At 58.7% G+C, this 55,319-nt stretch carries 61 protein-coding genes, 1 tRNA gene and 1 pseudogene (1 of these 63 running past the window's edge); 32 read left to right on the forward strand and 31 right to left on the reverse strand.

Annotation, left to right across the window (positions count from 1 at the left end):
* From PMI28_RS11935 to PMI28_RS0128645, 3 genes are all read left to right on the forward strand, one after another.
* A partial coding sequence (locus tag PMI28_RS11935) for an RHS repeat-associated core domain-containing protein (RefSeq protein ID WP_007988054.1) occupies positions 1-656 on the forward strand: 656 nt, incomplete at its 5' end.
* A complete protein-coding gene (locus PMI28_RS11930; RefSeq protein ID WP_007988056.1) occupies positions 653-1,048 on the forward strand; it encodes a hypothetical protein in 396 nt (131 codons plus the stop codon). The genes PMI28_RS11935 and PMI28_RS11930, both read left to right, overlap by 4 nt.
* Before the next feature lie 87 nt (positions 1,049-1,135).
* Positions 1,136-1,528: a hypothetical protein gene (locus PMI28_RS0128645; RefSeq protein ID WP_033063417.1), complete on the forward strand. Its 393-nt coding sequence runs from the start codon at positions 1,136-1,138 to the stop codon at positions 1,526-1,528.
* Positions 1,529-1,673: 145 nt separating this feature from the next.
* On the opposite strand, the gene PMI28_RS11925 is transcribed toward PMI28_RS0128645, so the two are convergent.
* The 7 genes and pseudogenes from PMI28_RS11925 to PMI28_RS31145 all read right to left on the reverse strand — a co-directional run.
* Positions 1,674-1,856 carry a hypothetical protein gene (locus tag PMI28_RS11925; protein ID WP_007988058.1) on the reverse strand — a complete coding sequence of 61 codons (183 nt, stop codon included), beginning with the start codon at positions 1,854-1,856 and terminating at the stop codon, positions 1,674-1,676.
* A 16-nt stretch (positions 1,857-1,872) separates the two neighbouring features.
* Positions 1,873-2,340 (reverse strand): YMGG-like glycine zipper-containing protein, encoded by a 468-nt coding sequence (locus PMI28_RS31140; RefSeq protein WP_050548699.1) that lies wholly within the window; start codon positions 2,338-2,340, stop codon positions 1,873-1,875.
* Positions 2,341-2,453: 113 nt separating this feature from the next.
* Positions 2,454-2,822, reverse strand: coding sequence for a hypothetical protein (locus PMI28_RS11920; protein WP_007988063.1), 369 nt, complete (start codon positions 2,820-2,822; stop codon positions 2,454-2,456).
* A gap of 312 nt (positions 2,823-3,134) precedes the next feature.
* Positions 3,135-3,323 carry a hypothetical protein gene (locus PMI28_RS0128655; RefSeq protein WP_033063424.1) on the reverse strand — a complete coding sequence of 63 codons (189 nt, stop codon included), beginning with the start codon at positions 3,321-3,323 and terminating at the stop codon, positions 3,135-3,137.
* A gap of 145 nt (positions 3,324-3,468) precedes the next feature.
* The gene (locus PMI28_RS11915) at positions 3,469-3,789 is read right to left on the reverse strand and encodes a YbjQ family protein (protein WP_007988067.1); all 321 of its coding nucleotides are present in this window, start codon (positions 3,787-3,789) and stop codon (positions 3,469-3,471) included.
* 5 nt (positions 3,790-3,794) lie between these two features.
* Complete coding sequence (locus tag PMI28_RS11910; RefSeq protein WP_007988068.1) at positions 3,795-5,129, reverse strand: serine hydrolase domain-containing protein; 1,335 nt, start codon at positions 5,127-5,129, stop codon at positions 3,795-3,797.
* A gap of 194 nt (positions 5,130-5,323) precedes the next feature.
* Positions 5,324-5,413 (reverse strand): annotated as a pseudogene (locus tag PMI28_RS31145) (type II toxin-antitoxin system HicA family toxin); the annotation flags it as partial.
* A gap of 421 nt (positions 5,414-5,834) precedes the next feature.
* Between PMI28_RS31145 and PMI28_RS11905 the strand changes: the two are divergent.
* A complete protein-coding gene (locus PMI28_RS11905; RefSeq protein ID WP_007988069.1) occupies positions 5,835-6,419 on the forward strand; it encodes a hypothetical protein in 585 nt (194 codons plus the stop codon).
* 282 nt (positions 6,420-6,701) lie between these two features.
* Here the strand turns inward: PMI28_RS11905 and PMI28_RS11900 are convergent.
* Positions 6,702-6,791 (reverse strand) — tRNA-Ser (locus tag PMI28_RS11900).
* Between the two features lie 308 nt (positions 6,792-7,099).
* Here PMI28_RS11900 and PMI28_RS11895 point away from each other — a divergent pair.
* The 3 genes from PMI28_RS11895 to PMI28_RS11885 all read left to right on the forward strand — a co-directional run bounded on the left by PMI28_RS11895 (position 7,100) and on the right by PMI28_RS11885 (position 9,845).
* Positions 7,100-7,789, forward strand: a complete 690-nt coding sequence (locus PMI28_RS11895) for a crotonase/enoyl-CoA hydratase family protein (RefSeq protein WP_007988070.1) — start codon at positions 7,100-7,102, stop codon at positions 7,787-7,789.
* 214 nt (positions 7,790-8,003) lie between these two features.
* Complete coding sequence (locus tag PMI28_RS11890; RefSeq protein ID WP_007988071.1) at positions 8,004-8,726, forward strand: lysophospholipid acyltransferase family protein; 723 nt, start codon at positions 8,004-8,006, stop codon at positions 8,724-8,726.
* A 147-nt stretch (positions 8,727-8,873) separates the two neighbouring features.
* A complete protein-coding gene (locus PMI28_RS11885; protein WP_007988073.1) occupies positions 8,874-9,845 on the forward strand; it encodes a magnesium and cobalt transport protein CorA in 972 nt (323 codons plus the stop codon).
* A gap of 100 nt (positions 9,846-9,945) precedes the next feature.
* Here PMI28_RS11885 and PMI28_RS11880 read toward each other — a convergent pair whose 3' ends face one another.
* From PMI28_RS11880 to PMI28_RS11870, 3 genes are all read right to left on the reverse strand, one after another.
* A complete protein-coding gene (locus PMI28_RS11880) occupies positions 9,946-10,668 on the reverse strand; it encodes an amidotransferase (protein ID WP_007988076.1) in 723 nt (240 codons plus the stop codon).
* 95 nt (positions 10,669-10,763) lie between these two features.
* Positions 10,764-12,908, reverse strand: coding sequence for a 3-hydroxyacyl-CoA dehydrogenase NAD-binding domain-containing protein (locus PMI28_RS11875; RefSeq protein ID WP_007988078.1), 2,145 nt, complete (start codon positions 12,906-12,908; stop codon positions 10,764-10,766).
* Positions 12,909-12,932: 24 nt separating this feature from the next.
* Positions 12,933-14,138, reverse strand: coding sequence for an acetyl-CoA C-acetyltransferase (locus tag PMI28_RS11870; RefSeq protein ID WP_007988079.1), 1,206 nt, complete (start codon positions 14,136-14,138; stop codon positions 12,933-12,935).
* A 602-nt stretch (positions 14,139-14,740) separates the two neighbouring features.
* On the opposite strand from PMI28_RS11870, the gene PMI28_RS11865 reads away from it, so the two are divergent.
* The gene (locus PMI28_RS11865; protein WP_007988082.1) at positions 14,741-15,562 is read left to right on the forward strand and encodes a c-type cytochrome; all 822 of its coding nucleotides are present in this window, start codon (positions 14,741-14,743) and stop codon (positions 15,560-15,562) included.
* Between the two features lie 105 nt (positions 15,563-15,667).
* On the opposite strand, the gene PMI28_RS11860 is transcribed toward PMI28_RS11865, so the two are convergent.
* The 10 genes from PMI28_RS11860 to PMI28_RS11815 form a co-directional block, all read right to left on the reverse strand.
* Positions 15,668-16,477: a transglutaminase family protein gene (locus PMI28_RS11860; RefSeq protein ID WP_007988084.1), complete on the reverse strand. Its 810-nt coding sequence runs from the start codon at positions 16,475-16,477 to the stop codon at positions 15,668-15,670.
* Positions 16,474-17,424, reverse strand: a complete 951-nt coding sequence (locus tag PMI28_RS11855; protein ID WP_007988086.1) for an alpha-E domain-containing protein — start codon at positions 17,422-17,424, stop codon at positions 16,474-16,476. Before PMI28_RS11855 ends, PMI28_RS11860 begins: the two co-directional genes overlap by 4 nt.
* Before the next feature lie 12 nt (positions 17,425-17,436).
* The gene (locus PMI28_RS11850) at positions 17,437-18,846 is read right to left on the reverse strand and encodes a circularly permuted type 2 ATP-grasp protein (RefSeq protein ID WP_007988088.1); all 1,410 of its coding nucleotides are present in this window, start codon (positions 18,844-18,846) and stop codon (positions 17,437-17,439) included.
* A gap of 368 nt (positions 18,847-19,214) precedes the next feature.
* Positions 19,215-19,559, reverse strand: a complete 345-nt coding sequence (locus PMI28_RS11845) for a ribonuclease E inhibitor RraB (RefSeq protein WP_007988090.1) — start codon at positions 19,557-19,559, stop codon at positions 19,215-19,217.
* 210 nt (positions 19,560-19,769) lie between these two features.
* Positions 19,770-20,003 (reverse strand): hypothetical protein, encoded by a 234-nt coding sequence (locus PMI28_RS11840; protein ID WP_007988093.1) that lies wholly within the window; start codon positions 20,001-20,003, stop codon positions 19,770-19,772.
* Between the two features lie 195 nt (positions 20,004-20,198).
* Positions 20,199-21,074, reverse strand: a complete 876-nt coding sequence (gene speE / locus PMI28_RS11835; RefSeq protein WP_007988095.1) for a polyamine aminopropyltransferase — start codon at positions 21,072-21,074, stop codon at positions 20,199-20,201.
* Between the two features lie 261 nt (positions 21,075-21,335).
* Positions 21,336-21,527 carry a PLDc N-terminal domain-containing protein gene (locus PMI28_RS11830; RefSeq protein ID WP_007988097.1) on the reverse strand — a complete coding sequence of 64 codons (192 nt, stop codon included), beginning with the start codon at positions 21,525-21,527 and terminating at the stop codon, positions 21,336-21,338.
* Positions 21,528-21,609: 82 nt separating this feature from the next.
* On the reverse strand, positions 21,610-22,140 hold the full coding sequence (locus tag PMI28_RS11825) for a hypothetical protein (protein WP_007988099.1): 531 nt from the start codon (positions 22,138-22,140) through the stop codon (positions 21,610-21,612).
* 264 nt (positions 22,141-22,404) lie between these two features.
* Complete coding sequence (locus tag PMI28_RS11820; protein WP_007988100.1) at positions 22,405-22,923, reverse strand: ankyrin repeat domain-containing protein; 519 nt, start codon at positions 22,921-22,923, stop codon at positions 22,405-22,407.
* A 97-nt stretch (positions 22,924-23,020) separates the two neighbouring features.
* The gene (locus PMI28_RS11815) at positions 23,021-24,859 is read right to left on the reverse strand and encodes a long-chain-acyl-CoA synthetase (RefSeq protein ID WP_007988101.1); all 1,839 of its coding nucleotides are present in this window, start codon (positions 24,857-24,859) and stop codon (positions 23,021-23,023) included.
* 356 nt (positions 24,860-25,215) lie between these two features.
* Here PMI28_RS11815 and PMI28_RS11810 point away from each other — a divergent pair, with 356 nt between their 5' ends.
* Complete coding sequence (locus PMI28_RS11810) at positions 25,216-25,494, forward strand: DUF3509 domain-containing protein (protein ID WP_007988104.1); 279 nt, start codon at positions 25,216-25,218, stop codon at positions 25,492-25,494.
* 108 nt (positions 25,495-25,602) lie between these two features.
* Here PMI28_RS11810 and mtnC read toward each other — a convergent pair whose 3' ends face one another.
* Genes mtnC through aroC form a run of 5 tightly spaced genes read right to left on the reverse strand, consistent with a single transcriptional unit; the run spans position 25,603 to position 29,751 of the window.
* Positions 25,603-26,286 carry an acireductone synthase gene (gene mtnC / locus PMI28_RS11805; protein ID WP_007988107.1) on the reverse strand — a complete coding sequence of 228 codons (684 nt, stop codon included), beginning with the start codon at positions 26,284-26,286 and terminating at the stop codon, positions 25,603-25,605.
* Positions 26,287-26,290: 4 nt separating this feature from the next.
* Entirely contained in the window at positions 26,291-26,836 is a 546-nt protein-coding gene (locus PMI28_RS11800) for a 1,2-dihydroxy-3-keto-5-methylthiopentene dioxygenase (protein ID WP_007988110.1), read from the reverse strand.
* A gap of 20 nt (positions 26,837-26,856) precedes the next feature.
* Positions 26,857-27,483: a methylthioribulose 1-phosphate dehydratase gene (locus tag PMI28_RS11795; RefSeq protein WP_007988111.1), complete on the reverse strand. Its 627-nt coding sequence runs from the start codon at positions 27,481-27,483 to the stop codon at positions 26,857-26,859.
* The gene (locus tag PMI28_RS11790; protein ID WP_007988113.1) at positions 27,480-28,625 is read right to left on the reverse strand and encodes an MFS transporter; all 1,146 of its coding nucleotides are present in this window, start codon (positions 28,623-28,625) and stop codon (positions 27,480-27,482) included. Before PMI28_RS11790 ends, PMI28_RS11795 begins: the two co-directional genes overlap by 4 nt.
* 34 nt (positions 28,626-28,659) lie before the next feature.
* Complete coding sequence (gene aroC / locus PMI28_RS11785) at positions 28,660-29,751, reverse strand: chorismate synthase (RefSeq protein WP_007988116.1); 1,092 nt, start codon at positions 29,749-29,751, stop codon at positions 28,660-28,662.
* Between the two features lie 83 nt (positions 29,752-29,834).
* Between aroC and PMI28_RS11780 the strand changes: the two genes are divergently transcribed.
* Together PMI28_RS11780 and PMI28_RS11775 are read left to right on the forward strand one after the other, a co-directional pair.
* A complete protein-coding gene (locus tag PMI28_RS11780) occupies positions 29,835-30,833 on the forward strand; it encodes an alpha/beta hydrolase (RefSeq protein WP_007988118.1) in 999 nt (332 codons plus the stop codon).
* A gap of 93 nt (positions 30,834-30,926) precedes the next feature.
* Entirely contained in the window at positions 30,927-31,718 is a 792-nt protein-coding gene (locus PMI28_RS11775) for a hypothetical protein (protein WP_007988120.1), read from the forward strand.
* 182 nt (positions 31,719-31,900) lie between these two features.
* On the opposite strand, the gene prmB is transcribed toward PMI28_RS11775, so the two are convergent.
* On the reverse strand, positions 31,901-32,809 hold the full coding sequence (prmB, locus tag PMI28_RS11770; RefSeq protein WP_007988122.1) for a 50S ribosomal protein L3 N(5)-glutamine methyltransferase: 909 nt from the start codon (positions 32,807-32,809) through the stop codon (positions 31,901-31,903).
* 239 nt (positions 32,810-33,048) lie between these two features.
* Here prmB and PMI28_RS11765 point away from each other — a divergent pair, with 239 nt between their 5' ends.
* The 5 genes from PMI28_RS11765 to PMI28_RS11745 all read left to right on the forward strand — a co-directional run bounded on the left by PMI28_RS11765 (position 33,049) and on the right by PMI28_RS11745 (position 35,836).
* Positions 33,049-33,639: a cysteine hydrolase family protein gene (locus tag PMI28_RS11765; RefSeq protein ID WP_007988124.1), complete on the forward strand. Its 591-nt coding sequence runs from the start codon at positions 33,049-33,051 to the stop codon at positions 33,637-33,639.
* Between the two features lie 131 nt (positions 33,640-33,770).
* Positions 33,771-34,091 (forward strand): hypothetical protein, encoded by a 321-nt coding sequence (locus PMI28_RS11760; RefSeq protein ID WP_007988126.1) that lies wholly within the window; start codon positions 33,771-33,773, stop codon positions 34,089-34,091.
* 88 nt (positions 34,092-34,179) lie between these two features.
* Positions 34,180-34,737: a Smr/MutS family protein gene (locus PMI28_RS11755; protein WP_007988128.1), complete on the forward strand. Its 558-nt coding sequence runs from the start codon at positions 34,180-34,182 to the stop codon at positions 34,735-34,737.
* A 77-nt stretch (positions 34,738-34,814) separates the two neighbouring features.
* Positions 34,815-35,360, forward strand: a complete 546-nt coding sequence (gene folE / locus PMI28_RS11750; RefSeq protein ID WP_007988130.1) for a GTP cyclohydrolase I FolE — start codon at positions 34,815-34,817, stop codon at positions 35,358-35,360.
* Positions 35,361-35,464: 104 nt separating this feature from the next.
* The gene (locus PMI28_RS11745) at positions 35,465-35,836 is read left to right on the forward strand and encodes a glutathione S-transferase N-terminal domain-containing protein (RefSeq protein WP_007988133.1); all 372 of its coding nucleotides are present in this window, start codon (positions 35,465-35,467) and stop codon (positions 35,834-35,836) included.
* Between the two features lie 158 nt (positions 35,837-35,994).
* Here the strand turns inward: PMI28_RS11745 and PMI28_RS11740 are convergent, their stop codons facing one another.
* Positions 35,995-37,161 (reverse strand): aminotransferase-like domain-containing protein, encoded by a 1,167-nt coding sequence (locus PMI28_RS11740; RefSeq protein WP_007988135.1) that lies wholly within the window; start codon positions 37,159-37,161, stop codon positions 35,995-35,997.
* An 82-nt stretch (positions 37,162-37,243) separates the two neighbouring features.
* Here PMI28_RS11740 and PMI28_RS11735 point away from each other — a divergent pair, with 82 nt between their 5' ends.
* The 3 genes from PMI28_RS11735 to PMI28_RS11725 all read left to right on the forward strand — a co-directional run bounded on the left by PMI28_RS11735 (position 37,244) and on the right by PMI28_RS11725 (position 40,084).
* Positions 37,244-37,690, forward strand: coding sequence for a MarR family winged helix-turn-helix transcriptional regulator (locus PMI28_RS11735; RefSeq protein WP_007988137.1), 447 nt, complete (start codon positions 37,244-37,246; stop codon positions 37,688-37,690).
* A 345-nt stretch (positions 37,691-38,035) separates the two neighbouring features.
* Complete coding sequence (locus tag PMI28_RS11730; RefSeq protein ID WP_007988140.1) at positions 38,036-39,385, forward strand: NCS2 family permease; 1,350 nt, start codon at positions 38,036-38,038, stop codon at positions 39,383-39,385.
* 72 nt (positions 39,386-39,457) lie between these two features.
* Positions 39,458-40,084 (forward strand): LysE family translocator, encoded by a 627-nt coding sequence (locus PMI28_RS11725; RefSeq protein ID WP_007988142.1) that lies wholly within the window; start codon positions 39,458-39,460, stop codon positions 40,082-40,084.
* Positions 40,085-40,277: 193 nt separating this feature from the next.
* Here the strand turns inward: PMI28_RS11725 and uraH are convergent, their stop codons facing one another.
* Entirely contained in the window at positions 40,278-40,631 is a 354-nt protein-coding gene (gene uraH / locus PMI28_RS11720; protein WP_007988144.1) for a hydroxyisourate hydrolase, read from the reverse strand.
* 434 nt (positions 40,632-41,065) lie between these two features.
* Between uraH and puuE the strand changes: the two genes are divergently transcribed.
* The 8 genes from puuE to PMI28_RS11680 all read left to right on the forward strand — a co-directional run bounded on the left by puuE (position 41,066) and on the right by PMI28_RS11680 (position 49,290).
* Positions 41,066-41,992, forward strand: a complete 927-nt coding sequence (gene puuE / locus PMI28_RS11715) for an allantoinase PuuE (protein ID WP_007988146.1) — start codon at positions 41,066-41,068, stop codon at positions 41,990-41,992.
* Positions 41,989-42,504: a 2-oxo-4-hydroxy-4-carboxy-5-ureidoimidazoline decarboxylase gene (gene uraD, locus PMI28_RS11710; protein ID WP_007988147.1), complete on the forward strand. Its 516-nt coding sequence runs from the start codon at positions 41,989-41,991 to the stop codon at positions 42,502-42,504. The genes puuE and uraD overlap by 4 nt, the downstream gene beginning before the upstream one ends.
* 89 nt (positions 42,505-42,593) lie before the next feature.
* Positions 42,594-43,589: an allantoicase gene (gene alc, locus PMI28_RS11705; protein ID WP_007988149.1), complete on the forward strand. Its 996-nt coding sequence runs from the start codon at positions 42,594-42,596 to the stop codon at positions 43,587-43,589.
* A gap of 147 nt (positions 43,590-43,736) precedes the next feature.
* On the forward strand, positions 43,737-44,240 hold the full coding sequence (locus PMI28_RS11700) for an ureidoglycolate lyase (protein WP_007988150.1): 504 nt from the start codon (positions 43,737-43,739) through the stop codon (positions 44,238-44,240).
* A gap of 51 nt (positions 44,241-44,291) precedes the next feature.
* Entirely contained in the window at positions 44,292-45,593 is a 1,302-nt protein-coding gene (locus PMI28_RS11695) for a urate hydroxylase PuuD (RefSeq protein ID WP_007988151.1), read from the forward strand.
* A gap of 234 nt (positions 45,594-45,827) precedes the next feature.
* Positions 45,828-47,186 carry a nucleobase:cation symporter-2 family protein gene (locus PMI28_RS11690; RefSeq protein ID WP_007988152.1) on the forward strand — a complete coding sequence of 453 codons (1,359 nt, stop codon included), beginning with the start codon at positions 45,828-45,830 and terminating at the stop codon, positions 47,184-47,186.
* Positions 47,187-47,341: 155 nt separating this feature from the next.
* Positions 47,342-48,127, forward strand: coding sequence for an outer membrane protein OmpK (locus PMI28_RS11685; protein ID WP_033063425.1), 786 nt, complete (start codon positions 47,342-47,344; stop codon positions 48,125-48,127).
* A gap of 377 nt (positions 48,128-48,504) precedes the next feature.
* Positions 48,505-49,290: an outer membrane protein OmpK gene (locus PMI28_RS11680; protein WP_007988154.1), complete on the forward strand. Its 786-nt coding sequence runs from the start codon at positions 48,505-48,507 to the stop codon at positions 49,288-49,290.
* Between the two features lie 139 nt (positions 49,291-49,429).
* On the opposite strand, the gene PMI28_RS11675 is transcribed toward PMI28_RS11680, so the two are convergent.
* Together PMI28_RS11675 and PMI28_RS11670 are read right to left on the reverse strand one after the other, a co-directional pair.
* Positions 49,430-50,602, reverse strand: coding sequence for a patatin-like phospholipase family protein (locus PMI28_RS11675; RefSeq protein ID WP_007988155.1), 1,173 nt, complete (start codon positions 50,600-50,602; stop codon positions 49,430-49,432).
* A gap of 163 nt (positions 50,603-50,765) precedes the next feature.
* Positions 50,766-51,698 (reverse strand): lipid A biosynthesis lauroyl acyltransferase, encoded by a 933-nt coding sequence (locus tag PMI28_RS11670; RefSeq protein WP_007988156.1) that lies wholly within the window; start codon positions 51,696-51,698, stop codon positions 50,766-50,768.
* 118 nt (positions 51,699-51,816) lie between these two features.
* On the opposite strand from PMI28_RS11670, the gene minC reads away from it, so the two are divergent.
* The 5 genes from minC to PMI28_RS11645 all read left to right on the forward strand — a co-directional run.
* Positions 51,817-52,554, forward strand: coding sequence for a septum site-determining protein MinC (minC, locus tag PMI28_RS11665; RefSeq protein ID WP_033063426.1), 738 nt, complete (start codon positions 51,817-51,819; stop codon positions 52,552-52,554).
* Between the two features lie 202 nt (positions 52,555-52,756).
* A complete protein-coding gene (gene minD, locus PMI28_RS11660; protein WP_007974946.1) occupies positions 52,757-53,569 on the forward strand; it encodes a septum site-determining protein MinD in 813 nt (270 codons plus the stop codon).
* 3 nt (positions 53,570-53,572) lie between these two features.
* Complete coding sequence (gene minE, locus PMI28_RS11655) at positions 53,573-53,827, forward strand: cell division topological specificity factor MinE (protein ID WP_007974947.1); 255 nt, start codon at positions 53,573-53,575, stop codon at positions 53,825-53,827.
* A 141-nt stretch (positions 53,828-53,968) separates the two neighbouring features.
* Positions 53,969-54,604 (forward strand): RluA family pseudouridine synthase, encoded by a 636-nt coding sequence (locus tag PMI28_RS11650; protein WP_007988158.1) that lies wholly within the window; start codon positions 53,969-53,971, stop codon positions 54,602-54,604.
* Between the two features lie 198 nt (positions 54,605-54,802).
* Positions 54,803-55,319 carry the 5' end (the start) of a M18 family aminopeptidase gene (locus PMI28_RS11645; RefSeq protein ID WP_007988159.1) on the forward strand. Its footprint extends 773 nt past the window's final position, so only the first 517 of its 1,290 coding nucleotides appear in the window; its start codon is at positions 54,803-54,805; its stop codon lies off the right edge, out of view.

The following is a 55,319-nucleotide window of genomic DNA, read 5'->3' on the forward strand; positions in this document are numbered from 1 at the left end:
CCGAAAGCGGCCTGCACTACAACCGCCATCGCTACTACCACCCGGACCTCGGGCGCTACCTGACGCCGGACCCGGTCAAGCTGGCCGGCGGGTTGAACCCGTACCGGTACACACGGAATCCGACCGGGTGGGTGGATCCGTTGGGGTTGGCGGATTGTCCGGGTGGGGATGGGTGCAAGAAACCGTCGTTGGGGGAGCGGGATCCGACGAGGAAGGTAAAGGTTGATGAAGGGGCGCCTGGTTCTCCTAGTCCAAAACAAGAGCATAATTATTTATACCGCGGTGATGATCGAGAACCTTGGGAAATTTTTGAGGCGGGATTCGAACCTTGGGGTGACAGCACGGATCTTTACTTACATGCCTTAGATAACCGAAACCCTCCAAGTTTTTTTGTAAGCACGTCAATCAAAGAAAGTGAGGCAAAAAAATTTGCTACAGGCTATGGAATTGTCGATGGATACGTTTATGTGCTGAAAAACATTAAAGGAATAGATGTAAACAAAGAACTCGGGCTCATGTCACCACATAGGCGAGAGGTTGAGATAGCGTTTCCCGGTGGAATAAAAAACCACGACATCGTAGGCGCCACCCCCGTCCACGAGGATGGCAGCTATAAAGGTTATTCAATACCAAACCCCCACAGGAAAAAACCGTGAAGCCAATTAAGATAACAATCAACATTCAAGGCTCAATAGAAACAGCCACAATTGAGTGCGACAGAAGGAAGCCGTCCCTCACATTTACAATGCAAGACGGCACCCAAAAAACTTACTCAGCCTACGACCTCTATGTATGCTTTGGCATGTTAAGAGCGGATTACCCTGATATAAAATTTTTATGCAAGGGAGCAAAATTAAATGTCCACCCCTCGCGAATGTCCTCCCAAATGTCCAAGGGTTTAGTCGCATACGAGGTAGAACTCGGAAAGCCCAGTGAAGAAGAAAATATAGTCCGAATTTTTGACTACGAAGACAAAGACATAACTAGCAGTATTGAAGAACAAAAAACCTTCTATAAAAAATGGATCGAATCCTTAAGACCTGACTAAAAGACAAATCCGAAATCAATAAATACCGAGACACACATCAAAAAACCCTCACTCGACTCTAGCAGGGTACAAGGCCAGCAACCACAAATGGCAAAAATCAAAATAAAACTACAAATAGGCGACACCATCGAAAACGCAACTCTAATAGACACCTATAGCTCACTAACATTCATTAGAAAAAATGGATTCAGAAAAGTCTATACTGGTTATGATCTATTTGAATGTTTGGCTCAAATTCGACGAGACTTCCCTGAGATAAAGTTTCTTTGCAAAGGAGCAAAAATCAACGTTTATCCATCGAGCATGTGCTCTCAGATGAGTAATGGGGCTATTGCCTATGAGGTGAAGCTGGGAGAAAAAGCCACCTTTGATCAAATCGTTGGCATTTTTGATTTTGAAGATCAGGACATCACTCATGACATATCAGAACAGAGAGCTTTCAGGCGCCAATGGATAAGCTCTTTTGGGGACATCGAATAGCTTGCAACTACTGAGTTTGCCCCACACCTGCATCATCCGGCGGACGGGTCAACGGGCCTGAAACACAGGCCCTGATGTTTCGAGGACAGGTTGATAAACGCGTTCGATCAGGGTGACAGTCCGTCAATGCGGCAACGAAGCTCAATCAATCTTCGTCCTCTTCCTCATCTCCAAACTCAATATTCCCCACATCGCCCGCATCATCAGCATCGTTCAGCGGCACCGTCGCATCATCCATCAGCGATCCCGGATCTTCATTGCCGGGATCGTTGATAAGCGGCAGTTCGCTTGAGCCTTTTTCTTCCTTGCCTTTGGTTTTCGGAGTCATGACAGGCCTCGCTCAACTAGTGATGCTTCTTGTGGTGCTTGTTCGAGTGTTTATGACCGCCACCGGAATGGGAATGGCCGCTGTCACTCCCCAGATCATTACCAACCGCACCGCCGGCTGCACCACCCAGGCCAGCACCGATGGCCGATCCGGTCGAACCTCCGAGACTGTTGCCAACCACCGATCCACCCGCCGCACCCAAACCACCGCCTATCGCCGCTTCGGTACGACTGTGCCTGGGCGCGGCAATGGCACTACCGGCCGCTCCGCCGACACCTGCACCAACCGCTGCCCCCGTGCTGCCACCCACCTGCCCACCAACAACATTGCCCAGCACCCCACCCAGGCCACCGCCCACCGCGGCATCTCCATTACCTCCTGCCAGCGCCACCTGAGAAACCAGCAATCCAAAAACAATCGCTGGCAACATCAATCGCCGAGCACTCAGGCTTCCGTTTTTTTTGTTGTTGGTTTTCGGGATCATGATACGCCTCACATTCTTCAGGGGTTTGGAGGATTTGAGCGGCTGCGGCGTAAAACGTTCATATATGAAAAAGCCCGGCATCAAGCCGGGCTCTTTTAAACGCTCATTCAGGATCAGTGACGCTTGTGACCGTTGGCCAGGTTGCTACCCACGCCGCCGCCCAATGCACCGCCAAGACCTGCACCGATAGTGGCACCGGACTTGCCGCCGAGGCTATTGCCGATCACCGAACCACCGGCCGCGCCGACACCGCCACCGATAGCAGCGCTGGTACGATGACCTTTTTTGGCGGCGACTGCGCTGCCCGCCGCGCCAGCGACGCCTGCACCAATCGCTGCGCCAGTGCTGCCGCCCATTTTCTGGCCGACTACGTTACCCAATGCGCCGCCCAAACCACCGCCCAACGCGGCAGTGCCGTCGCCAGCCATTGCACCTTGAGCAACCAGAAGCCCCAGAACCAGAGCGGGCAGAGTTAAACGCATGACAAAAACCTCAAAAAATAGGGGTAAACAAAAAAGGGGGCGAGATTGAATGCTTTTGCGCGGATAAAGTCCAGCACGCCGGTCCAACTTCGCGATTGGCGACGGTTTGACAGCATTTTTGGAAAAGGTTTTATGACGGACAAAAAAAAGCCCGCTGGGGAAACGGGCCAGGTGTTGCTTTCTAACGGATGAGTGGAGACTACGGAGGATGCTGTGAAAACTTTGTGAAAGAAATCCCGTTTAAAAAACTTGTCATAAAAACCCTCAGGCATGAAAAACCCCGCTCGAAGGCGGGGTTCGCTAGCAGGTCAATTACTTCCTGACCGGTGCCGTAACCTTGGGTAAAAACTTGCCCTTCAGTACCCGGCACGCTCTGGTTTTGATCTTGTCGACCTCCGTCTGATCTTCACCGAAGCTGGCCACATACTGGGTCTGGCCGCACTGCACATAGTTGTTGATGGGAAATTCAGCCCCGTCGTCTTCGATATACGGATCAGCCATCTCTTCACCCCTCGTAAAAACGCGATCGACACCGGCAAGCCCTTTGCCTGAAAAAATATCGATCGCCAAGGTTTTCCAGACTAGCCGGTCACTACCGGACTTGCCGTTCAGATCCCCCCATCCCCGACGAATGGCCTCCATCCACTCACCTGAGCTTGACCGCAGTCCCGGTCACAAACACCACGACCATCCCGCCCTTGCCGGCCGGCATGCTGATTTCATAATCAAGCCCGACCACCGCGTCCGCCTGAAGCGCCTGCGCCCGCTCCTTGATCTCATCGGTGGCCTGAATGCGTGCTTCCTTCAACGCTCGCTCCAGTGTCTGGGAGCGCCCGCCGAAAAAGTCGCGCATCCCGGCAAACACGTCACGGACGACGTTGATCCCTTGCACCGACTCGGCACTGACGATGTCCAGGTAGGCAGTTATTTGTCGACCTTCAATGGAATGGGTTGTAGTGGTGATCATGGGTTTTACTTCCTGTTCAGATATTCAGCCAACGCATCAAACGCCGGCAAGGTGACGGGATCGTTGGCCGAGTTGCTGGCCACCGGATGGGATGCGTAGCGGACGATAACCATCTCGGCCTTCGGGTCGACATAGATGCGCTGCCCATGAACCCCACGCGCCATGAACGCCCCGCCCGCCTTGTCCGTCACCCACCACATCGACCGATAACTCCAGTCTTTGAGCAATGCGTACCCCGCCCTGGCGAAAGCCTGTTTATCACCGCCACCACGGATATCGTCGATCACTGCCTCTGGCACGATCTGCTGACCGTTGAAGCGGCCACCGTTACGCAGCATCTCGCCAAACCGCGCCAGATCCCGCAATCCGGTATTCAATCCACCACCGGCGAATGGCGTGCCAATGGAGTCCACGGTGAAGTAAGCATCCTGTTCGGCCCCCAATCGACTCCAGATTCTCTCCGACAAAAGCTGCGCGACATTGCGACCGGTGGCGCGAGCAATGACCCAGCCCAGCACATCCGTGTTGACGGTTTTGTAGGCGAACGCTTTGCCGTGCTCACCTTGCGGTTGCACCGTCTGCAAAAACTCGTAGTAACTGCGAGGGCCGTCATAACCCTTGGGCTTGGGCAACGGGTTGCCCGCCTTGGCATGGGCCCAGACCTCGGCGTTCGGGTCCGCATAGTCCTCGCTATATTTGAGGCCCGTGGTCATGTCGAGCACTTGCCGCACCGTGGCGCTGCCAAACGCAGAATCCGTCAGTTCCGGTACATATTCGGCAACCCGCTTGCTGGCATCGAGACGTCCCTCAACCACCAACATGGCTCCCAATGTGCCGACCACAGACTTGGTCACCGACATCGCAGCGTGTTGGCCGTCCGGTTTCAACACGCCGAAGTAACGCTCGTAGACAACTTTCCCGCGGTGCATCACCACAATGCCATCGGTGTAAGTGGCCGCGAGGGATTGTTCCCAGGTCATCGGCACCCTGGCGCCAAGCGGGACAAAACTGATCCCGTCGATATCTTTGCGTAGCGCTATCTCTAGTGGGACCGGTGCGACAAGGCCGTGCGAAACATTAATCGTCGGCATCAATTGCCGAAAGTTCGAAACACTCCAGCGCATTGCCGGAAACTGGAAATAGCTGCCGTCTTCAAAACGCACGGTGCGATCAGCGGGGGGTGGAGAACCGACCATCCAGCCCAGCCTGGCGGGGTCGCTGGCTTGAGCGTCGGGAAAAGTTGCAGGGGTGGATGCGAGGGCCAGTGATGACAGGGAAACAATCGAAACAGCCGCGATGACCTTGGCTGCACCGCGAAAGCTGGCGCGAGAATTGAGCATTATGTCGATTCCGTTCGAAAAGATTGGGCAGTCTAACAGCCGGATCGGCTTGGTCACTGCTTGCGCGGAGAAGCCTCATGCTTGCCCTGCCTCAAATTCAAACGCCAAAAACTACCTCTACCTGCATGCCGACCGCGACCGTCATGACGGCGTGCGCCCCCCTCTGGCTGAGTAGCCGTTGTAGTTCATAACGTTCACGGGGTAACTCCTGCTTGTTCAAGGAAAGCCCGGGCGTCACGCACCTGGTAGGGCTTGGCTTCTTTGTCGGGGTGGGGCCGACGGAAGAATGACATCGCTGATGCGCTGGAGAAGCCTCTAACACTCACTGAGAAAAACGCCGCTTATCCAGAACGGGAAAGCGGCGTTTTCGTGTAGAAGGGTCTGTTTTGCACAGTAAGCAGAATATCGGGGGGACTCTCGCCGGGGTTGTAGGCAATCTCCGAGAGTTGCGTAAGGCGTTACGTTTGCTACGTTTTTAGCTGTTCACTGCCTTGTTGGCCTTACTTTTGGCTGGGCACGTCTCCAGACGTCGCTGCACATTCAGCGAGCGGGGTTGGTAACCCGAAGAGTTGCGCAACATCTGTGCGAGGGGTGCCCTCCTACCTGTAATAATCCCTCCCCCATCCGCGTCAATGCCAATGCCTGAGTGCCACTTCTCCACTGCTATGCTAATAACACCGGTTCTCTACACTGGAGACGAGTCGCATGGCAGCAGAAGGCAATCATTCCCTCTTCACTTTCAAGGCTGTGGCCTACACGACTGGAGGCTTCCTTTTCGCCTTGGTATCTGCCACAAAGCTGCTCGACACTTACTTCGACCTGACGTTGTTGGCAAATACCAAGGGCTGGCTGCTACGTGCGTGGAACTGGCTTCTCTTAGAAACGCCAATACCGAATTGGTCGCTGCTGATGATAATCGCGGCTTTAATCAGCACTCTGACTGTAGCGATTTACTACTACCGCACCACTGACGGAGCTTACGGCGAGCTACACGAGATAGAGCGAAAAGTTTACAAAATGAACAACCCTCAGTTTCCTCAGTTGACAGATAACCAAACGCTGCTGATGGAAGCTTTAACCTATCATGCAAATTTTAGAAAGATTGCAAATTTAGACTCAGTTTGCAAACTTGTCTCACTAAGCAAGTTGGAAGTTGAGGACGGTCTAAAGCAACTCCAAGCTAAACGTCTTGTGAAGCAAAAAGTGACACGGGGTACGTTCGGCGCCACCACTTTTGAACTTACCTTGGCAGGTAAGGACTATGCGCTAGAGCGATTTAAACTAACGTAGTAGAGACACGCGGGACATGGCCTAGAGGCACTTTTTGAGTGACATAATTCACCCTATGGGCGACATGATTTACCATTTCACAAGATCAAGTGAACCCATGTGCGTGATGTCTACGAGGTGCAAACTGACTGACGGTAGCTGCCGAGGGGATTTGCGAGCGAAACCAAGAAAGCGGGACAGCGAAGGGTATAGATCGGAGTGATGGAACGCAGGATGTAATGAATAGTACAACTAAAAAAGAAAAACCCTCGCAAACCATTGATTTGCGAGGGCTTCAGAATGTGGCGGTGAAGGAGAGATTCGAACTCTCGATACAGTTTCCTGTATACACACTTTCCAGGCGTGCTCCTTAAGCCACTCGGACACTTCACCGTATCTCTTCAAACATGTTCTGTCTGTCGAGGCGCGCTAATGTAGTCGAAAGCTTTTCCGATGGCAAACATTTTTTTCAGAATTTTCATGCGCTTAACGCGATTCAACGTTTCCGGTCGCTCCGGACCATGGCAAACCGGCCAATCTCCGGCTTCGTGCCCTCTTCTATATAGAGGGGAATGCGCAGCAGGCACGGCGGGCTGCGCCTGGCGGGCAGGCAAAGGGTGACTGGCGGGTCAGTCACGGCGCTTTACCTGGCCTGCGGCGGTGGGTAACGTCTGCCCAACTTTATTGAAAGGAATAGCGTCATGAGTGAGTTGATTTCTTACCATCTCGAAGACGGTATCGCGACCCTGACCTTGAGCAATGGCAAGGTCAATGCCATCTCCCCGGATGTGATTGCCGCGTTCAACGCTGCGCTGGATCAGGCGGTGACTGATCGTGCAGTGGTGATCATTACCGGCCAGCCGGGCATTCTCTCCGGCGGGTATGACCTGAAGGTGATGACGGCTGGCCCTAAAGAAGCCGTGGCGCTGGTGACCTCCGGCTCGACACTGGCCCGCCGCTTGCTGTCGCACCCCTTCCCGGTGATCGTCGCGTGCCCGGGGCATGCGGTGGCCAAGGGTGCGTTTCTGTTGTTGTCGGCCGACTATCGCATCGGCGTCGACGGTCCGTTCAGCATTGGCCTGAACGAAGTGCAGATTGGCATGACCATGCACCACGCGGGCATCGAGATCGCACGCGATCGCCTGAGCAAAGTCGCGCTGCAGCGTTCGGTGGTCAATGGTGAGATGTTCAATCCACAAGGCGCCGTGGCTGCCGGTTTCCTTGATGTGGTGGTGTCGGCCGAGGAACTGCAAGGCGCAGCGCTGGCGGCGGCACGCCAGTTGAAGAAGATCAACATGACCGCGCACAAGAACACCAAATTGAAAGTGCGCAAAGCGCTGCTGGAGGCTCTGGACAACGCGATCATCCAGGACCAGGAACATCTGGTTTAAGCCCGGATCTGCAACAACGAAAAGCCCGACCGTCGTGTCGGGCTTTTTCATACGTATTGCGGTTAAACCTCTGTAACCGCTCTAGATCGCATCTGACCCATAAGTCGGAAACATCAGCACAAACATCGGCTATCTCCCACCTCCCTGGCAGCAATTGCCGAAAACAGTGCACATCCGTACACTGCGCCACCTTTTGTCCCGGTGGGGCCTGTAAATGCTGTTTTTGTTTCGTATGTCATTGATGGGCCTGCACTTTATCGTGGCGGGTGTGCTGGGTGTGATTCTCGGCCTGTGCCGGCCGTTCAACCCGGACAACAGTCGCTTGTGCGCACGCCTGTATGCCTGGCCGGCCATGTGTATTTTGCGTTTGCGGGTGAAGGCCGAAGTCGGACCGTTGATGGACAAACCTGACAGCTGCGTGATCGTCGCCAATCACCAATCCAACTACGACCTGTTTGTGTTTGGCAACGTGGTGCCCCGTCGTACCGTGTGCATTGGCAAAAAGAGCCTGAAATGGGTGCCGCTGTTCGGGCAGTTGTTCTGGCTGGCCGGCAATGTGCTGATTGACCGTGGCAATGCGCACAAGGCGCGCCATTCGATGTTGACCACCACCCATACCCTGCAAAACAAAGACACCTCGATCTGGGTTTTCCCGGAAGGCACGCGCAACTTGGGTGAGGACTTGCTGCCCTTCAAGAAAGGCGCCTTCCAGATGGCCATTGCCGCCGGGGTGCCGATCGTGCCGGTGTGTGTCAGTAGTTACGTCAAACACATGCGATTGAACCGCTGGCGCAGTGGGAAAATTCTGATTCGTTCGTTGCCGGCGATTCCCACCGCCGGATTGAGCCTGGACGACATGCCCATGCTGATTGCCCAGTGTCGCGAGCAGATGCGTGAATGCATCGAATCGATGGACCGGCAACTGCAAGCTGCCTGAATGAAACCCGCCAAGTGCGGGTTTTCTTTTGCCCCTGAACTCTGCAGATTTAGCTGACTCTCAAGCATCGCCAAGGCTAAGCTGAACAATGCCTGCCATTGCGTTTATCGCTAATAGAAAGCTGCCAATAAGAAGTGAACCACCATCATGGGTAGAGTTGTTGCTGCTGCGGTTTATAGCGCCGGTAAGAGAGTCACCAATATCACCCTCGACGAAGGCGCCGCCTGGGCTGCAAAGCCCGGGCACTTTGTCTGGATCGGCCTCGAGGAGCCGAACGCCGAGGAGCTCTACAATCTGCAACGCCAGTTCAACCTGCACGAACTGGCCATTGAAGACGCCCTGGAAAAGCACAGCCGGCCGAAGCTGGAAACCTTCGGCGATGCGCTGTTCATCGTGACGTACTCGCCCATCCGGGATGAAGGCAAACTCAAGTTCATCGAGACGCATATCTTTGCCGGCAATGGCTACATTATTACTGCGCGCAACGGTCACTCCGCGTCCTACGCCCATGTCCGACAACGCTGTGAGGCGCGTCCGCTATTGCTTGAGCACGGGGAAGATTTCGTACTCTATGCCATCCTCGATTTTGTGATCGAAAACTACCAGCCGATGGGCGAAGCCATTCACGCGGAAATCGATGAGCTGGAAGGCAATGTGTTGTGCGGCGTGCTGAATGACTACGACATCCAGAAGCTACATGGCCTGCGTCGTGATGTTTTGCGTTTGCGTCGTTATGTGGCACCGATGATTGAGATAGGAGAGGAACTGCAGAGGCTGAGTTTCCCGTTCATCGACAAGAACATGCGGCCATACTTTCGCGATGTGCAGATTCATGTGACGCGGCAGATGGAAGACCTGACGACGCTGGCGGATATTGCCAGCCAGACGATTGAGGTCGGGGTGCTGTTGGAGGCCTCACGCCAGAGCGTGGTGCAACGCAAGTTTGCGGCCTGGGCGGCGATCTTGGCCTTCCCGACGGCGGTGGCGGGGATCTACGGGATGAACTTCCAGAACATGCCGGAGTTGAACTGGCAATACGGCTACTTCGGGGTGCTGGGGTTTATTACGGTGGGTTGTCTGGGGTTGTGGGCGAGTTTCAAGAAGTCCGGTTGGTTGTAGGAGCGAGCTCGCTCGCGAAAAACCTGAGAGCACCGTGGGCTGTCAGGTTTGGCGCGTTATCGTTCACGACCATCGCGAGCAGGGCTCGCTCCTACAGGTTTTAAACAGCTCCCGGCTTGTGCGCGACAAACCGCATCATCCACTCGGCAACCGTGGTGCCGTGGTGTTCCTGTTCCAGGCTCGCGATACCTTTGGAGTAGACCTGCTCGCCCAGTGCCTGCTGGCGAATCTCCAGCAGGGCGCGGGAGTAGTCGTGGATGAATTCCGGATGCCCCTGGAAGCACAGCACCTGATCGTTGATGTGGTAGGCGGCATACGGGCAGAAATCGCTGGAAGCGATGACCGTGGCGTTTTCCGGCAGCGTCGTGACCTGATCCTGGTGGCTGATCAGCAACGTCAGTTCTTCGCGCACCGGGCTCATCCATGGCGCCTTGGCGGCCATTTTGTACTTGTGCGTGCCGACGCCCCAGCCCTGGGTGGCGCGTTCGCTCTTGCCACCGAGCAGCAGTGCCAGCAACTGATGGCCGAAGCAGACGCCCAACAACTTGTCGCCGCGCTCGTAGCGGGTCAGCAGATATTTCTTGAGGGTTTCGATCCACGGGTCGGTGCCGAAGGAGTCAGCCTTGCTGCCCGTCACCAGGTAGGCGTCGAACGCCAGGTCGTCGCTTGGGTATTCACCCTGCACCACGTTGTAGACAGTGAACTCGGCGGCAATCGGCTGCTGCGAAAACAGGTGTTTGAACATCTGCCCGTAGCCCTGATATTGGTCAACCAATTCCGGACGCAGGTGGTCGGTTTCCAGAATGCAGATGCGTAACGACATAAAAAATACCTGACACGTGATGGGAATAATGCACACCCCAGAGCCTGCCTCGAAACACCGTGACAAGGCAAGCCCCGAAATGCGTCATCGCCCCCTTAGAACGTCTCCCCTTTGGCCGCCTTCTCCAGCAGCAATGCGGGTGGCGCGAACCGCTCGCCATATTGCTTGGCCAGATACTGCGCCCGGGCGACAAAGTCCTGCACGCCGTACTGGTTGATAAATTGCAACGCTCCGCCGGTCCAGGCGGCGAAACCGATACCGAAGATCGAGCCAACGTTGGCATCCGCCGTCGAGGTCAACACGCCCTCCTCCACACAGCGCACGGTTTCGATGGCTTGCACGAACAGCAGGCGATCACGCACGTCCTTCGGCGAAATCTGCCCGTCGGTTTTCTCGAAGCGGGTTTTCAACTCAGGCCACAGGTGTTTCTGGCCGCCCGCCGGATACTCGTAGAAACCTCCACCGGCAGCCTTGCCCGGACGCTTGAAATCATTGAGCAGCACGTCAATTACGGTAAATGCCGGGTGTTCTATCAGCGGTTTACCTTCTGCTTGCAGGTCCTTGGCGGTTTGCAGGCGGATATGGCTCATCAGACTGAGGGAAACTTCGTCAGAGATCGCCAGCGGTCCTATAGGCATGCCGGCTTTGCGCGCTTCAGTCTCGATCATCGCCGCGTTGACGCCTTCGCCCAGCATGGCGATGCCTTCGTTGGTGAAGGTGCCGAACACCCGCGACGTGAAAAAACCGCGGCTGTCGTTGACCACAATCGGGGTTTTCCTGATTTGCAGGACGTAATCGAATCCGCGGGCCAGGGTTTCGTCGCTGGTTTTGGCGCCCTTGATGATTTCCACCAGCGGCATTTTGTCCACGGGACTGAAAAAATGCAGGCCGATGAACTTGCTCTGATCGGGCACGGCGCACGCCAGGCCGCTGATCGGCAAGGTCGAGGTATTGGAGGCGATCACGGCGTCCGCGCCGACAACCTTCTGCGCCGCCAACGAGACCTTGGCCTTCAAGTCACGATCCTCGAACACGGCCTCGATGATCAGGTCGCAACCGGCCAGGTCGGCATCGCTTTCGGTGGTTTGAATGCGTGCCAGAACGCTATCACGCTGTTCAATGCTCAATTGTCCGCGAGCGACTTTCTTGTCCAGCAGCGCCGCCGAATGCGCCTTGCCCTTCTCTGCCGCGGCGAGGGTGATGTCCTTGAGCACCACATCGATACCCGCCGATGCGCTGACAAACGCGATACCGGCGCCCATCATCCCGGCGCCGAGCACGCCGACCTTGCGGGTGACATAAGGCGCAAAACCTTGAGGCCGCGAGCCACCGGCATTGATTTCGTTGAGCTGGAACCAGAACGTACCTATCAGGTTTTTCGAAATCTGGCCGGTGGTCAACTCGGTGAAGTAGCGGGTTTCGATCAGGTGCGCGGTATCGAAATCCACTTGGGCGCCCTCGACCGCCGCGCACAGGATCTTCTCCGGCGCGGGCATCGTTCCCTGGGTTTTGCTGCGCAGGATCGACGGCGCAATCGCCAGCATCTGGGCGACTTTCGGATTTGATGGTGTGCCGCCCGGAATCTGGTAGCCCTTCACGTCCCAGCGCTGCACCGCCACCGGATTGGCGAAAATCCACGCCCTTGCCTTGGCCAACAGGTCTTCGTGATCGGTCGCCAGTGCGTCGATCAATCCTGCCTGCAACGCCTGTTGTGGTCGCACCCTCTTGCCTTCAAGCAGATAAGGCAGGGCTTTTTCCAGGCCGAGCATACGCACCATGCGCACCACGCCTCCGCCGCCAGGCAGCAGGCCGAGGGTGACTTCCGGCAGGCCGAGTTGCACCGACGGGTTGTCCAGCGCCACGCGGTGATGGCAGGCCAGACAGATTTCCCAGCCGCCACCCAATGCGGCGCCATTGATCGCGGCGACCACTGGCTTGCCGAGGGTTTCCACGGTGCGCAACTGGCCCTTGAGGCTCAGCACCATGTCATAGAAGGCTTTCGCCTGGGGCTTGTCGACCTTGATCAGTTCATTGAGGTCGCCGCCAGCGAAGAAAGTCTTCTTGGCCGAGGTGATGATCACTCCGGCGATGTTGTCCTTGTCGGCCACCAGCCGCGCAACGCAGTCAGCCATGGCCTCGCGGTACACCGCGTTCATGGTGTTGGCGCTCTGGCCCGGCAGGTCGATGGTCAGGACGACGATTTGGTCCTGGCCTTTTTCGTAACGAATGGCTTCGTTCATAACGAGATTCCTTGAAGTCCGGGCTCAGAGGCGTTCGATGATGGTGGCAATGCCCATGCCGCCGCCGACACACAGGGTCGCGAGGCCATAACGCAGGCGTCGGGCTTCCAGTTCATCCAGCAGTGTGCCGAGAATGGCGCATCCGGTGGCACCCAGCGGATGGCCCATGGCGATGGAACCGCCGTTGACATTGACCTTGTCCGGATCGACGGCCATGTCCTTGATGAATTTCAATACCACCGAAGCGAACGCCTCGTTGACCTCGAACAGATCGATGTCCTCGACCCGCAGCCCGGCCTTGGCCAATGCCTTGCGGGTCGCCGGCGCGGGGCCGGTGAGCATGATGGTCGGATCGGTGCTGGTGACCGCCGTGGCGACGATCCGCGCCCGTGGCTGCAAGCCCAGCGCCCGGCCCTTGGCTTCGGAGCCGATGAGCATCAGCGCCGCGCCATCGACAATCCCGGAACTGTTGCCGGGGGTGTGAACATGGTTGATCCGCTCGACATGGCTATAGACCCGCAGCGCGGTGGCATCGAAACCCATCTGCCCCATCATCTCGAAACTCGGCTTGAGCTTGCCCAGGCCTTCCAGGGTCGAATCGGCGCGGATGAACTCATCGTGATCGAGCAGGATGATGCCGTTCTGATCCTGCACCGGCACCAGCGACTTGCTGAACGAACCGTCGGCCCGGGCCCGCGCAGCCTTTTGCTGGGAATGCAGCGCGTAGGCATCGACATCCTGACGGCTGAAGCCTTCAAGGGTGGCGATCAGGTCGGCGCCCACGCCCTGTGGCGTGAAGTGACTGTGCAGGTTGGTTTCCGGGTCCAGCGCCCAGGCCCCGCCATCGCTGCCCATCGGCACCCGGGACATCGACTCGACACCGCCGACCACCACCAGGTCTTCAAAACCGGAGCGCACTTTCATCGCGCCGAGATTGACCGCCTCCAGCCCCGAAGCACAGAAACGGTTGATCTGTACCCCCGCCACACTGACATCCCAATCGGCCACCTGAGCAGCGGTTTTGGCGATGTCGGAGCCTTGATCGCCAATCGGCGTCACGCAGCCGAGCACCACGTCATCGACCTGGCTGGTGTCCAGCGCCGTGCGCTGTTGCAGTGCGGTGAGCAAACCGGCCACCAGGTTCACCGGTTTGACGCTGTGCAAGGCGCCATCGGCCTTGCCTTTGCCACGGGGCGTGCGTAACGCGTCGAAAATCAATGCTTGGGTCATGACGTCCTCGAACCGCAGTGCAGGTGGATAAATACCGAGTGCTCACTCTTGGCCCGACTCACGTTTGATTCAATGACCGCAGCGCTCACAGACGTTGACGCTGACGCTCAGACGGACGGTAGTCAGCTACCGGATTAACCGATTCAGGACACCAAGCTGTCTAGCCAACGGGCGCCAAAGAAGCTGGCAATAGGCCTCATGCCTTTTTTAAAGCAAATCGTAACAACACCATACGAAATGGATCTAAACCAAGCGCTGCGCGGCCTCTAAGGTGAACTTGTACGAAGTTGTCGTCGGGTTTTGCCGAGGCGCTCGTCACTACAGGAAGTGCAACGCGCTGCCATCATGGAGATATGCAGGCAGGCATCAGGAAATAACAAAAAAGGCGGTCAAGCCATGTTCAAACAATCGAAAGTACGTCAAGCCGGACTCATCCTTTTCGCCACCACGCTGTTGTTGATATTGCCGAACCTGACCAAGGTGATCGGCTAGTCGCGTCTAAAAGATACGGCGTCACGGTTTTGAATTGCCACTATCAAAATGTGACTGGCCCGCTACCCGGGCCAGCGTGGCTGTGCCAATCTTTGCGGCACTTGCACGACATGGACGGCGATCACTTGAAAATGCTCATTCTGCTCGGGGCCCTGCTGTTCGGCTCGCCCCTGTATGCCGCACAGCTGAACCTGGAGCTGGGCGCGAACAGTCGCACCTGGCAGACCGAGGAACTGCTCAAGCACCCTCAAGTCCAGACCATCAACATCAACAACGACGTTTCCTACAAACGGGACATGAGTTACCGCGCAGTGCCACTGTCCGCACTGCTGACCGGCATCAAGCCCGACGACCACCTGCAAGCCGTGGCCCTGGATGGCTTTGCCGCCGAAATGGCCGCGGCGCCGCTGCTTAATACCCAGGGTGCACGGGCCTGGCTGGCGATTGAAGACCCGGCCAAACCGTGGCCACCGCTAGCAGAAGGAAAGCCGGGCGCCGGGCCGTTCTATCTGGTCTGGGCCAATCCGCAGGCCGGCAATATCAGCCCCGAACAATGGCCGTTCCAGGTGGCGAGCATTAAACGCCTGGCGCCCGTGGCCGAGCGTTTTCCCGCCCTGCTGCCCGATCCGGCCTTGAAGGCGGATGATCCGGTGAACAAGGGTTTTGCGTTGTTCCAGAAGAACTGCCTGGCGTGTCATCGACTCAATGGTGCCGGGGACGCGCAGTTCGGGCCGGACCTGAATATTCCGTACAACCCGACCGAGTACTTCGGCGCGGACTTCCTCAAGCGCTACATTCGCGACCCACAGAGCTTGCGCCAGTGGCCGCAGGCGAAGATGCCCGGGTTCTCGGCCGAAGTGTTGCCGGATGGGGAGCTGGGGATGTTGGTGGGGTATTTGAAGCATATGGTTGGGCGTAAGGTGAAGCCCTAAGACTTGTGCTGCATGGACTGGCCTCTTCGCGAGCAAGCCCGCTCCCACATTGGAATGTGTTCCCCCTGTGGGAGCGGGCTTGCTCGCGAAGCGGTATCCCGAACTCTACTGCTGCTGCACCGAAATCACCGGCGCGGGTGTCGGTGACACCAGCACCTTGGCATGCATCTGCTCACACCCGCCGCCCCGGCGCATACCCCGTACCGGGCAGGCATCCAGGTAATCCAGGCCCACCGCCAGTTTCAGATGGCGTTCCGGCCGGGCCAGTTCATTGGTCACGTCGAAACTGTACCAGGCGTCATCCAGCCAGGCTTCAGCCCAGGCGTGACTGGCCAGGTGTTCGCTGTTTTCGCTGTACAGATACCCCGACACATATCGAGCCGGAATGCCCAGGCTGCGGGTGCAGGCAAGAAACGCATGGGTGTGGTCCTGACAAACGCCGGAACGCCCGGCAAACGCCTGGGCCGCGCTGGTGTCGACTTCCGTGGAGCCCGGCGTGTAAGTCATATGCTGGTTGAGGCCGTGCATCAAATCGATCAGCGCCGTGCGATCGCGACGCTGCTTGCATTCCTTCTCGGCGAACGCACGCAGGGCGGCGTCAGCTTCAGTCAAACGGGTGAAACGCAGAAACGGCAGTGCCGACTGACTCTCGTGCTCGGCCTCACGCATTTCGTCGATATCGACCTGGCCACGGGCGCCGATGATGATCGCCTCGTGGGGCTCGTCCATGGTCAGCACATGCAGGATGTTGCCGAACGGATCGAGTTGCGCGCGCACCGGGCGCGGCAGGTCGAGCTGCCAACTGAGCACGTGCTGGCGCTCGCTGTCGTGGGGAGTCAGTCGCAGGTACTGGATGCTCGCCCGCACCTTGTCTTCGTAGTGATAGGTGGTCTCGTGGCTAATGGAAAGTCTCATGCGGCCTCCAGATAAGAACTGTGAATCGCGTTACCCAACTGGCGCACCAGCGGGATGAACTCGGTCAGCCAGGCGTGCAGGCCTTCTTCGAGAATTTCATGGATGCCGGTGTAGCGCAGGCGTGCGTCCATTTCTGCCGCCAGGCGCTGTGCGGGACGACCGTTGGCCCCCGGCAATTGCGCGAGGATCAGGTCGATTTCTTCGGTGCAGGCGCGCAGGGATCGCGGCACATCGGCACGCAGCAACAGCAATTCGGCGACATGCCGGGCGCCGGGGGCGTCGCGGTAGATTTCCGTGTAGGCCTCGAATGACGACAACGCCCGCAGCAACGCGCTCCATTGGTAATACGCATGGGCAGTGCCATCGCTGACCGCTGCGGCCTGATCGCCAGCCATTTCGTAGCGGGCATCGAGCAGGCGCAAGGTGTTGTCCGCCCGTTCGATAAAGGTCCCCAGACGAATGAAGCGAAACGCATCGTTACGCATGATGGTGCCGTAGGACGCGCCCCGGAACAGGTGGGAACGTTCCTTGATCCACTCGCAGAAACGGCTCATGCCGTAGCGACTGAGACCCTGTTCGGCGATGCCGCGAATTTCCAGCCAGGTGGCGTTGATGTTTTCCCACATGTCGGCGGTGATGCGCCCACGCACCGCATGGGCGCTGGCCCGTGCGGCACCGAGGCAGCTGTAGATGCTCGCCGGGTTGGCCGCATCCAGAGCGAAGAAATGCAGCAGCCGTTCGGCATGCAGTTCGCCGTGGCGCTCCAGGTAATCGTCGAGGGTGCCGGTGATCAACAGCGGCATGGCCAGTTCGTGCAAACCGTCGCCACGGCCGTCTTGCGGCATCAGCGACAGCGAATAGCTGATGTCGAGCATCCGTGCGAGGTTTTCCGCCCGCTCCAGGTAACGCGACATCCAATACAAATCCGAGGCAGTTCTACTTAACATGGCAGGCTTCCTTTAATCCTCGACCACCCAGGTGTCCTTGGTTCCGCCGCCCTGGGAGGAGTTGACCACCAGGGAGCCTTCGCGCAGGGCGACACGGGTCAAACCGCCGGGTACGACCCGGGTTTCACGGCCCGACAAAACAAACGGCCGCAAGTCGATGTGGCGTGGCGCGATGCCGTTTTCGACAAAGGTCGGACAGGTCGACAGCGACAGCGTCGGTTGCGCGATGTACGCATGGGGCTTGGCGATAATGCGCGCACGGAAGGCTTCGATTTCCGCCGCCGTCGCCGCCGGCCCCACCAGCATTCCGTACCCGCCAGAGCCTTGGGTTTCCTTGACCACCAGTTCTGGAAGATTGGCCAGTACGTGGGAAAGTTCAGACGGGTTACGGCATTGCCAGGTCGGCACGTTCTTCAGGATCGGTTCTTCATCGAGGTAAAAACGGATCATGTCGGTAACAAACGGATACACCGACTTGTCGTCCGCCACCCCGGTGCCGATGGCATTGGCCAGCACCACGTTGCCGGAACGGTAGGACGACAGCAGCCCGGGCACGCCGAGCATCGATTCCGGATTGAAGGCCAGCGGATCGAGGAAGGCGTCATCGAGGCGACGATAAATCACGTCGACCGCTTTCGGCCCGTCGGTGGTGCGCATGTAGACCTTGTCGTCACGCACGAACAGGTCAGCGCCCTCCACCAGTTCCACGCCCATTTCCCGCGCCAGGAACGCATGCTCGAAGAACGCACTGTTGAAGCGCCCCGGCGTCAGCACCACCACGCTCGGGTTATCGATGGGGCTTGAGCTTTTCAGGGTGTCGAGCAGCAGGTTCGGGTAATGGTCGATAGGGGCGATGCGTTGCGCCGCGAACAGTTCGGGGAACAGACGCATCATCATCTTGCGGTCTTCGAGCATGTAGCTGACGCCGCTCGGTGTTCGCAGATTGTCTTCGAGCACGTAGTAGGTGCCGTCGCCGTCGCGCACCAGGTCGACGCCAGAGATGTGCGAATAGATATCGCGGTGCAGGTCCAGCCCCTGCATTGCCAACTGGTACTGCTCGTTGGCCAGCACCTGCTCGGCCGGAATGATCCCGGCCTTGATGATGCGCTGCTCGTGATAGAGGTCGGCGAGGAACATGTTCAACGCCTTGACTCTCTGGATGCAGCCGCGCTCGACAATCCGCCATTCGCTGGCGGGGATGCTGCGCGGGATGGTATCGAATGGAATCAGGCGCTCTGTGCCCTGCTCGTCCCCGTAGAGCGTGAAGGTAATCCCGGCGCGATGAAACAACAGATCGGCCTCGCGTCGCCGTTGTGCCAGAAGCTCGTCAGGCGTCTCGGCCAGCCAACGGGCAAACTCCCGATAATGCGGGCGGACCTGGCCGCCGGCATCGTACATCTCATCAAAATAGGTTCGGATCATGCCGTACTCCTTGTCACTCGGACGTCCAGACCTTCGCAAGGCCCGTGCCATCGGCATAAACGCTTAAATTTCAATCGGTTGGATAATCAAGACGCAGTCACCGCACCAATCCTGTGCGACAAATGCCCCAACCTGATTGCCCCCGCTTCATTGCAAGGCGTAGTGGTCGCCTATCACCAGCATAGCCAGAGTTGATTTCACTGCCCGGCAACGGGTGCGGATAATCCGGGCATTCGCTGAAAAGCTCACCGAACTTCCCTTTTAGCCGCCTGCCCAGGCGGCTTTTTTTTGCTGATGTTCAATGCCCCCAAATGAAAACGGCCAACCCGAAGGTCAGCCGTCATTGCCGGTTGTCACTGTCCATAAGGTTATGCGAGTCGCCCTCGTACCTCCTGTTTCACACCCCAGCCTTCGATAATGCCGCCCAACGGCTCGACCACCGCTTCGAAACCCTGTTCGAAGTCGCCGATGTCGTCGTAGGTGGCATACATGACTTTGCTCAACTCCAGAGCCCAGGCGCCGTCGTCGCGCACACTGACTTGCGCATTCAGGGATTCACCACGGTGGAAATGACCTGCCGCCCTGCGTGCCCGCTCCTCGTCCGGGAAAATGGCGTAGAACTCGATGGGATGAAACCGTGAAAAGTCAAAACCGCCTTCTTTCATGCGGCGCAACACGCTGCTGCTGATGTCTTCTTGATAGGCTGTGCTCATGAAACGTCCTCCTCAAAACGATGGATAGACTTTCCGTACTCCCTCACCCGCAACCGAACAGCGCGAGCGACGGCAACCAATGAGCCGGCGGGAAACAAGCATGGAGCTGACAAGACCAGACCTTAGCGATTCAATCGCTGATCTCGCTTGCAGAGTAGCCTCAAGATAGAGCCTCTGCCAAGGTCTGGATGTGAATGCGACAGGTGTCGTTCAGATTGGAGAAATACCGAGGATTTGAATGCTGTTCTGGAACTTGAGTTCTTTGACACACGCATCGGCGGTCCGCCCCTCTAGATCGTTCAGATCCAGTTCGGCGACGACAGGAAGAAATCGGGCCTTGATGAGCCTGGCGGCACGCTCGTAGTCCGGGCGCTCGATGCACTCGAACACTTCGTCGACGGTTTCGCCATGATCATCCACGAAAGTGACCTTCCACTTTTGCATTGGTGCCTCCTCGATAAAACCCATGGATGGGCTTACATCTATCTCGACCTTGTTAGCTGGCCGATTGTTCCGCCGCAATTCAGTGTGGGAGCGGGCTTGCTCGCGAAGAGGGTATGTCAGTGACAGAGTTGCTGGCTGACACACCCTCTTCGCGAGCAAGCCCGCTCCCACAGGTTTGGTGCGTGGACTGAAAGATCAGTCGTTGCTTGGCTTGTTCACTGCCTGCAACACGTACTGCGGCAGGGCGAAGGCGCCGATGTGAATTTCAGGATTGTAGTAGCGGGTGACGATGCCGCTGCCCGTGAAACGCTGTTGCAGGGTTTCGCGGGACAACTTGCGATAAGCGGTATTGGTGGCGCCCCAGGCGAAGGTCATCGAGCCGCCGATGTAGGTCGGCACGGCGGCCTGGTAGAAGTGCCAGTCCGGGAACAGGCTGCGCAGGCGACCAGCGGTAGTCTTCACTTCTTCGATCTGCATGAACGGCGTGCCGTTCTGGGTCACCAGGATGCCGCCTTCGTTCAGGCAGCGGCGGCAGGCCTGGTAGAAGTTTTCCGAGAACAGCACTTCGCCCGGCCCGATCGGGTCGGTGGAGTCGGAAATGATCACGTCGAATTTTTCAGTGGTGGTGGCGACAAAACGCATGCCGTCGTCGATCACCAGGTTCAGGCGCGGATCATCGAATGCACCCTTGGAGTGATTCGGCAGGAATTCCTTGCACATGTCGACCACGGTGCCGTCGATCTCGACCATGGTGATGTGTTCGACACTGCGGTGCTTGGCCACTTCACGCAACATGCCGCCATCGCCGCCGCCGATGATCAACACGCGCTTGGCGGTGCCATGGGCGAGGATCGGCACGTGGGTAAGCATTTCGTGGTAGATGAATTCGTCGGCTTCGGTGGTCTGGATTACGCCATCCAGTGCCATGACCCGGCCCATGCGCGGGTTTTCGAAGATCACCAGGTGCTGGTGTTCGGTGCGCACTTCGTGCAGCAGTTTTTCCATGCGAAAACGCTGGCCGTAGCCTTCGTAGAGGGTTTCCAGGTAGTCGCTGGTCGGGGTGTTGCTCATGGGAAGTGCTCCGATGAATGCGGGTGGCAACGGACGGTTACCCGCCCATGATGGCCATTCGTTCGTCTCGAATGACCGGGAAAGGCGCGCATTCTACGTCGCGGAAGATGACAGGTCGAACCTCACTTGTTCGACTTGCCACAATCCTGTGGGAGCGGGCTTGCTCGCGAAGCAGGCAACTCGGTCTGTCGGCGAACCGCGTGATCGTTCTTCGCGAGCAAGCCCGCTCCCACAGGGTCAGTGTTGTTTGTGGGAAATCCGTCAGAATTTGACATTACCCCGCGGCCCGGCGATGGCCCAGATGATCAGTCCCAGCACTGGCAATAGCGCGATCAACAGCACCCAGAGGATTTTCATCCCGGTCTCGGCGCCACTTTTGAACACGTTGACGATGGCCCAGATATCCAGGGCAAAAATGATCAAGGCAACCAGGCTGTTGAACGTGGAACCCATGGTGACGCTCCTGAAGAGTGATTTGCCCTCTTAGGATAGACGGTCGTCGCGAGGGTTCCGTTTTATTGACAGTGTCTGGCTATCAGACGTGGATGGCCACTTTCAGGGCTTCCAGGGACGGTGCGGCTGCGATGCCAACTTCAGCGCACAACTCCAGCACCCGTGGCACGTCGTTGCCGTAGACCAGTACCACCTGCAGCTCGTCATCGAGCAACTGGCTGAAGTTCATCAGCGTGTAGCCACCGTTTTCCTTGTTCAGGCTGCTCATCTGCACCTGGATGCGGTTGAGCGCGGTCAGGGCTTCGGTCTTGGCCAGTTGCTTGGGCTTGAGATTGAACTCCACTCCCGGGCCAAACGAAGCGACGATCCGGGCGAACAGGTCCATGTAGGTGTCAGCCTGGAACAGCACCGTTTCCGGCAGGCTGCCGACCACCACCCACTCACCCAGCGGGATCGGGAAGGTTTCGTCGTAGTTGATGTCCGGATTGGCTGTCAGGAAAGCATTCTGATCGGCGTAGGCCTGGGCCGCTTCGTCTGCGACCTTGAGGATTTCGTCTTCGCCCATGCACCCGGAGCTGATTTTGCTGATGAGTTCGGCGAGTGCGGCTTTCATGGGGCGGATCCTGTAGCGAGGGGGATTTTGAGGGCGCGAAGGATAGCGCATTCTGTCGCTGATCGCTTGGGACAGGCATAAACCTGTGGCGAGGGAGCTTGCTCCCGTCGGGTCGCGAAGCGGCCCCAAAATCAGACGATGCGATTTGTCAGACAGACCGCGCTGAATGGATTTGCGACTGCTGCGCAGTCGAGCGGGAGCAAGCTCCCTCGCCACAAAAACTCCCTCGCCACAAAGGAATCATCAACCACAAATTCGTCGATATCAGCCCAAGAGCTTCTGCAACTGCGCAACCGTATCGGAAGCGCCCATGGTTTTAGCCGCTTCCAGCGCGGTGATGCCATTGGCGTCCTTGGCTTTCGGGTCGGCCCCCTTGCTGATCAGGTAGTCGACCACTTCGACGCGGTTGAACATTGCCGCCATCATCAGCGCCGTGCGGCCGTCGAAGGACGAACCTTCTACCTGTGCACCGCCGTCGACCAAGGCCTTGATCACCGCCAGGTCGCCCTTGAAGGCGGCCCCGGCAATCGGGCTCTGGCCATTGTCGTTGCGGATCTCCGGATCGGCCTTGTGCTCCAGCAGCACTTTAACTGTGTCCACATGACCGTGATACGCGGCCAGCATCAGCAACGTATCGCCCTTGTGGTTACGCAGGTTCGGCGGCAAACCCTTGGTCAACAGCGCAGCCATCATCGCCGCATCGCCCTCCCGAGCCTTGTTGAATACCTGTTCGGTGAATTCGGCGGCTTCTTCGGGGGTCATCTGGCGGCTTTTGTCTGACATTGGGCACTCCAATTTCTGTCATTCGTAAAAGCCGACAGTTTCCCGAGCGCTCCCGGCACTGTCACTTGTTTTTTCTCATGGACCGCCATAGCCAGATTCAATAGCGGTACTTGCCGCCGTGAATGTCAGACAACAACTGCTCCGTAACCTGCACGTAAGTCTGGGTCCCCGGCAGCCAGGCATAGATCGGGTCATCACCGGTTTTGCCCGGGTCGAAGGCCTCGTCCTTGAGTCGGGTCTTCTGATATTTGAAAGTCCCGGTGGTTTCCATTTTCACTTTCACTCGCAGGAACAATGGCACCGCATAGGCCGGCATTTGCTCACGGGCGAAGGCCAGCAGTTCACTGAAGTCCAGGGTCGCCAGGGATTCGGCGGGGGTAATCGCCGCCATCCCGGCCCGGCCATTGGTGTTGTGGATTTCCACGCCATAGGCGACGGCTTCGGAAATATGCGGATGTTGCAGGAGGATGTTTTCCACCTCCGTGGTCGAGACGTTTTCGCCCTTCCAGCGGTAGGTGTCGCCCAGGCGGTCGACAAACTGCGCATGCCCAAAGCCGATGTTGCGCAACAGGTCACCGGTGTTGAAGTAGCGGTCGCCCTTCTCGAACACATCGTGGAGCACGACCCTGGCGGTTTTCTGCGGATCGGTGTAGCCGTCCAGCGGTGCCTTGTCGTCGATTTTCGCCAGCAACAACCCCTGCTCGCCCTTGGCGACCTTGCGCATCAGGCCCTTGGCATCACGAATCGGTGCACCGCTGTCGTGGTCGTATACGACCAGCTCCCAGCGCATCAGGGAAAAACCGATGGTGTTGTCGAAATTCAGAATGTTGGTGAACCCGATATTGCCGTCGCTGGCGGCGTACAGCTCGCAAATGTGATTCACCGCAAAGCGGGTCTTGAACTCGTTCCAGGCGCCGGGACGCAAGCCGTTGCCGATCATCTTCTTCACGCCGTGCCGGTTGTCGTCGGCGCTGGGTGGTTGATCGACCAGGTAGCGGCACAGTTCGCCGACATAACCGATGGTGGTCGCCCGGTACTTGCGCACGTCGTTCCAGAATTGACTGGCGCTGAACTTGCGGCGGATGGCGAACCCGCTGGCACCACTGACGGCCGAACCCCAGCACACGCAAAGCCCCGTGGCGTGGTACAGCGGCAAGGTGCAATAAACGACATCGTCCGCACGCATGTCCAGGGCGATCATGCCGAAACTCGCGGAGCTGCGCATCCAGCGTCCGTGCTTGAACACGCCCGCCTTGGGCAGCCCCGTGGTGCCCGAGGTGTAGATGTAAAAGCAGGGATCGTCGAAGAAAATCTGCTGGCTGCTGGCCGGGTTGTCACTGGCGCCATCAAGACTGACGGTCATCAGGTTGATGAAACCTTCAGGTGCGATGCCCGGTTGGCGAGAGGTGTCCTGATCGGCGACGAACCAGGTGCGCTCGGCCTTGATCGACACCCGGTCACGCACCGCCAGGTACGCCGGGACCAACTCCTCCCCGACAATGATCGCCGCCGGCGCCACCAGATTCACACTGTGCACCAGGGTGTCGCGGGTCTGTGAGGTATTGAGCAACGCGCTGATCGCGCCGACCTTGGCCACCGCCAGAATCGTCACCAGCAGTTCGGGGCGGTTCTCGATGAAGACCGCCACCACATCACCCTTGCCGATGCCTTGGCCGATCAAGTGATGGGCGATGCGGTTGGCCCATTGGTTGACCTCGCAATAACTGAGCGTTACCTCGCCTTGCAACAGCGCCGGGCCATCCGGGTTGTGCAGGGTGGCTTGCTCGAAACTCCAGCCCAAACCACACGCCTGGGTCGGGTCCTTGACGTTGGCGACCTTCATGCCCTTCACCACCCGAGGGATGGCTTTGGCAATGGAAGGCAACTTGCGGAGCATCATGCCCCAGGTAATCGTGTCGTTTGACGTGCGGCTCATGATGCTCCCGTTCGATCTTTTTATTGTCGGGCTGCGATGACTGAATCCGAAAATACGTCAACGGTTCTTGAGCTGTACACGCGGTTTTTGAAATGTTTTGTATCCGGGATCTTGATCCACAACAACGGTGTGAAAAATCGTGATCTCACCCACGCCAATTGGTTCCATCGAGTCGCCGACGTACCTGCAAAATGCAGGATGCACGATGGCCATTCATGCAGATTGCACGAAAGCAAAAATCACTTAAAACCGTAACATGTTGATTTTGCTTAATATTATTCAGCTGAAATGAATGGCACAAAGGCTGCAACAGTCTCTCCATGCTTGCCATTCAAGTCATCACGGAGCTGAACGACATGAGCCTTATCCAGGAAAAATTTTCGTCCTTATTCTCCAACTTTGCAGTCACTACCCAAGAGCGCCCTGACGGTGGGATCCTGCTGACCCTGGACGGCGGCGAAGGCAAAGTGTTCAAGCGCTCGATTTCCTACCAGCAATTGCACAATGGCGATCAACTGTCGTGGGTCATCAGTGCGATTCGCCGCGACCTCGCTGAACAAGCCAGTGAACTGCCGCAGATTTCCATGCTGCAAAGCCAGCAACGGTTTGCCCTGCCGACCTATCATTCGCTGTAAAAAAATGTGGGAGCGGGCTTGCTCGCGAAAGCGGTGCGTCAGTCAACATCAACGTTGAATGACATACCGCTTTCGCGAGCAAGCCCGCTCCCACAGGGTTTGTGGCGTTTAGAAATTAGCGGGATTTATCCGCGCAAAGCTGTCCACGGTGACATGCCCTGCCAGTTCCCCGCCCTCACGGGCCAGGCCGCAGGTGGCCATCCCCGCTGCACGCGCCGCATCCAGCTCTTCGACGATGTCGGACAGAAACAGAATTTGCCCCGCCTCGATGTTGATCGCCTGGATGATGTTGGCGTAGGACTGCGCCTCGCGCTTAGGCCCTGACGTCGTATCGAAATAACCGCTGAACAGCGGTGTCAGGTCCCCCGCCTCGGAGCAACCGAAGATCAGCCGCTGGGCCTGGATCGAGCCGGACGAATAAACAAAAAGTTGATAACCAGCCTGATGCCAGTCTTTAAGCGCCTCAACGGCGTCCGGGTAAACGTGGCCCTTCAACTGCCCGGCCTGATAGCCCTGCTCCCAGACCATGCCCTGCAACGCTTTCAACGGCGTGGCCTTGCGGTCTTCGGCAATCCAGCCCAACAGGATCTCGATGACCCGTTCGACGTCGGCATTCGGCTCGTTGCTGTCACGGCGTACGGCGGCCAGCTGTTCAGCTACGTCAACGCGCTCGGCCTGCTGACGAACAAACGCCGGCAGATGTTTGGCAGCATAGGGAAACAGCACGTCGAACACAAAACTCACCGCGCTGGTGGTGCCTTCGATATCGGTGAGAATCGCTTTGATCGGCATCGACTCAGTCCTCAAGACGCGGAAATTGGCTGGCGATGTCTTCACCGGTGAAATTGGCCACCCAGCCTTCCGGGTTGTTGAACAGGCGGATCGCAATGAAGTGCGGATGCTCGCCCATGTCGAACCAGTGTTTGGTCCCCGCCGGCACCGAGATCAGGTCGTTTTTCTCGCAGAGCACCGCGTAGACGTAATCGTCGATGTGCAGGGTAAACAGGCCGCGCCCGGCGACGAAAAATCTTACTTCGTCTTCGCCATGGCGGTGTTCGTTGAGGAACTTGGCGCGCAGTTCGGCTTTTTGCGGGTGGTCGCTGTTGAGGCTGATCACGTCGACGGTGATGTAACCGCGCTCGGTCATCAGTTGGTCGATTTGCGCCTGATAGGCCGCAATCACTTCATCCTGGCTGGCGCCCGGCTGGAGCTTGGTGGCGGCCTGCCAACGGTCGAAGCGCACGCCTTGTTCGGCCAGGGTCGAGGCGATGTCTTCGAAATGGGTCAGCACCTTGTTGGGAATTTCAGGGCTGGAGACGTGATAAACGGACAGGCTGCTCATCAGGGCAACTCCTTAACGGTTCATGCTTTAAGGTTCAAGAGCGAGCGCATTTTCAACTCGCACTCGAACAAAAATTCAAAGGCCTCGATCTGCCGCAGGGCATCGCTCATGCGCGAGCCCCAGGTATAGAGGCCATGGCCGCGGATCAGGTAGCCGACGCAATCGGGATGGGCGTCGAGCCAAGGCTGCACCTTGGCGGCCAGGCGCGCAATGTCCTGGTCGTTGTCGAAAATCGGCACACGCACCCGGGACTCGTGGGTCGTCACACCGCTGAAGGCTTTTTGCAGTTCGTAGTCTTCGAACTCGATGAAGTCTTGTTGCGTCAGGCGCGACAGTACTGTGGCGTTCACCGAATGGGTGTGCAGCACCGCACCGATCTCAGGGCGCCAGCTGTAAAGCTGGGTGTGCAACAGGGTTTCGGCGGACGGTTTCTTGCCCGGTTCCAGGCTGTTGCCTGACAGGTCGGTGGCCAGCACATCGTCCATGCCGAGTTGCCCCTTGTGCTTGCCGGACACGGTCAGCAAGGCTTCGGTCGGCGACAGGCGGGTCGAGTAATTGCTGCTGGTGGCCGGCGACCAACCGCGGCCATACAGAAAACGCCCGGCGTCGATGATTTCCTGGGCGAGGTGTTCACGGGTAAGGCTCATGGCCTGTCCTCTTGCATACATGTGGCAATGGTAACGGCAGCCGCGACGGCTGCGAGGCTGGCAATACTAAAGGTCAATGCGGCGCCAAGGGCGTTCCAGCTGTAACCGGCGTACAACGCGCCCAATGCGCCACCGGTGCCGGCCAGGGCGGCATACAGCGCCTGACCCTGGCCTTGCTGGCGCGCGCCGAAACTACGTTGCACGAATTGAATGGCAGCGGCGTGAAAGCTGCCGAACGTCGCCGCGTGCAACACCTGGGCAAACAACAGCACCCACAGAAATTCCGCGAGCGTGCCCAGCAACAACCAACGCAGCGCCGCCAGCAGAAAACTGGCCATCAGCACCCGGCGCAGCGAGACGCGCGCGAGGATCCGGCTCATGGCCAGAAACATCAGGACTTCGGCTACCACGCCGACCGCCCAGAGCATGCCGATCACACCGCGGCTGTAACCCAGTCGCTCAAGGTGCAGCGTCAAAAACGTGTAATACGGCCCGTGGCTCATCTGCATCAGCGCCACGCAAGCATAAAACGCCAAAACGCCGGGACTGCGCAGTTGCTTGAGGAATCCCTCCCCCGCCGCCCGGTTGCCCGGCGCCGGTTGAGCGTTCGGTACCCACAGGCTGCTGAGCACGATGCCGGCCAGGATCAGTACCAGCGCCGCCGGGTAGATGTCGAGGCTCAGCCATTCGAACAGCCGCCCCAGCACGACCACGGTGATGATGAAACCGATCGAGCCCCACAGGCGAATCTGGCTGTAGCGCGAGGTTTGCCCTTGCAAGTGCGCCAGGGTGATGACTTCGAACTGCGGCAACACCGCGTGCCAGAAGAACGCATGCAAGGCCATGACCATCGCCAGCCAGGCATAGGTCTTGCTGACGAAAATCAGCGAGAACGTCAGCAACGTGCACACCGCGCCGAAGCGTACGATGGCCAGCCGCTTGCCGGTGTAGTCACCCAGCCAGCCCCAGATGTTCGGCGCCACGCAACGCATCAGCATCGGGATCGCCACCAGTTCGCCGATGCGCGCGGCGCTGAATCCGAGGTGATCGAAGTACAGCGCCAGAAACGGCGCTGTCGAACCGAGCAAGGCGAAATAGAACAGATAGAAACTGGAAAGCCGCCAGTACGGGAGCGCCGCCACGCCGATCAAACCGCAGCGGCTGCGAGGTCAGCCATTAAAGCTGACCCAGCACCGGCGTGCTCACCCGCACATCGGCGTTCTGCCCACGGTGACGCAGCAGGTGATCCATCAGCACGATGGCCATCATCGCTTCGGCAATCGGCGTGGCGCGGATGCCCACGCACGGATCGTGACGGCCCTTGGTGATCACTTCCACCGGGTTGCCATGAATGTCGATGGAGCGGCCCGGCGTGGTGATGCTCGATGTCGGCTTCAGCGCCAGGTGCGCAACGATTGGCTGACCGGAGGAAATACCGCCGAGAATGCCGCCAGCGTTATTGCTGAGGAAACCTTCCGGGGTCATTTCATCGCGATGCTCGGTGCCGCGCTGGGCGACGCTGGCAAAACCGGCGCCGATTTCCACGCCCTTGACCGCGTTGATGCTCATCAGCGCGTGGGCCAGTTCGGCGTCGAGACGGTCGAAGATCGGTTCGCCCAGGCCCGGCATCACGCCTTCGGCGACCACGGTGATCTTCGCGCCGACCGAATCCTGGTCGCGGCGCAACTGGTCCATGTAGGCTTCCAGTTCCGGCACTTTGTCCGGGTCCGGGCTGAAGAAAGCGTTCTGCTCCACCGAATCCCAGGTCTTGAACGGGATTTCAATCGGCCCGAGCTGGCTCATGTAGCCACGAATGACGATGCCCTGGCTGGCCAGGTATTTTTTCGCAATCGCACCGGCCGCGACGCGCATCGCGGTTTCGCGGGCCGAACTGCGACCGCCGCCGCGATAATCGCGCTCACCGTACTTGTGGTGGTAGGTGTAGTCGGCGTGGGCCGGGCGGAACAGATCCTTGATCGCCGAGTAGTCCTTGGACTTCTGGTCGGTGTTACGGATCAACAGACCGATGGCGCAACCGGTGGTGCGACCTTCGAACACACCAGAAAGAATTTCGACTTCGTCGGCTTCCTGGCGCTGGGTGGTGTGGCGGCTGGTGCCGGGTTTGCGGCGGTCCAGGTCACGCTGCAGATCCTCCAGGGATAGCTCCAGGCCCGGCGGGCAGCCATCGACAATGGCGACCAACGCCGGACCATGGCTTTCGCCCGCGGTGGTGACAGTGAACAGCTTGCCGTAGGTATTGCCGGACATGCAGGACGCTCCGTGAAATGAACCTGAATACGTAATGCGCGCCAGTATACGCAGGCTACCCAAGTAGTTCATCCTCGAACCTTATGGGTGCCTGTGAGTCCAACCGGCACCTTCTTGATGATGGCGCGATGATGCTGCGAGTTTTAGCCTTGAGCCTTACCCTGATTTCCGGCTTCGCCCAGGCGACTGTCCTGCAACGACCGATCACATTGGATACAGGCACTGGCGAGCTTTTCGGCTCGCTGTTACTGCCCAAATCCGACAACCCTGTGCCGGTTGTCCTGATCATTTCCGGCTCCGGCCCTACGGATCGTGACGGAAACAACGCCGATGGCGGGCGCAATGACAGCCTCAAGCGCCTGGCCTGGGTGCTGGCCAAACACAACATTGCCAGCGTGCGTTACGACAAACGTGGCGTGGCCGCGAGCCTGGCGGCGACCCCGGATGAACGAAACCTGACGGTAGAGGCCTATGTGTCCGATGCCCAAGCCTGGGGCCAGAAGCTCAAGACCGATCCGCGCTTCGGCAAACTGATTGTGCTGGGTCACAGCGAGGGCGCCTTGATTGCCAGCCTCGCTGCGCCGGGCATCGATGCCGATGCGGTGATTTCTGTTTCCGGCAGCGCAAGGCCGGTTGATCAGGTCATTCGCCAGCAACTGGGCAATCGCCTGCCACCACCGCTGATGCTGCGCAGCAATGAATTACTCGATAGCCTCAAGGCCGGGAAACCCGACGACAACGTGCCGCCACCGTTGCAGGCCATTTTCCGTCCGAGCGTGCAGCCGTATCTGATTTCCCTGTTCCGCCAAGACCCGGCCGCGGCGTTTGCCAAGCTGAAGATGCCGGCGCTGATCATCCAGGGCAGCAACGACATCCAGGTCGGCGTCAATGACGCAAGGCTGCTCAAGGCTGCCAAACCGGACGCCGAACTGGCACTGATCGAAGGCATGAACCACGTCATGCGCATCGTGCCCAACGACGTCAAACGCCAGCTGGCTTCCTATAAAGATCCGCAATTGCCCCTGGCGGCGGAACTGGGCGCGCGAATCCTCGGGTTTATTGACGGACTTAGCACCGGTTAAGCGCTGTTTAAGTCTTGAAAAAAACGGCCGATAAGCCTTTGTCGCCAGCAGATTGGCTGGCGACAAGCTGAGCTTGGACAGGATCTCGCCGTTATGACTGACACCCAGAGTTCACCCGACACCACCGCTGAAAAAGACGCACCGCCAGCGGTCGAGCTGCCTTGGGCGGACGTCCACGTCGAGCACCACAAGATGCTCCGTCTGGCGCCGCTGCAGACTGACCGCAACACGGGCGGGCGCCCGTTGCGCTTTGTCGAGTTCGGCTATGCCGAGCGCAACGACAAGGAACGCAGCCTGATGCGCATGAGCATCACCCTGCCCGGCCAGCGTGTGCGCAAGGAACAGAATCATCTGGACGTGTGGGTCGATCACACCGAAAAGCGCGTGCATTTCGCCCCGGATAGCGGGTTGCAGGTTGAACCGCTGAACCGTGGCATTGGCCGATTCATGGCGGCCCAGGGCATCAATTGGGCGAAGAAGCGCTGGCCGACCTACACCGTCGACGGCTTTGACCTGAGCAACAAGGAAGCGCTGAACGAAGACACCCGCCTGCGCCGCGATCACTTTTTGCGCGTGCACGGTTTCGACGTGGTGTATGCCGATGCCCAGCATTTGAAAGGCAGCGTCAAGCCGGTCAAGGTCGGCGACCTTGCTGGCGACTGGAACAGCGAAAAACTGCAGGTCGTGGAAATTCTCGAGGCGGCGCAGATGCTCCAGCAAGCCGAGCAGAACCTGGCCGAGCAGGAAGTCAAACTCAAGAAACACGAAGAAAAAGTCAGCAAGTACAAACGCGAAGACGCCGGGCTGCGCTTCACCATTACCTGCCTGGTGGCATTTGCGGTGTTTCAGGCGGGGTTGCTGATCTGGATTGCCACGCACCGGTAGGACCTGAGTCGAGTGGCCTAATGTGGCGAGGGAGCTTGCTCCCGTTGGGCTGCGAAGCAGCCCTGAAACCGGACATCACAATTCTTTCAGATAAATCATTGCCACCTGTTTTGCGACCGCTTTGCGCTCGAGCGGGAGCAAGCTCCCTCGCCACAAAAGCTGCCCCGCCACAGTGACGGGTCTTAAACGCGGGAAACGAACAACGCCTGATGCTCCCGGCACTGCTCCGCGCTCAGCATGAACACACCGTGGCCGCCACGCTCGAACTCCAGCCAGGCAAAGTCGACTTCCGGGTACAACGCCTCGACGTGCACCTGGCTGTTGCCCACTTCGACAATCAGCAAGCCCTTCTCGGTCAAGTGATCCGCTGCTTCGGCGAGCATGCGGCGCACCAGGTTCAAGCCGTCATCGCCGCACGCCAGGCCCAGCTCCGGTTCGTGCTGGTATTCGTCCGGCATGTCGGCGAAATCTTCCGCATCGACGTAGGGCGGGTTCGACACGATCAGGTCGAAACGTTGTCCCGGCAAGCCCTCGAAACCGTCGCCCTGCACCGTGTACACACGTTCATCGACACCATGGCGCTCGATGTTCTGGTTGGCCACTTCCAGCGCTTCGTACGACAGGTCAGCCAATACCACCTCGGCATTCTGGAACTCGTAGCCGCAGGCAATGCCAATGCAACCGGAACCGGTGCACAGATCGAGAATTCGCGCCGGCTCCGAAGCCAGCCAAGGAGTAAAACGATTTTCGATCAACTCGCCAATCGGTGAACGCGGGATCAAAACGCGCTCATCGACGATGAACGACATGCCGCAGAACCAGGCCTCGCCCAGCAGATACGCAGTCGGAACCCGATCTTCGATCCGGCGCTTGAGCAAGTTTTGCAGATGGACCAGTTCGTCCTCTTCCAGATTGCAGTCGAGGTAGCTGTCGGCGATTTCCCACGGCAGATGCAGCGCGCCCAACACCAATTGCCGGGCTTCGTCCCAGGCGTTGTCGGTGCCATGGCCGAAAAACAGATCCTCCCCATGGAAGCGGCTGACGGCCCAACGGATATGGTCACGCAGGGTACGAAGGCGGGAAGTGATCACGACGGCAAACTCCAGAAAAATCGACGGGCAATTCTACCAGTCAAACGACGCCACGACGACGCGAGAAAACTACCGGCTCAAATGTAGGAGTTATCCGTTTTTCCGCTTGGCTATTGAACAAAACGCGACTATTGACAAGGCTACAGGCCAGCAACGACGGCACCTACGATCGTAGCGATTCACAGAACCGCTCAGCCAGAGGACAATGTCGCAAAAGCCCCACTCCAAGGAGCCCCAGAATGTCCGTTCCAAAAACGATGTTTCAACTCAGCGGCCGCGGTTATCCGGCAGCCAAACTGAGCCAAGCGACCCTTATCATCATCGATGCCCAGAAAGAATATTTGAGCGGGCCACTGGCCCTCAGCGGCATGGATGAGGCCGTCGCGAACATCAAGCAATTGCTCGCCGCTGCCCGTGCCGCCGGCCGGCCGATCGTGCATGTCCGCCACCTCGGTACGCTCGGCGGGTTGTTCAACCCGCAAGGCGTCGGTGGTGAGTTCATTCCGGGCCTGGAGCCACAGAGTGACGAAACTGTCATCGGTAAATTGCTGCCAAGCGCGTTCCACGGCACCGAACTGGCCAAACGCCTGGAGGACCTCGGCGCCCTCGACCTGATCGTCTGCGGTTTCATGAGTCACTCCAGCGTCAGCACCACTGTGCGCGCAGCGAAGAACCTTGGCTTCCGCTGCACACTCATTGAAGACGCCTGTGCCACTCGCGATTTGCCTTACAAGGGCGGCGTCCTGAGCGCCGAGCACGTTCATCAGACCGAAATGGCGATCATGGGCGATAACTTCGCCACCCTCGCCTTGACCCACGAACTGGTCTGATCGGCGCCCCATGAGCGGTCAAAAACGCCGCTCATCCGCAAAAACCTCTCATGTGCCGTAATTGTCTTAGCCTCAGGAACATCCCGGTCAACTCCCGGTCGAAGGGCCGATACCCATAGAGGAAGGTCGGAATGAAGTTATCCGATGGTTTTGACGCTCGCCGCTTGCGGCCCAAAGGCCAACGCAATTGGCGTTTTCGAATCGGCGCAACGATAGCCGCGTTGCTGGCCATGAGCGGTGTGTTGCTCGCCATGGCCGGTGTCGCCAGCCTGCTCGGTCACGCCCCCGCCCTCGGCGAGATGAACACCAACCGTGCCGGTGCGGCGGTGATCCTGGCGATTGGTCTGGTGGTGCTGTACCTCGGCGTGTGGCTGTGGCGCCGCTGCCGTCGCCGCTCGCGTCAGTCACAAGAACTGAACATGTCCCCGCATCTGATGAAAAAACACGACTGAGACCAAGATCGAGACCGAACGCCGCGCGTTTTGTCGCGCCCGATTCGCTTCGAGTTGGGTAAACTGGCCGCCCTTCGCGGAGGCTGACATGCAAGACGACGATTTTTCCCTGTTCAAAAGCGCGATCCAAGGCGTCAAGCCGATCAAGCACGATCGCGCCGAAACCGGCAAGCCCAAGGCTGACCGCGCGCAGATCGCCAAGCTGCGTCTAGCGGCCACTGTGCGCACCGAATCCACCACCGTTGACGGGCTGTCCGATCAGTTCGTCATCGACGTCGGCCCTGAAGACGAGCTGATGTGGGCGCGTGACGGCGTGCAGGAAAGCCAGATGCGCAAGCTCAAGATCGGCCAGATTCCGTTCGAAGGCAGCCTCGACCTGCATGGCATGAGCGTGGAAAAAGCCCGGGAAACCCTCTGGGCGTTCCTGGCCGAAGCCACTAAATTCGAAATCCGCTGCGTGCGCGTCACCCATGGCAAGGCTGTACGCCTGGACGGCAAGCGGCCGATGATCAAAAGCCACGTCAACACTTGGCTGCGCCAGCATCCACAGGTGCTCGGTTTCACCTCGTGCCAGGCCAAACACGGCGGTGCCGGCGCGGTTTATGTGATGCTCAAACGCACCATGATGGAAGGTCGCGACGAGTAAAGCTGATGCGCCACGCTTGCAGCGTCGTGTCCGTCACCGTACCCTTGCCCTTTGCGTAAAATCCCACAGGTAGTTTCATGTCCCTGGAACAGAATTACACGGCGATCCTCGGCCAGCTCGGCGAGGACGTTTCCCGCGAAGGCCTGCTCGACACGCCAAAACGTGCCGCCAAAGCCATGCAGTATCTCTGCCGCGGCTATGAACAGACGCTGGAAGAGGTCACCAACGGTGCCCTGTTCAGCTCCGACAACAGCGAAATGGTGCTGGTCAAGGACATCGAGTTGTACTCGTTGTGCGAACACCACCTGCTGCCGTTCATCGGCAAGGCTCACGTCGCCTACATCCCGAGCGGAAAGGTTCTGGGCCTGTCGAAGGTGGCGCGGATCGTCGATATGTACGCCCGTCGCCTGCAGATCCAGGAAAACCTCAGCCGCCAGATCGCCGATGCGGTCCAGCAAGTCACCGGCGCCCTGGGCGTTGCGGTGGTGATCGAGGCCAAGCACATGTGCATGATGATGCGCGGTGTGGAGAAGCAGAATTCGACGATGATCACCTCGGTGATGCTCGGTGAGTTCCGTGAAAACGCCGCGACCCGCAGCGAATTCCTCAGCCTCATCAAGTAATTCGCGGCACGAAGAAAACCGGCATTCATCGCCGGTTTTTTTTCGCCCGTAAAAAATCAGGTAAGCTGCGCGCCCTTCTTCATTTGCACCGTGAGGCTTTCAACGTGTTCGTAAAAGCGCTTCGTGTCGGCCTTGGCCAACTGATCATCTTCATCGACTTCATCACCCGTCCGGGCAAGAAAAAGCGCCCCGCCGCGGCTCAGGCCCAGGTCGAAGCGGCCGCCAAGGGCCTGACGCTGTATCAATTCCACGCCTGCCCGTTCTGCGTGAAGACTCGCCGCACCCTGCGCCGTCTGAACGTGCCGGTGGCCCTTCGCGATGCGAAGAACAACGAGCAGGATCGCCAGACCTTGCTGGAGCAAGGTGGCAAGATCAAGGTGCCGTGCCTGCGCATTGAAGAGAATGGCCAGACCACCTGGATGTATGAATCCAAGGTGATCATTGATTACCTGGACAAGCGATTTGCGGCTGCCTGATTTGCTTGTGGTGTTCTGACTGACGCCTTCGCGAGCAAGCCCGCTCCCACAGTTGACCGCATTTCCCTGTGGGAGCGGGCTTGCTCGCGAAGAGGCCGGCACAGGCACCGCAAACCTCAGACAAAAATAAACCGGCCCATTGGCCGGTTTATTTGTATCTAGGCCGCTTGTGTCGCCTGCGCCTGTCGCACCACTCCCGCCAAACGCTTGAGCCCTTCATCCAGTCGCGCAGGCTCAATGTGGCTGAAGTTCAACCGCAAATACCCCGGATGGTTATCCGGCTCGGGAAAGAACGGTTCGCCCGGCATGAACGCCACGTCGTTGGCCAACGCAGCGTCGAGCAAGGTTCGGGTGTCCTGTGGCTGCTTGAGTTTCAACCAGAAAAACAGCCCGCCCTGCGGCACATTCCAATCTGCCAGATCGGAGAAATGAGTTTCCAGCGCTGCCTGAAACGCATCCCGACGTCCACGGTAAAAATCGCGCAACTCACTGCGGTGCTGTTGATATTTCTCGCTGCCAATCCATTGCAGCGCCTGCCACTGGCCGACCCGATTGGTGTGCAAATCCGCCGACTGCTTGAGTTTCAACAGATGGGGAAACAGGTCTGGACTGGCGATCAAGTAGCCGACACGTAAACCCGGCAACAGGGTTTTCGACACGGTGCCGGTGTAGATCCAACTGGCGTTTTTCAAGCGACTGACAATCGGCCTGGCGCTGCCGCCATCAAAGGTCAGTTCGCGGTAAGGCTCGTCTTCGATCAACGTGACGCCGAACTCATCAAGCAACGCGGCCACCGCATCGCGCCTGGTTTCGCTGTAGCGCACGGCCGATGGATTCTGGAAGGTCGGGATCAGGTAGATGAAGGCTGGACTGTGTTTTTCCAGGCGTGCGCGCAATTGCTCCAGGTTCGGACCGTCGGCCTCCAGCGGCACGGTCAGGCAATCGGCGCCAAACAGTTGGAAGATCTGCAACGCCGCCAGATAAGTCGGCGCTTCGAGCAGGACTTCAGTGCCCTTGTCGATGTAGAGCTTGGCTGCCAGGTCGAGGGTCTGCTGTGAGCCGCTGACCACCAGTACCTGCCCTGCCTCGCACGGCACTCCCAACGCTCGTGCTTCTGCCGCCAAAGCTTCACGCAGCGCCGGCTCGCCTTCGCTCATGCCGTATTGGCCCATGGACAACGGCATGTCGGCCCATTCGACCTTCGGCAGCATGGCTTCGGCTGGCAGGCCGCCGGCAAACGACATCATCTGCGGACTCTGGGCCGCGGCGAGGATTTCACGGATCAAAGAACTTTTAAGGCGCGAGACACGTTCGGAAAAAGCCATGGGGATCACCGGTAGCGAGGCACGAGGAAAATGAGTCAAACTTGTTGACCGAAATTACGCCAGCTCGAATGGATACGTCAATATGCTTGACCTTAAAAACCCGATCTCCCAGCAGCAAGCCATGGAAGCGTTTTTCTTCGGCTACCAGGCCTTCACCGCCAAAGCCGATGAAATGCTCGAACGTCGCGGCCTGAGCCGGGTGCATCAGCGCATCGTGTTTTTCATCGCCCGCTATCCGAACCTGAGCGTCAAGGAGTTGCTGGCCTTGCTCGGCGTGAGCAAGCAGGCGCTGAACATGCCGTTGCGGCAATTGTTGGAGATGCATCTGGTCGAAAGCGTCGCGTCCGAGACTGACAAGCGTAAGCGCTTGCTGGAATTGACTGCTGAAGGCGCACGGTTTGAGCAGGCGTTGAGGCGTGAGCAGGTGAAATTGCTGGAACGGGTGTTTGCCGAGGCTGGGGAGACGGCGGTGAATGGGTGGCTGGCGGTGAATCTGGCATTGGGGAAAAGTCAGGCGCATACCGACTGAATCATTCTGCCTGCTGATTTTGATGCTGGCTGATCCGGCCTCTTCGCGGGCAAGCCCGCTCCCACAGTGATTGATGGTGTCCACAAATCTTGTGACTGACCGGTTTTCCTGTGGGAGCGGGCTTGCTCGCGAAGGGGCCGGAACAGGCGATATATCCCTAAAGCCAAACTTTTCGTCGACAAAATCAAAAACATTATTTGCATTCTTTGTATACAAAAGCATAATCCACCTCGTGCGAGTTCCTGACCAAGCGGTCAACAAATTCGCAAGTGCCTCAAAGGGCCGCTGCCACCCTCATGGGTCCGGCCCTGGAAATAACAATAAAACTCTTGAGGAGTATTCGCTGTGGAAAGCCGCAAATCCGAAGCATCGACGCTGGAACTCTCGCCGCCATTACGCAATGGCTTGCTGGAACGTCTGTTCAAACTCAGCTTGCACGGCACCACGGTGAAGACCGAGTTGATTGCCGGTCTGACAACCTTCATCACCATGGCTTACATCATCTTCGTTAACCCCAATATCATGGCCGACGCCGGGATCGACCACGGTGCCGCGTTCGTCGCCACCTGCATCGCCGCCGCACTCGGTTGCCTGTTGATGGGCCTGTACGCCAACTGGCCAGTCGGCCTGGCACCAGGCATGGGGCTGAACGCCTTCTTCACCTACACCGTGGTCGGCACCATGGGCTACAACTGGGAAACCGCCCTCGGCGCAGTGTTCGTTTCCGGTGTGCTGTTCATGATCCTGACCTTCTCGCGGATCCGCGAATGGCTGCTCAACAGCATTCCGGTCAGCCTGCGCTTCGCCATGGGCGCCGGCGTGGGACTGTTCCTGGGGCTGATCGGCCTGAAAACCGCGGGTATCGTCGTCGATAGCCCGGCCACGCTGATCAAGCTCGGTTCCCTGCGCGAGCCCGGCCCGCTGCTCGCCGCCGTGTGCTTCCTGATGATTGCCATCCTCAGCTATCACAAGGTGTTCGGCGCAATCCTCATCAGCATCATTACCGTGACCCTCGCCGGCTGGGGCCTTGGGTTGGTGCACTACGAGGGCATCATGTCGGCCCCGCCAAGCCTGGCACCGACCTGGATGGCCATGAACGTCGCCGGTGTGTTCAACGTCAGCATGATCAGCGTGGTGCTGGCGTTCCTCTTCGTGCACATGTTCGACACCGCCGGCACACTGATGGGCGTTGCCCAGCGCGCCAATCTGGTGGGCGCTGACGGCCGCATCGAAAACCTTTCCCGCGCAATGAAAGCCGACAGTGCTTCCAGCGTATTCGGTGCGGTAGTTGGCGTTCCGCCGGTCACCAGCTACGTGGAAAGTGCTGCTGGTGTCGCTGCGGGTGGTCGGACTGGTCTTACCGCAGTCACCGTTGGTGTGCTATTTATAGCTGCAATGTTTTTCGCACCGCTGGCAGGCATGATTCCCGCCTATGCCACCGCTGGTGCACTGATTTATGTGGCAATGCTGATGATGGGCGGCATGGCCCACATCGAATGGGATGAAGCGACCGATAGCATTCCGGCGATTGTCACCGCGATCATGATGCCGCTGACCTTCTCGGTCGCCGACGGTATCGCGCTGGGCTTCATCACCTACGTGGCGTTGAAGGCCGGCACCGGCAAGTACAAGGAAATTTCCGTAAGCCTGTGGGTGCTCTGCGCGATCTTCATCGCCAAGTTCATCTTCTTGTAAGCCACACGCTGTACGCGCTTGAAAACAGCCTCACCCCGTCGGGTGGGGCTTTTGTGCAAATGGAGGAAAGTGATGAGTCTGGAAACCTGGCTGCTGTTCAGCGGCGCTGCGCTGATAGTGATCCTGATCCCGGGGCCGCTGTCTTTGCTGATGATCAGCAACAGTCTGAATTACGGCCTGCGCCGCTCTTACCCGGCCTTTCTCGGCGGCGTGTCCGCATCGATCTGCCTGCTGAGTGCTTCGGCCCTGGGCCTGGGTGCGTTGTTGCTGGCTTCGGAACAGCTGTTCAGCGCCCTGAAGATTATCGGCGCACTGTATCTGTTCTACCTCGCCTGGCAGAGCTGGCAGCAATCGCGCCAGCCTTCCCACGGCGCGGAAGTGCCGCAAGCAGCGCCGGTGCCTCGCTTTCGTGCACTGTTCGGCCGTGCCTTCATGCTCGGTGCCAGCAATCCGAAAGATATTCTGTTCTTCGCCGCTTTCCTGCCGCAGTTCTTGAGTGCCGAACAACCGTTCCTGCCGCAACTGCTGGTGATGATTGCGACCTGGACCGTGCTCGACCTGCTGTGCAAATTAGCCTACGGCCTCGGCGCCCACGGTGCGGCGCGCTATCTGCGCAGCGGCAAGGGCCAGAGCTGGTTCAACCGGATCAGTGCGGGGTTGTTTGGTGGTGCGGGTGCAGCGTCGTTGCTGAGCCGCTAAAAGCTGTAGGAGCGAGCTTGCTCGCGATGGACGTCAACGATAACGCGTGCAGTATGAATTATCGCGCTGCCTGGACCTCCATCGCGAGCAAGCTCGCTCCTACAGACGAAAAAAAGCCCGCAGTGTGAGCGGGCGAAAGACCAAAGAAGCTATATGCGCAGTCGCTTCCAGGGTGCAGCAGCTGCTTGGGGGATCAGCTGCCGCGATAGGTGGAGTAGCTGTAAGGCGAAATCAACAACGGCACATGGTAGTGATCCTGTTCTGCAGAGATGCCGAAACGCAGCACCACGACATCCAGAAACGCCGGTTCCGGCAGTTTTACACCACGGGCGCGGTAGTAATCGCCGGCATGAAACTGAACCTGATAGACCCCGGTACGGTAGTCATCGCCTTGCAGCAACGGTGCATCGACACGGCCATCGCTGTTGGTTATCGCGCTGGCGACCAATTCCAGCTGCGAACCTTCAACGCGGTACAACTCGACCTTGATCGAGCTGCCCGGGCAACCGTGTGCTGCGTCCAAAACGTGTGTAGTCAAACGTCCCATTGATTCTGCGCGCCTGCCTGCGTGGAGCAGTCAGACTTCGCGCCTCCCGAAGTCAGTTGAAAAGGAGACCGCACCGATTCGGAGCACGAAAAGCTGCGGCGAGCGACTGATTAAGACACTTTTCAAAAAAATTGTACACAATAAAAACGACATTTTTCCCATAACCCCCGCCACCTGCACATTTGCCGTCGATTTCCCGCCAAACCGCACCACCAATGAAGCCTCTAACTAATAACTGACCAGTCAGGCAGATTTCTTGCAGGCATACGCCAATAGCAGTAAAAGATGACAGTCGGTGAAAAATGCGAAAAATCAGGCTTACAAAGTGAATATAAAGTTGTATACAATCAGCCCATCGCTGTGACGCAAGCCTGCCACCCAATCTTCAGCTGCGTCACACCAACCGTCATCATCGAATAAGAAGGAAGCCTGCAGTGAGCGCTGACTACCCACGCGACCTGGTCGGTTACGGCAGTAACCCTCCTCACCCACACTGGCCGGGCAATGCCCGTATTGCCCTGTCGTTCGTACTCAATTACGAAGAAGGCGGCGAGCGCAACATCCTGCACGGCGACAAAGAGTCCGAAGCGTTCCTCTCGGAAATGGTTTCTGCCCAGCCGCTGCAAGGCGCGCGCAACATGAGCATGGAATCCCTTTACGAGTATGGCAGCCGTGCCGGCGTCTGGCGGATCCTGAAACTGTTCAAGGAATTCGACATTCCGCTGACCATCTTCGCCGTGGCCATGGCCGCCCAGCGTCACCCGGACGTGATCCGTGCCATGGTCGATGCCGGCCACGAGATCTGCAGCCACGGCTATCGCTGGATCGACTACCAGTACATGGACGAAGCCCAGGAACGCGAGCACATGCTCGAAGCGATCCGCATCCTCACCGAAATCACCGGTGAACGCCCACTGGGCTGGTACACCGGCCGCACCGGCCCGAACACCCGTCGCCTGGTGATGGAAGAAGGCGGTTTCCTCTACGACTGCGACACCTATGACGACGACCTGCCCTACTGGGAACCGAACAACCCGACCGGCAAGCCGCACCTGGTGATCCCGTACACCCTGGACACCAACGACATGCGCTTCACCCAGGTCCAGGGTTTCAACAAGGGCGACGACTTCTTCGAATACCTCAAGGATGCGTTCGACGTGCTCTACGCCGAAGGCGCCGAGGCACCGAAAATGCTGTCGATCGGCCTGCACTGCCGCCTGATCGGCCGTCCGGCGCGTCTGGCTTCGCTCAAGCGCTTTATCGAATACGCTAAAAGTCATGAACAGGTGTGGTTCAGCCGTCGCGTCGACATCGCGCGCCACTGGCAGGAAACTCACCCGTACCAAGGGGCCGCGAAATGAGCGCCTTTCAAACATTGAAACCATCGACATTGAGCCGCGACGCCTTCGTCAAAGCCTTCGCCGACATCTACGAACATTCGCCATGGGTGGCCGAGAAGGCCTTCGACCTGGGCCAGGATGCCTCGATCGACGAGATTGAAACCCTGCACCAGCGCATGAGCGACATCCTGTTGAGCGCCGATCACGCAAGCCAACTGGCCCTGATCAACGCTCACCCGGACCTGGCCGGCAAAGCCGCCGTCCAGGGCCAACTCACCGAAGCCAGCACCCATGAACAGGCTGGCGCCGGTATTCACCAATGCACGGCCGAAGAGTTCCAGCGCTTCACCGAGCTGAACGACGCCTATAAAGCCAAGTTCAAGTTTCCCTTCATCATGGCGGTAAAAGGCAGCAACCGGCATCAGATCCTCGCAGCGTTCGAAACGCGCATCCACAACCCGGTCGACACCGAGTTCAAATGCGCGCTGGCGGAGATCAACAAGATCGCCCTGTTCCGATTACTGACCCTATAGCAAGCCTGGCCCAGGCATTTCATGAACGCCGAAATCAACCTGGGCCTCGCAAGCATCCCAAGCCACTTATTTAAAGGCAGACAAGAAGAATGAAAGCTTACGCCGTACCTTTCGAGAAGTTCGTCAACCTGGCCGATGCCCGCCTGGGCACCAAAATCATCTCGGTCACCGATGACTGGTTCGCAGACGCCAACCGTCTGTTCCAACCGACCCCGGCCGTATGGAAGGAGGGCGTGTTCGATGACAACGGCAAGTGGATGGATGGCTGGGAGTCGCGCCGCAAGCGCTTCGAAGGCTTCGACAGCGCCGTGATCCGCCTGGGCGTACCGGGTTCGATCAAGGGCGTCGACATCGACACTTCATTCTTCACCGGCAACTTCCCGCCATCAGCGTCCCTGGAAGCCTGCTTCCTGGCGTCGGGCGAGCCTGATGAAAACACCCAGTGGACTGAAGTGCTGTCCGCCGTCGAGCTGCAAGGCAACAGCCACCACTACCACGAAATCAACAACGACCAGGCGTTCAGCCACCTGCGCTTCAACATCTACCCGGATGGCGGCGTGGCCCGTCTGCGCGTGTATGGCGTGCCGTTCCGCGACTGGTCGGCGATCGGCGACAACGAACAGGTCGACCTGGCCGCAGCCCTCAACGGTGGCCGCGCCCTCGCCTGCTCCGACGAACACTTCGGCCGCATGAGCAACATCCTCAACCCGGGCCGTGGCATCAACATGGGCGACGGCTGGGAAACCGCGCGTCGTCGTACTCCAGGCAATGACTGGGTCATCGTCGCGCTGGGTCATGCTGGTGAAGTCGAGAAAGTCATCGTCGACACCCTGCACTTCAAGGGTAACTACCCGGACAGCTGCTCGATCCAGGGCGCCTTCGTGAAGGGCGGTACCGACAGCCAGATCGAAACCCAGTCGCTGTTCTGGCGCGAACTGCTGCCAAGCCAGAAGCTGGAAATGCACGCCGAACACACCTTCGCCGAGCAGATCAAGGCACTGGGCCCGATCACCCACATCCGCCTGAACGTGTTCCCGGATGGTGGTGTGAGCCGCCTGCGCGTATTGGGCAAGGTCGCGAAGTAATGCTGAGCCTGTAGGAGCGAGCTTGCTCGCGAAAAACTCAAGGACACCGCGTTCATCCTGGATGCACGCGTTATCGTTGACGACCATCGCGAGCAAGCTCGCTCCTACAAAGAATCATCCACACCTGAACAAATTAAGAAGACCAGCATGCGCACATTAACGATTGAACCGCTGACCAAAGAAGCCTTCGCCCCTTTCGGTGACGTGATCGAAACCGACGGCAGCGATCACTTCATGATCAACAACGGTTCGACCATGCGCTTCCACAAACTGGCGACGGTGGAAACCGCTACGCCAGAGGACAAGGCGATCATCAGCATCTTCCGCGCCGACGCGCAGGACATGCCGCTGACCGTCAGCATGCTGGAGCGTCATCCGCTGGGCAGCCAGGCTTTCATTCCGCTGCTCGGCAACCCCTTTCTGATCGTGGTCGCGCCACTTGGCGATGAACCTGTATCAGGCTTGGTCCGCGCCTTCGTCACCAACGGCAGGCAGGGCATTAATTACCATCGCGGCGTCTGGCACCACCCGGTGCTGACGATCGAAAAGCGGGATGACTTCCTGGTGGTTGATCGCAGTGGCACAGGCAATAACTGCGATGAGCATTTTTTCAAAGAGGATGAGCGTTTGATCCTCGCCCCCCACCAATAAGAGAAGGTCCGATCACTCGACAACAAGAGTGACGGGCGAGAGGTAAAGACTGTGGAAGCACATCTGTTGGAATGGCTGAACCTGAGCGTGCGCTGGGTTCATATGATTACTGGTGTGGCCTGGATCGGCGCATCGTTCTACTTCGTCTGGCTGGAAAACAACCTCAATCGGGTCAACCCGAAAAGCGGTCTGGCCGGCGATTTGTGGGCGATCCACGGCGGCGGTATCTACCACCTGGAAAAATACAAACTGGCTCCACCGACCATGCCGGACAACCTGCACTGGTTCAAATGGGAAGCCTACTTCACCTGGATGTCGGGGATCGCGCTACTGTGCGTAGTGTTCTACTCCAACCCGACGCTCTACCTGCTGGCTCCGGGCAGCACCCTGAGCGGCCCTGAAGGCGTGGCCATCGGTCTCGGCTCGCTGTTCATCGGCTGGTTCATCTACTCCTTCCTGTGCGACTCGGCCCTGGGCAAACGCCCTGCCCTGCTAGGTTTCATCCTGTTCGTCCTGATCATCGGCGCGGCCTATGGCTTCAGCAAAGTGTTCAGCGGTCGCGGTGCGTACCTGCACGTCGGCGCGATCATCGGCACCATCATGGTCGGCAACGTGTTCCGCATCATCATGCCGGCGCAACGCGCACTGGTGGCGGCGATCGCCGAGAACCGCACGCCCGATCCGGCGCTGCCGGCCAAAGGCCTGCTGCGTTCGCGTCACAACAACTACTTCACCTTGCCGGTGCTGTTCATCATGATCAGCAACCACTTCCCGAGCACGTATGGCAGCCAGTACAACTGGCTGATCCTGGCGGGGATCGCGGTGCTGGCGGTGTTGGTGCGTCACTACTTCAACACCCGTCATGACAGCCACAAGTTTGCCTGGACCCTGCCGGTGGCAGCCGTCGGCATGATCAGCCTGGCTTACGTCACCGGCCCTGCGCCGTTGAACAACCCGGAAGTGGCCAAGGCGCCAGCGAAGATCGAATACCAGCCGCTGCCGGAAACAGCAGTGGGCGGTGGTCTGAAACCCGCTGAAGCCAAACCTGCAGAAGCGCCTGCCGCCGCACCGGCGCAAGCATCCAACGCCGGCCCTGGCTTTGACAAAGTGCACAGCGTGATTCAGGAACGTTGCGCGGTTTGCCATTCGGCCAAGCCAACCAGCCCGCTGTTCAGTGCAGCCCCTGCCGGCGTGATGTTCGACACCCCCGAGCAGATCCGCCAGAACGCAGCACGGATCCAGGCGCAAGCTGTCACCAGCCAGATCATGCCACTGGGCAACATCACGCAGATGACCCAGCAGGAACGTGACCTGATCGGTGCCTGGATTGTGCAGGGAGCTCCGACCAACTAAGCAACACAAAAGCCTGCGGGCTTTTGTGGCGAGGGAGCTTGCTCCCGCTCGGCTGCGAAGCAGTCGTGAAACAGGAAGTCGCGATCTCCCAGGTGGAACGCGGTGACCGGTTTTGGGGCCGCTTCGCGACCCAGCGGGAGCAAGCTCCCTCGCCACAAGGAATGATGCAAATGACAGCGGCTCGCACCACCGCCGCTGTTCAATCACAAGAATAAAAAAGATCCGAGGTGTTGCATGTCCGAGCTATCCACAGCGCGCATCCCCGACGCACCCGCCATTCAGCGTTTGCCCCTTTTGCAACTGATCCTGGTCGGTTTGCAACATGTTCTGCTGATGTACGGTGGCGCCATCGCGGTGCCGCTGATCATCGGACAGGCCGCTGGCCTGAGTCGTGAAGAAATCGCCTTCCTGATTAACGCCGACCTGCTGGTGGCTGGCATCGCCACCATCGTCCAGTCCCTCGGCATCGGCCCCATGGGCATTCGCATGCCAGTGATGATGGGCGCCAGTTTCGCCGCCGTCGGCAGCATGGTCGCCATGGCCGGCATGCCCGGAATCGGCCTGCAAGGGATCTTCGGCGCGACCATCGCTGCCGGGTTCTTCGGCATGCTCATCGCCCCGTTCATGTCCAAAGTCGTACGCTTCTTCCCGCCGCTGGTGACCGGCACAGTCATCACCTCGATCGGTTTGTCACTGTTCCCCGTCGCCGTGAACTGGGCCGGCGGCGGTGCGAGTGCCGCACAATTCGGTTCGCCGATTTACCTGACCATCGCCGCGCTGGTGCTGGGCACCATTTTGCTGGTGCACCGCTTCATGCGCGGCTTCTGGGTCAATATTTCCGTGCTGATCGGCATGTGCCTGGGCTACGTGCTCTGTGGCCTGCTCGGCATGGTCGACCTCAGCGGCATGGCCAGTGCGCCATGGCTGCAATTCGTCACCCCGCTGCATTTCGGCATGCCGAAATTCGAACTCGCGCCGATCCTGTCGATGTGCCTGGTGGTGGTGATCATTTTCGTCGAGTCCACCGGGATGTTTCTTGCGCTGGGCAAGATCACCGGCCAGGAAGTCTGCCCACGCATGCTGCGTCGCGGTTTACTGTGCGATGCCGGCGCCTCGTTCTTCGCCGGATTCTTCAACACCTTCACCCACTCCTCCTTCGCCCAGAACATCGGCCTGGTGCAGATGACCGGCGTGCGTTGCCGCTCGGTGACCATCGTTGCCGGCGGCTTGCTGATCGTCCTGAGCCTGCTGCCCAAAGCCGCGTTCCTGGTGGCATCGATTCCACCGGCCGTGCTCGGTGGTGCAGCGATTGCGATGTTCGGCATGGTCGCCGCCACCGGGATCAAGATCCTGCAGGAAGCCGACATCGGTGACCGTCGTAATCAGTTGCTGGTGGCGGTGAGCATCGGCATGGGGCTGATCCCGGTAGTACGCCCGGAGTTTTTCGCCCACCTGCCCGTGTGGATGAGCCCGATCACCCACAGCGGCATCGCCATGGCCACGCTCAGTGCCCTGACCTTGAACCTGCTGTTCAACATCCTCGGCGGCAAAGAACGCGCTGCGATCAACGACTGCCACGCCCACACGCATTAACCGAGAAACCCACACCCCCTGTGGGAGCGGGCTTGCTCGCGAAGACGTCATCAGCCCCAACTTCATCGTTGACTGATACACCGCTTTCGCGAGCAAGCCCGCTCCCACGGGAGAGCTACATGCGCCTCAAAAATAAAAACAAGAGGGAGCAACAGATGATTCGGACACAAACCAACTTGCTGTTGACGGGTGGCCTGTTGGCCGCGAGCCAGGCCATGGCCGGCGATTTACTGCTGTGGCAGACCAACAGCCTGAGCTACCTGTACGGCAAGAACTACGCGATCAACCCGGCGATCCAGCAGACGGTAACGTTCGAGCACGCCGATCGCTGGAAGTACGGCGACAACTTCCTGTTCGTCGACAGCACCTGGTACAACGGCGAGAAAGACCGAAACAAAGGTGCTCACGCTTATTACGGCGAGTTCAGCCCGCGTCTCTCCTTCGGCAAAATCCTCGACCGCCGTTTCGAATTCGGCCCGATCAAGGACGTGCTGCTCGCCATGACCTACGAGAACGGCGAAGACGACAGCAAGGCCTACCTGATCGGTCCCGGATTCGACCTCGCAGTACCGGGCTTCAACTTCTTCACCCTGAACTTCTATTACCGCCAGACCGAAGGCTCGCGCCCCGGCGACGATGTCTGGCAAATCACCCCCGCCTGGTCCTACACCCTGCCATTGGGCAACTCGAGCCTGTTGATCGACGGCTACATCGACTGGGTGGTAGATAACGACCAGAACTCACGCGGCACCTATCACGCCAACCTGCACTTCAACCCACAGATCAAATACGACTTGGGCAAAGCCCTGGGCTGGCGCGAGAAACAGGTCTATGTCGGCACCGAATACAGCTACTGGAAAGACAAATACGGCGTCCAGGACAGCTCCCGTTTCAATACCAATGAAAACACCGCCAGCCTGCTGGTGAAGGTGCATTTCTGATGCTGCCCCGCAGCCGCGCCACATACCTGTCGTCGGTGCGCCATTGCGGAGCACTTGAGACCTGTCCGAGGAGTCAGTATTCTCCGCGGCCGCCCGAATCCGGTTTAAAAAAAAGCCCGGATGTAAAACCTGACCAGCAGGCCAACTTATCCCGGCGCTGGCAGGAACCAAGGCACTCCAAAACCCCTCTCAATCGACCGCTCTTGAGCCGTCGAGCGGGAGTTTTTTGGCTTTTTGAAAGCCTTGGCCCAGCTCTTGCTCACAGCACTAAAGCTGACCGAATGGATAATTTTTTGCAGCTACAGAAACAGGCGCCACACCAGAGCGCCGACCTTAAAAAAATAACGTGGAACCACCTACTTTTTGGGAGCAACCGAATGAAACGTACGTGCACTAGCCTGATGCTGGCGGGATCATTGCTGGCGGGGGGTCAGGCCATGGCCGGCGACTTGCTGCAATGGCAGAACAACAGCCTGAGCTACCTCTACGGTAAAGACTTCAAGGTCAACCCGCACATTCAGCAGACCGTGACCTTTGAACACGCCGATGGCTGGAAGTACGGCGACAACTTCTTCTTCATCGACAAAATCTTCTACAACGGCAAGGAAGACGCCTTCGCGGGCAAGAACAGCCACTACGGCGAACTCAGCCCGCGCCTGTCGTTCAACAAGATCTTCGACCAGAAGTTCGAGTTCGGCCCGATCAAGGACGTGCTGCTGGCCATGACCTATGAATTCGGCGAGGACGACACCGAGTCCTATCTGATCGGTCCAGGCTTCGACCTGGCCATCCCGGGCTTCGACTACTTCCAGTTGAACTTCTACAACCGTCACACCGAAGGCGACCGCCCGGGTGACAATGTCTGGCAGATCACCCCGGTCTGGTCCTACACCATCCCGGTGGGTAGCTCGGATGTGCTGATCGACGGTTTCATGGACTGGGTGGTCGACAACGATGTGAACAAAAATGGCGAATACCACGCCAACCTGCACTTCAATCCACAGGTTAAATACGACTTGGGCAAGGCGCTGAATTTCGGTGCCAAGCAATTGTATGTCGGTGTTGAGTACGACTACTGGTCGAACAAATACGGGATCGACGATTCCAAGGCGTTTAACACCAATCAGAACACGACGAGCTTCCTGGTGAAGTTCCACTTCTGATCCCGCTGTAACCGGCGTCTGCAAGGACGCCTTCGCGGGCAAGCCCGCTCCCACAGGGATTTGCGTCGTACGCCGAATTCGAATTCGGCGCAAATCTTTGTGGGAGCAGGCTTGCCCGCGAATTGATTCTCCATCGATCTCAAGCCGAAACCACCGCCTCGTTAATCCCCAGAAACCGACACAACTCCCCGCGTTTGGCCAACGCATCGCGCCGCCCCAGCTCGATCAACTCGCTGCAATAACCCGCCTCGAACAGCAGATAGCTCAATACCCCCGCCCCGCTGGTCTTGGTCGCACCCGGCCCGCGCAAGAACAGGCGCAGCGCCGGTGGCAGTTCCTGGCGATGGCGTGCGGCAATCTCGTCGATCGGTTGACTCGGTGAAATCACCAGCACGTCCACCGGCGCCACGCCCAAGGCACGGGTTGGCGTACCGTCGGGCATCAGGTGACTGAACTGATTCAGACGCTGCAACAGCTCGATATCACTTTCCAGGCTGTCAATGAACGTACTGTTGAGCATGTGCCCACCGATCTGCGCCAGTGTCGGCTGCTGACCGGTGTAGCTGCGCTGCAAGGGTTGTTGCGGGTCGAACCCGCGGGGGTTGCCGCTGACGCCCACCACCAACACCCGACTGGCACCCAGATGCAACGCCGGACTGATCGGCGCCGACTGACGCACCGCGCCATCACCGAAATACTCTTCGCCGATTTTCACCGGGGCGAACAGCAGCGGAATGGCCGAACTGGCGAGTAGATGTTCAACGGAAAGCTGGGTTGGAACGCCGATGCGTCGATGGCGCAACCAGGCATCGATCTTGCCGCCGCCCTGATAGAAGGTGACTGCCTGGCCGGACTCATAGCCGAACGCGGTGACCGCCACCGCATGCAATTGTTTCTGTGCGATCGCTTCGGCGATGCCGCCCATATGCAGCTTGTCGTGGAGCAAATGCCGCAGCGGAGAACTGTTGAGCAACGCCACCGGCATGTGTGTACCGATACCGAGCAAACTGTGGCTGACAAAGCGGCTGGCCTGACGAATCACTCCGGGCCAGTCGCTGCGCAACACCAGATGACTGCGAAAGCCCTGCCAGAAGGCCGTCAGGTGTTCGATGGCGCTACGAAAGTCCATCGCCCCGCTGGCGAGGCTGACGGCGTTGATCGCGCCCGCCGAAGTGCCGACGATCACCGGAAACGGATTGCTCGCCCCCGGCGGCAGCAATTCGGCAATCGCCGCCAGTACCCCGACCTGATAAGCCGCCCGAGCCCCGCCGCCGGAAAGAATCAACCCTGTAACCGGTTCGCCTGGACTCATGCACAACTCTCCATGGTGCTTGATGGGGTTTCGTTGTTTCGACCTGTTCCCTTGTAGGAGCGAGCTTGCTCGCGATGGTCGTGAAAACTCCGCGGGGTGTCAGGTGCCCCGCGTTATCGTTGACCACCATCGCGAGCAAGCTCGCTCCTACAGGGAGCGGGATTCAACCGCGTTTGGCGTACAGCTTGGGCTCGCCCGGCGGACGGCTCTTGAAGCGGCGGTGGGCCCACAGGTATTGCTCGGGATGTTCGCGCAGAACGGCTTCGATCCATTGGTTGATGCGGATGCAGTCGTCCTCTTCGGTTTCGCCGGGGAAGCCTTCGAGCGGCGCATGGATCACCAGGCGATAACCGCTGCCGTCCGCCAGGCGCTCCTGGGTGAACGGCACCACCAGCGCCTTGCCCAGCCGCGCAAACTTGCTCGTGGCGGTGACGGTCGCAGCCTGAATGCCGAACAGCGGCACGAAAATGCTTTGCTTGGCGCCGTAGTCCTGATCCGGTGCGTACCAGATTGCGCGGCCCGAGCGCAGCAATTTGAGCATGCCGCGCACGTCTTCGCGTTCCACCGCCAGCGAGTCGAGGTTGTGGCGTTCGCGGCCCTGGCGCTGGATATAGTCGAACAGCGGATTTTTGTGCTCGCGGTACATGCCGTCAATGGTGTGCTGCTGACCGAGCAACGCGGCGCCTATTTCCAGCGTCGTGAAGTGCAGCGCCATCAGGATCACGCCCTTGCCTTCACGCTGGGCCTTTTGCAAATGCTCCAGCCCTTCGACATGAGCCAGCTTCGCCAGGCGCTTGCGCGACCACCACCAGCTCATCGCCATCTCAAAAAAAGCGATGCCGGTGGAGGCAAAGTTTTCCTTGAGCAGGCGTTTGCGCTCGGCTGCGGTTTTTTCAGGAAAACACAGTTCCAGGTTGCGTTTGGCAATGCGCCGCCTGTCGCCGGCCACACGATACATCAATGCACCCAGTGCACGACCGACCCACAGCAGTGCCGGATACGGCAACTGGACGATCAGCCACAACAGCCCCAGGCCACACCACAGCGGCCAGAAACGTGGAGATAGAAATGCTTTTCGAAAACGCGGGCGGTCCATTAATGCTTCCGGAATGACAATGGCCGCGCATTCTACATCGTTCGACCCGGCTTGCGGCCTGCGGGCGTTCTCGTTATAAGTCTCGGCACTTTTAGTGACAAGTCGTTGTATGCCGACCATGAGCCAAACCGAACCGCTAGACCAAGATCCCGTGTTCCAGTTGAAGGGCAGCATGCTGGCCATTACGGTGCTGGAACTGGCCCGTAACGACCTCGAAAGCCTTGATCGGCAACTGGCCGCCAAGGTCGCCCAGGCACCCAACTTCTTCAGCAACGCGCCGCTGGTACTGGCCCTGGACAAACTCCCGGCCAGCGAAGGCGCCGTCGATTTGCCCGGCCTGATGCGCGTGTGCCGCCAGCATGGCCTGCGCACCCTGGCGATCCGCGCCAGCCGCATCGAAGACATCGCCGCTGCCATTGCAGTCGACTTGCCGGTGCTGCCACCGTCCGGTGCCCGGGAGCGTCCACTGGACCTGACCGAAGGCGAACCGAAGAAAAAACCGGAAAAACCGCCCGAGCCGACCATCAAACCGACAAAAATCATCACATCGCCAGTACGTGGTGGCCAGCAGATTTATGCCCAGGGCAGCGATCTGGTGGTGATTTCCTCGGTCAGCCCGGGGGCGGAACTTCTCGCCGATGGCAACATCCATGTATACGGCCCGATGCGTGGTCGCGTGTTGGCCGGCGTCAAGGGCGACACCAAGGCGCGGATTTTCTGTCAGCAAATGAGTGCTGAACTGATTTCCATCGCCGGGCATTACAAGGTTTCCGAAGATCTGCGCCGCGACCCGTTATGGGGTTCGGGTGTGCAGGTCAGCCTGTCCGGCGACGTGTTGAACATCATTCGGCTTTAACGGATACTGCCGCATTTTCCAAGCATCTCTAAAACGTAGCGAAAACGGCTCAAACGAAGTAGGAAAAAGGCTAAAAGCAGTGTTTACCGGGGGTAAACGCCGCTCAAAACCGGATTCCAGCCAAGGCTGTCCGACTGCAGTAGTTTTTCAGGAGATGTTTTTCAGGGACTGAAAAGTCCTTCTTCCTTAGGGGTGAAACACCTTGGCCAAGATTCTCGTGGTTACATCCGGCAAGGGTGGTGTGGGTAAGACCACCACCAGCGCCGCTATCGGTACCGGCCTCGCTCTGCGCGGTCACAAAACAGTTATCGTCGACTTCGACGTGGGCTTGCGTAACCTTGACCTGATCATGGGTTGCGAGCGCCGCGTGGTGTATGACTTCGTCAACGTGGTCAACGGCGAAGCCAACCTGCAACAGGCCCTGATCAAAGACAAGCGCCTGGAAAACCTCTACGTGCTGGCCGCCAGCCAGACCCGCGACAAAGACGCGCTGACCGTCGAAGGCGTGGAAAAAGTCCTGATGCAACTCAAGGAAGACTTTGAGTTCGTGGTCTGCGACTCCCCGGCGGGTATCGAGAAAGGCGCCCACCTGGCCATGTACTTCGCTGACGAAGCGATTGTCGTGACCAACCCGGAAGTCTCCTCGGTGCGTGACTCCGACCGCATGCTCGGCCTGTTGGCCAGCAAGTCCCGTCGTGCCGAACGCGGCGAAGACCCGATCAAGGAACACCTGCTGATTACCCGTTATCACCCGGAACGTGTGAGCAAAGGCGAAATGCTCGGCGTAGAAGACGTCAAGGAAATCCTTTCGGTGACCCTGCTCGGCGTGATCCCTGAATCCCAGGCGGTGCTCAAGGCATCCAACCAGGGTGTTCCGGTGATTCTCGACGACCAGAGCGATGCCGGCCAGGCCTACAGCGATACCGTTGACCGCCTGCTGGGCAAGACCGTGGATCATCGATTCCTCGATGTACAGAAGAAGGGATTCTTCGAGCGCCTGTTTGGAGGCAACTAAGCAATGAACCTTTTTGACTTCTTTCGTGCCAACAAAAAGCAAAGCACCGCGTCGGTAGCGAAAGAGCGTCTACAGATCATCGTGGCGCACGAACGCGGCCAACGCAGTACCCCGGACTACCTGCCGGCCTTGCAGAAGGAACTGGTCGAGGTGATCCGCAAGTACGTCAATATCGGGTCCGATGACGTGCATGTCGCACTGGAAAGCCAGGGCAGCTGCTCGATTCTGGAACTCAATATCACCCTGCCAGATCGCTGAGTCGATCCGCCAGGAGCCACGGCGGTTGCAGGAGCGAGCTTGCTCGCGAAGGTGTGTCAGCCACATTGATTTCGCTGACACCCCTTCGCGAGCAAGCTCACTCCTGCAGCCGCCGTTGGCATTTGTTACGAGGCTGTTTTAATGCCGTTGTCCAACGTTCACATCATCCATCAGGACGCCGCCGTATTGGTGGTGAACAAGCCGACCCTGTTGCTCTCTGTCCCTGGCCGGGCCGATGACAACAAGGACTGCCTGATCACCCGCCTGCAAGAAAACGGCTACCCGGAAGCGCGAATCGTCCATCGGCTGGACTGGGAAACTTCCGGCATCATCCTGCTGGCCCGCGACCCGGACACCCATCGCGAGCTGTCTCGGCAATTTCACGACCGCGAAACCGAAAAGGCCTACACCGCCCTGTGCTGGGGTCAGCCGGAACTGGACAGCGGCAGCATCGACCTGCCATTGCGTTACGACCCGCCGACCAAGCCACGCCATGTGGTCGACCATGAATTCGGCAAACATGCGCTGACCTTCTGGCGCGTGCTCGAACGTTGCGGCGACTGGTGCCGCGTCGAACTGACACCGATCACCGGCCGCTCCCACCAGTTGCGCGTGCACATGCTCTCGATTGGTCATCCGCTTCTGGGCGACGGGCTCTACGCCCATGAACAAGCGCTGGCAGCCTGGCCGCGCCTGTGCCTGCACGCCAGCATGCTCACCTTCACCCACCCGCAAAGTGGTGAGCGCCTGCGATTCGAGTGCCCGGCACCGTTTTAAACATGTGGGAGCGGGCTTGCTCGCGAAAGCGGTGTAACAGTCACTATTGATGTTGACTGACACTACGCCTTCGCGAGCAAGCCCGCTCCCACAGGGTTCTCTGGCAGGCTCAATATCGGAGCCCGCCCCAACATCAGCCCACCGCCATTTCCGCAACCAATACGTTAAACTGGCGCCACTGCTGTCTGGAGCTACTTTATGCGCGAAGAGTTGAACCAAGGCCTGATCGATTTCCTCAAGGCCTCCCCTACCCCGTTCCATGCCACCGCCAGCCTTGTTCAGCGCCTGGAAGCGGCGGGTTATCAACGCCTCGACGAGCGCGAGCCGTGGAATACCGAAGCCAACGGTCGCTACTACGTCACCCGCAACGACTCTTCGATTGTCGCGATCAAAATGGGCCGCCATTCGCCGTTGCATGGCGGTATTCGCCTGGTTGGCGCCCACACCGACAGTCCGTGCCTGCGCGTCAAGCCACAACCGGAACTGCAACGCCAGGGCTTCTGGCAACTGGGTGTTGAAGTCTATGGCGGCGCACTGCTGGCGCCATGGTTCGACCGTGACCTGTCCCTGGCCGGCCGCGTGACCTTCCGTCGTGATGGCAAGGTCGAGAGCCAGTTGATCGACTTCGAGGCTCCGGTCGCGATCATTCCGAACCTGGCAATCCACCTCAACCGTGAGGCCAATATGGGTTGGGCAATCAACGCCCAGACCGAAC

Source organism: Pseudomonas sp. GM48, from assembly GCF_000282335.1.
GTDB lineage: Bacteria > Pseudomonadota > Gammaproteobacteria > Pseudomonadales > Pseudomonadaceae > Aquipseudomonas.

Excerpts from the sequence above, each read along its gene's own strand:
- PMI28_RS0128645 (WP_033063417.1), top strand. The coding sequence starts at position 1,136 with ATGGCAAAAATCAAAATAAAACTACAAATAGGCGACACCATCGAAAAC.
- PMI28_RS11925 (WP_007988058.1), bottom strand. The coding sequence starts at position 1,856 with ATGACTCCGAAAACCAAAGGCAAGGAAGAAAAAGGCTCAAGCGAACTG.
- PMI28_RS31140 (WP_050548699.1), bottom strand. The coding sequence starts at position 2,340 with ATGATCCCGAAAACCAACAACAAAAAAAACGGAAGCCTGAGTGCTCGG.
- PMI28_RS11920 (WP_007988063.1), bottom strand. The coding sequence starts at position 2,822 with ATGCGTTTAACTCTGCCCGCTCTGGTTCTGGGGCTTCTGGTTGCTCAA.
- PMI28_RS0128655 (WP_033063424.1), bottom strand. The coding sequence starts at position 3,323 with ATGGCTGATCCGTATATCGAAGACGACGGGGCTGAATTTCCCATCAAC.
- PMI28_RS11915 (WP_007988067.1), bottom strand. The coding sequence starts at position 3,789 with ATGATCACCACTACAACCCATTCCATTGAAGGTCGACAAATAACTGCC.
- PMI28_RS11910 (WP_007988068.1), bottom strand. The coding sequence starts at position 5,129 with ATGCTCAATTCTCGCGCCAGCTTTCGCGGTGCAGCCAAGGTCATCGCG.
- PMI28_RS11905 (WP_007988069.1), top strand. The coding sequence starts at position 5,835 with ATGGCAGCAGAAGGCAATCATTCCCTCTTCACTTTCAAGGCTGTGGCC.
- PMI28_RS11895 (WP_007988070.1), top strand. The coding sequence starts at position 7,100 with ATGAGTGAGTTGATTTCTTACCATCTCGAAGACGGTATCGCGACCCTG.
- PMI28_RS11890 (WP_007988071.1), top strand. The coding sequence starts at position 8,004 with ATGCTGTTTTTGTTTCGTATGTCATTGATGGGCCTGCACTTTATCGTG.
- PMI28_RS11885 (WP_007988073.1), top strand. The coding sequence starts at position 8,874 with ATGGGTAGAGTTGTTGCTGCTGCGGTTTATAGCGCCGGTAAGAGAGTC.
- PMI28_RS11880 (WP_007988076.1), bottom strand. The coding sequence starts at position 10,668 with ATGTCGTTACGCATCTGCATTCTGGAAACCGACCACCTGCGTCCGGAA.
- PMI28_RS11875 (WP_007988078.1), bottom strand. The coding sequence starts at position 12,908 with ATGAACGAAGCCATTCGTTACGAAAAAGGCCAGGACCAAATCGTCGTC.
- PMI28_RS11870 (WP_007988079.1), bottom strand. The coding sequence starts at position 14,138 with ATGACCCAAGCATTGATTTTCGACGCGTTACGCACGCCCCGTGGCAAA.
- PMI28_RS11865 (WP_007988082.1), top strand. The coding sequence starts at position 14,741 with ATGGACGGCGATCACTTGAAAATGCTCATTCTGCTCGGGGCCCTGCTG.
- PMI28_RS11860 (WP_007988084.1), bottom strand. The coding sequence starts at position 16,477 with ATGAGACTTTCCATTAGCCACGAGACCACCTATCACTACGAAGACAAG.
- PMI28_RS11855 (WP_007988086.1), bottom strand. The coding sequence starts at position 17,424 with ATGTTAAGTAGAACTGCCTCGGATTTGTATTGGATGTCGCGTTACCTG.
- PMI28_RS11850 (WP_007988088.1), bottom strand. The coding sequence starts at position 18,846 with ATGATCCGAACCTATTTTGATGAGATGTACGATGCCGGCGGCCAGGTC.
- PMI28_RS11845 (WP_007988090.1), bottom strand. The coding sequence starts at position 19,559 with ATGAGCACAGCCTATCAAGAAGACATCAGCAGCAGCGTGTTGCGCCGC.
- PMI28_RS11840 (WP_007988093.1), bottom strand. The coding sequence starts at position 20,003 with ATGCAAAAGTGGAAGGTCACTTTCGTGGATGATCATGGCGAAACCGTC.
- speE (WP_007988095.1), bottom strand. The coding sequence starts at position 21,074 with ATGAGCAACACCCCGACCAGCGACTACCTGGAAACCCTCTACGAAGGC.
- PMI28_RS11830 (WP_007988097.1), bottom strand. The coding sequence starts at position 21,527 with ATGGGTTCCACGTTCAACAGCCTGGTTGCCTTGATCATTTTTGCCCTG.
- PMI28_RS11825 (WP_007988099.1), bottom strand. The coding sequence starts at position 22,140 with ATGAAAGCCGCACTCGCCGAACTCATCAGCAAAATCAGCTCCGGGTGC.
- PMI28_RS11820 (WP_007988100.1), bottom strand. The coding sequence starts at position 22,923 with ATGTCAGACAAAAGCCGCCAGATGACCCCCGAAGAAGCCGCCGAATTC.
- PMI28_RS11815 (WP_007988101.1), bottom strand. The coding sequence starts at position 24,859 with ATGAGCCGCACGTCAAACGACACGATTACCTGGGGCATGATGCTCCGC.
- PMI28_RS11810 (WP_007988104.1), top strand. The coding sequence starts at position 25,216 with ATGAGCCTTATCCAGGAAAAATTTTCGTCCTTATTCTCCAACTTTGCA.
- mtnC (WP_007988107.1), bottom strand. The coding sequence starts at position 26,286 with ATGCCGATCAAAGCGATTCTCACCGATATCGAAGGCACCACCAGCGCG.
- PMI28_RS11800 (WP_007988110.1), bottom strand. The coding sequence starts at position 26,836 with ATGAGCAGCCTGTCCGTTTATCACGTCTCCAGCCCTGAAATTCCCAAC.
- PMI28_RS11795 (WP_007988111.1), bottom strand. The coding sequence starts at position 27,483 with ATGAGCCTTACCCGTGAACACCTCGCCCAGGAAATCATCGACGCCGGG.
- aroC (WP_007988116.1), bottom strand. The coding sequence starts at position 29,751 with ATGTCCGGCAATACCTACGGCAAGCTGTTCACTGTCACCACCGCGGGC.
- PMI28_RS11780 (WP_007988118.1), top strand. The coding sequence starts at position 29,835 with ATGGGTGCCTGTGAGTCCAACCGGCACCTTCTTGATGATGGCGCGATG.
- PMI28_RS11775 (WP_007988120.1), top strand. The coding sequence starts at position 30,927 with ATGACTGACACCCAGAGTTCACCCGACACCACCGCTGAAAAAGACGCA.
- PMI28_RS11765 (WP_007988124.1), top strand. The coding sequence starts at position 33,049 with ATGTCCGTTCCAAAAACGATGTTTCAACTCAGCGGCCGCGGTTATCCG.
- PMI28_RS11760 (WP_007988126.1), top strand. The coding sequence starts at position 33,771 with ATGAAGTTATCCGATGGTTTTGACGCTCGCCGCTTGCGGCCCAAAGGC.
- PMI28_RS11755 (WP_007988128.1), top strand. The coding sequence starts at position 34,180 with ATGCAAGACGACGATTTTTCCCTGTTCAAAAGCGCGATCCAAGGCGTC.
- folE (WP_007988130.1), top strand. The coding sequence starts at position 34,815 with ATGTCCCTGGAACAGAATTACACGGCGATCCTCGGCCAGCTCGGCGAG.
- PMI28_RS11740 (WP_007988135.1), bottom strand. The coding sequence starts at position 37,161 with ATGGCTTTTTCCGAACGTGTCTCGCGCCTTAAAAGTTCTTTGATCCGT.
- PMI28_RS11735 (WP_007988137.1), top strand. The coding sequence starts at position 37,244 with ATGCTTGACCTTAAAAACCCGATCTCCCAGCAGCAAGCCATGGAAGCG.
- PMI28_RS11725 (WP_007988142.1), top strand. The coding sequence starts at position 39,458 with ATGAGTCTGGAAACCTGGCTGCTGTTCAGCGGCGCTGCGCTGATAGTG.
- uraH (WP_007988144.1), bottom strand. The coding sequence starts at position 40,631 with ATGGGACGTTTGACTACACACGTTTTGGACGCAGCACACGGTTGCCCG.
- uraD (WP_007988147.1), top strand. The coding sequence starts at position 41,989 with ATGAGCGCCTTTCAAACATTGAAACCATCGACATTGAGCCGCGACGCC.
- alc (WP_007988149.1), top strand. The coding sequence starts at position 42,594 with ATGAAAGCTTACGCCGTACCTTTCGAGAAGTTCGTCAACCTGGCCGAT.
- PMI28_RS11700 (WP_007988150.1), top strand. The coding sequence starts at position 43,737 with ATGCGCACATTAACGATTGAACCGCTGACCAAAGAAGCCTTCGCCCCT.
- PMI28_RS11690 (WP_007988152.1), top strand. The coding sequence starts at position 45,828 with ATGTCCGAGCTATCCACAGCGCGCATCCCCGACGCACCCGCCATTCAG.
- PMI28_RS11685 (WP_033063425.1), top strand. The coding sequence starts at position 47,342 with ATGATTCGGACACAAACCAACTTGCTGTTGACGGGTGGCCTGTTGGCC.
- PMI28_RS11680 (WP_007988154.1), top strand. The coding sequence starts at position 48,505 with ATGAAACGTACGTGCACTAGCCTGATGCTGGCGGGATCATTGCTGGCG.
- PMI28_RS11675 (WP_007988155.1), bottom strand. The coding sequence starts at position 50,602 with ATGAGTCCAGGCGAACCGGTTACAGGGTTGATTCTTTCCGGCGGCGGG.
- PMI28_RS11670 (WP_007988156.1), bottom strand. The coding sequence starts at position 51,698 with ATGGACCGCCCGCGTTTTCGAAAAGCATTTCTATCTCCACGTTTCTGG.
- minC (WP_033063426.1), top strand. The coding sequence starts at position 51,817 with ATGAGCCAAACCGAACCGCTAGACCAAGATCCCGTGTTCCAGTTGAAG.
- minE (WP_007974947.1), top strand. The coding sequence starts at position 53,573 with ATGAACCTTTTTGACTTCTTTCGTGCCAACAAAAAGCAAAGCACCGCG.
- PMI28_RS11650 (WP_007988158.1), top strand. The coding sequence starts at position 53,969 with ATGCCGTTGTCCAACGTTCACATCATCCATCAGGACGCCGCCGTATTG.